The 52,431-nt window shown below is 44.7% G+C and carries 37 protein-coding genes and 11 pseudogenes; 25 read left to right on the forward strand and 23 right to left on the reverse strand.

Features of this window, described 5'->3' with window-relative positions; all coding sequences use genetic code 11:
* Nucleotides 1-99 precede the first annotated feature (99 nt).
* Complete coding sequence (locus LPKJCM_RS13970) at nucleotides 100-402, reverse strand: type III toxin-antitoxin system ToxN/AbiQ family toxin (RefSeq protein ID WP_057962827.1); 303 nt, start codon at nucleotides 400-402, stop codon at nucleotides 100-102.
* Between the two features lie 354 nt (nucleotides 403-756).
* Between LPKJCM_RS13970 and LPKJCM_RS13650 the strand changes: the two genes are divergently transcribed.
* Entirely contained in the window at nucleotides 757-918 is a 162-nt protein-coding gene (locus LPKJCM_RS13650) for a YitT family protein (protein ID WP_225364199.1), read from the forward strand.
* 12 nt (nucleotides 919-930) lie between these two features.
* Nucleotides 931-1,620 (forward strand): YitT family protein, encoded by a 690-nt coding sequence (locus LPKJCM_RS11830; protein WP_225364200.1) that lies wholly within the window; start codon nucleotides 931-933, stop codon nucleotides 1,618-1,620.
* A 161-nt stretch (nucleotides 1,621-1,781) separates the two neighbouring features.
* Here the strand turns inward: LPKJCM_RS11830 and LPKJCM_RS11835 are convergent, their stop codons facing one another.
* Nucleotides 1,782-3,947: a YhgE/Pip domain-containing protein gene (locus tag LPKJCM_RS11835; protein ID WP_057962826.1), complete on the reverse strand. Its 2,166-nt coding sequence runs from the start codon at nucleotides 3,945-3,947 to the stop codon at nucleotides 1,782-1,784.
* Between the two features lie 12 nt (nucleotides 3,948-3,959).
* Complete coding sequence (locus LPKJCM_RS11840; RefSeq protein WP_057962825.1) at nucleotides 3,960-4,652, reverse strand: hypothetical protein; 693 nt, start codon at nucleotides 4,650-4,652, stop codon at nucleotides 3,960-3,962.
* A gap of 140 nt (nucleotides 4,653-4,792) precedes the next feature.
* On the opposite strand from LPKJCM_RS11840, the gene LPKJCM_RS11845 reads away from it, so the two are divergent.
* Nucleotides 4,793-6,961, forward strand: a complete 2,169-nt coding sequence (locus tag LPKJCM_RS11845) for a YhgE/Pip domain-containing protein (RefSeq protein ID WP_057962824.1) — start codon at nucleotides 4,793-4,795, stop codon at nucleotides 6,959-6,961.
* Between the two features lie 364 nt (nucleotides 6,962-7,325).
* Here the strand turns inward: LPKJCM_RS11845 and LPKJCM_RS11850 are convergent.
* From LPKJCM_RS11850 to LPKJCM_RS11865, 4 genes and pseudogenes are all read right to left on the reverse strand, one after another.
* A pseudogene (locus LPKJCM_RS11850) lies at nucleotides 7,326-8,179 on the reverse strand (GRP family sugar transporter).
* Nucleotides 8,180-8,460: 281 nt separating this feature from the next.
* Nucleotides 8,461-8,676 carry a hypothetical protein gene (locus tag LPKJCM_RS11855; RefSeq protein ID WP_057962822.1) on the reverse strand — a complete coding sequence of 72 codons (216 nt, stop codon included), beginning with the start codon at nucleotides 8,674-8,676 and terminating at the stop codon, nucleotides 8,461-8,463.
* A 93-nt stretch (nucleotides 8,677-8,769) separates the two neighbouring features.
* The gene (locus LPKJCM_RS11860) at nucleotides 8,770-9,669 is read right to left on the reverse strand and encodes a DMT family transporter (protein WP_057962821.1); all 900 of its coding nucleotides are present in this window, start codon (nucleotides 9,667-9,669) and stop codon (nucleotides 8,770-8,772) included.
* Nucleotides 9,670-9,750: 81 nt separating this feature from the next.
* Nucleotides 9,751-10,041: pseudogene (locus tag LPKJCM_RS11865) on the reverse strand (DUF6198 family protein); the annotation flags it as partial.
* Nucleotides 10,042-10,406: 365 nt separating this feature from the next.
* Between LPKJCM_RS11865 and LPKJCM_RS11870 the strand changes: the two are divergent.
* The 6 genes from LPKJCM_RS11870 to LPKJCM_RS11895 all read left to right on the forward strand — a co-directional run bounded on the left by LPKJCM_RS11870 (nucleotide 10,407) and on the right by LPKJCM_RS11895 (nucleotide 18,779).
* Nucleotides 10,407-12,944 carry a M1 family metallopeptidase gene (locus tag LPKJCM_RS11870; protein WP_057962820.1) on the forward strand — a complete coding sequence of 846 codons (2,538 nt, stop codon included), beginning with the start codon at nucleotides 10,407-10,409 and terminating at the stop codon, nucleotides 12,942-12,944.
* A 480-nt stretch (nucleotides 12,945-13,424) separates the two neighbouring features.
* Nucleotides 13,425-14,348: a GH25 family lysozyme gene (locus LPKJCM_RS11875; RefSeq protein WP_057962819.1), complete on the forward strand. Its 924-nt coding sequence runs from the start codon at nucleotides 13,425-13,427 to the stop codon at nucleotides 14,346-14,348.
* A 28-nt stretch (nucleotides 14,349-14,376) separates the two neighbouring features.
* Complete coding sequence (locus tag LPKJCM_RS11880) at nucleotides 14,377-15,201, forward strand: hypothetical protein (protein ID WP_057962818.1); 825 nt, start codon at nucleotides 14,377-14,379, stop codon at nucleotides 15,199-15,201.
* 273 nt (nucleotides 15,202-15,474) lie between these two features.
* Entirely contained in the window at nucleotides 15,475-15,978 is a 504-nt protein-coding gene (locus tag LPKJCM_RS11885; RefSeq protein ID WP_057962817.1) for a GNAT family N-acetyltransferase, read from the forward strand.
* Nucleotides 15,979-16,126: 148 nt separating this feature from the next.
* Nucleotides 16,127-16,570 (forward strand): CopY/TcrY family copper transport repressor, encoded by a 444-nt coding sequence (locus LPKJCM_RS11890; RefSeq protein WP_057962816.1) that lies wholly within the window; start codon nucleotides 16,127-16,129, stop codon nucleotides 16,568-16,570.
* Nucleotide 16,571: 1 nt separating this feature from the next.
* On the forward strand, nucleotides 16,572-18,779 hold the full coding sequence (locus LPKJCM_RS11895) for a heavy metal translocating P-type ATPase (protein ID WP_057962815.1): 2,208 nt from the start codon (nucleotides 16,572-16,574) through the stop codon (nucleotides 18,777-18,779).
* Nucleotides 18,780-18,927: 148 nt separating this feature from the next.
* On the opposite strand, the pseudogene LPKJCM_RS11900 reads toward LPKJCM_RS11895, so the two are convergent.
* Nucleotides 18,928-19,960, reverse strand: a pseudogene (locus LPKJCM_RS11900) (alcohol dehydrogenase catalytic domain-containing protein).
* Nucleotides 19,961-20,040: 80 nt separating this feature from the next.
* On the reverse strand, nucleotides 20,041-21,291 hold the full coding sequence (locus LPKJCM_RS11905) for an MFS transporter (RefSeq protein WP_057962814.1): 1,251 nt from the start codon (nucleotides 21,289-21,291) through the stop codon (nucleotides 20,041-20,043).
* A 154-nt stretch (nucleotides 21,292-21,445) separates the two neighbouring features.
* On the opposite strand from LPKJCM_RS11905, the gene LPKJCM_RS11910 reads away from it, so the two are divergent.
* Both LPKJCM_RS11910 and hisC read left to right on the forward strand, forming a co-directional pair.
* Nucleotides 21,446-22,030 (forward strand): peptidylprolyl isomerase, encoded by a 585-nt coding sequence (locus LPKJCM_RS11910; protein ID WP_057962813.1) that lies wholly within the window; start codon nucleotides 21,446-21,448, stop codon nucleotides 22,028-22,030.
* 129 nt (nucleotides 22,031-22,159) lie between these two features.
* Nucleotides 22,160-23,275: a histidinol-phosphate transaminase gene (gene hisC, locus LPKJCM_RS11915; protein ID WP_057962831.1), complete on the forward strand. Its 1,116-nt coding sequence runs from the start codon at nucleotides 22,160-22,162 to the stop codon at nucleotides 23,273-23,275.
* A 122-nt stretch (nucleotides 23,276-23,397) separates the two neighbouring features.
* On the opposite strand, the gene LPKJCM_RS11920 is transcribed toward hisC, so the two are convergent.
* Together LPKJCM_RS11920 and LPKJCM_RS11925 are read right to left on the reverse strand one after the other, a co-directional pair.
* Nucleotides 23,398-23,730: a hypothetical protein gene (locus LPKJCM_RS11920; protein ID WP_057962812.1), complete on the reverse strand. Its 333-nt coding sequence runs from the start codon at nucleotides 23,728-23,730 to the stop codon at nucleotides 23,398-23,400.
* A gap of 85 nt (nucleotides 23,731-23,815) precedes the next feature.
* Nucleotides 23,816-24,091, reverse strand: a complete 276-nt coding sequence (locus LPKJCM_RS11925; RefSeq protein WP_057962830.1) for an ArsR/SmtB family transcription factor — start codon at nucleotides 24,089-24,091, stop codon at nucleotides 23,816-23,818.
* A 439-nt stretch (nucleotides 24,092-24,530) separates the two neighbouring features.
* Here LPKJCM_RS11925 and LPKJCM_RS11930 point away from each other — a divergent pair, with 439 nt between their 5' ends.
* Nucleotides 24,531-25,649: a YibE/F family protein gene (locus tag LPKJCM_RS11930; protein ID WP_057962811.1), complete on the forward strand. Its 1,119-nt coding sequence runs from the start codon at nucleotides 24,531-24,533 to the stop codon at nucleotides 25,647-25,649.
* Nucleotides 25,649-26,388, forward strand: a pseudogene (locus LPKJCM_RS13655) (YibE/F family protein). Before LPKJCM_RS11930 ends, LPKJCM_RS13655 begins: the two are co-directional and overlap by 1 nt.
* 114 nt (nucleotides 26,389-26,502) lie before the next feature.
* Here the strand turns inward: LPKJCM_RS13655 and LPKJCM_RS11945 are convergent.
* Nucleotides 26,503-27,219, reverse strand: a complete 717-nt coding sequence (locus LPKJCM_RS11945; protein ID WP_057962808.1) for a DUF4811 domain-containing protein — start codon at nucleotides 27,217-27,219, stop codon at nucleotides 26,503-26,505.
* Complete coding sequence (locus LPKJCM_RS11950) at nucleotides 27,219-28,691, reverse strand: MDR family MFS transporter (RefSeq protein WP_087069680.1); 1,473 nt, start codon at nucleotides 28,689-28,691, stop codon at nucleotides 27,219-27,221. Before LPKJCM_RS11950 ends, LPKJCM_RS11945 begins: the two co-directional genes overlap by 1 nt.
* Before the next feature lie 226 nt (nucleotides 28,692-28,917).
* On the opposite strand from LPKJCM_RS11950, the gene LPKJCM_RS11955 reads away from it, so the two are divergent.
* Nucleotides 28,918-29,358: a MerR family transcriptional regulator gene (locus LPKJCM_RS11955; protein ID WP_057962807.1), complete on the forward strand. Its 441-nt coding sequence runs from the start codon at nucleotides 28,918-28,920 to the stop codon at nucleotides 29,356-29,358.
* An 81-nt stretch (nucleotides 29,359-29,439) separates the two neighbouring features.
* Nucleotides 29,440-30,624 (forward strand): SAM-dependent methyltransferase, encoded by a 1,185-nt coding sequence (locus LPKJCM_RS11960; RefSeq protein ID WP_057962806.1) that lies wholly within the window; start codon nucleotides 29,440-29,442, stop codon nucleotides 30,622-30,624.
* Between the two features lie 101 nt (nucleotides 30,625-30,725).
* Here the strand turns inward: LPKJCM_RS11960 and LPKJCM_RS11965 are convergent.
* Nucleotides 30,726-31,013 (reverse strand): annotated as a pseudogene (locus tag LPKJCM_RS11965) (MerR family transcriptional regulator); the annotation flags it as partial.
* On the opposite strand from LPKJCM_RS11965, the pseudogene LPKJCM_RS11970 reads away from it, so the two are divergent.
* Nucleotides 31,006-31,173: pseudogene (locus LPKJCM_RS11970) on the forward strand (carboxymuconolactone decarboxylase family protein); the annotation flags it as partial. The pseudogenes LPKJCM_RS11965 and LPKJCM_RS11970 sit on opposite strands and share 8 nt — an antisense overlap.
* 219 nt (nucleotides 31,174-31,392) lie before the next feature.
* Nucleotides 31,393-31,956, forward strand: coding sequence for an alkyl hydroperoxide reductase subunit C (ahpC, locus tag LPKJCM_RS11975; protein ID WP_057962805.1), 564 nt, complete (start codon nucleotides 31,393-31,395; stop codon nucleotides 31,954-31,956).
* Nucleotides 31,957-32,238: 282 nt separating this feature from the next.
* On the opposite strand, the gene LPKJCM_RS11980 is transcribed toward ahpC, so the two are convergent.
* Nucleotides 32,239-32,691 carry a MarR family winged helix-turn-helix transcriptional regulator gene (locus LPKJCM_RS11980; RefSeq protein WP_057962804.1) on the reverse strand — a complete coding sequence of 151 codons (453 nt, stop codon included), beginning with the start codon at nucleotides 32,689-32,691 and terminating at the stop codon, nucleotides 32,239-32,241.
* Nucleotides 32,692-32,847: 156 nt separating this feature from the next.
* On the opposite strand from LPKJCM_RS11980, the pseudogene LPKJCM_RS11985 reads away from it, so the two are divergent.
* Nucleotides 32,848-34,238 (forward strand): annotated as a pseudogene (locus tag LPKJCM_RS11985) (DHA2 family efflux MFS transporter permease subunit).
* 149 nt (nucleotides 34,239-34,387) lie between these two features.
* Here LPKJCM_RS11985 and LPKJCM_RS11990 read toward each other — a convergent pair.
* The 4 genes from LPKJCM_RS11990 to LPKJCM_RS12005 all read right to left on the reverse strand — a co-directional run bounded on the left by LPKJCM_RS11990 (nucleotide 34,388) and on the right by LPKJCM_RS12005 (nucleotide 38,079).
* Nucleotides 34,388-35,029 (reverse strand): NAD(P)H-binding protein, encoded by a 642-nt coding sequence (locus tag LPKJCM_RS11990; protein WP_057962803.1) that lies wholly within the window; start codon nucleotides 35,027-35,029, stop codon nucleotides 34,388-34,390.
* Between the two features lie 104 nt (nucleotides 35,030-35,133).
* Complete coding sequence (locus LPKJCM_RS11995; RefSeq protein ID WP_057962828.1) at nucleotides 35,134-36,492, reverse strand: FAD-dependent oxidoreductase; 1,359 nt, start codon at nucleotides 36,490-36,492, stop codon at nucleotides 35,134-35,136.
* Between the two features lie 349 nt (nucleotides 36,493-36,841).
* Nucleotides 36,842-37,300, reverse strand: a complete 459-nt coding sequence (locus LPKJCM_RS12000; RefSeq protein ID WP_057962802.1) for a threonine/serine exporter family protein — start codon at nucleotides 37,298-37,300, stop codon at nucleotides 36,842-36,844.
* On the reverse strand, nucleotides 37,297-38,079 hold the full coding sequence (locus LPKJCM_RS12005; protein ID WP_057962801.1) for a threonine/serine exporter family protein: 783 nt from the start codon (nucleotides 38,077-38,079) through the stop codon (nucleotides 37,297-37,299). Before LPKJCM_RS12005 ends, LPKJCM_RS12000 begins: the two co-directional genes overlap by 4 nt.
* A gap of 424 nt (nucleotides 38,080-38,503) precedes the next feature.
* Here LPKJCM_RS12005 and LPKJCM_RS12010 point away from each other — a divergent pair.
* The 7 genes and pseudogenes from LPKJCM_RS12010 (at nucleotide 38,504) to LPKJCM_RS12040 (ending at nucleotide 46,390) form a co-directional block, all read left to right on the forward strand.
* Nucleotides 38,504-39,379: pseudogene (locus tag LPKJCM_RS12010) on the forward strand (homoserine O-acetyltransferase/O-succinyltransferase family protein).
* A complete protein-coding gene (locus LPKJCM_RS12015) occupies nucleotides 39,376-40,683 on the forward strand; it encodes an O-acetylhomoserine aminocarboxypropyltransferase/cysteine synthase family protein (RefSeq protein ID WP_057962800.1) in 1,308 nt (435 codons plus the stop codon). The pseudogene LPKJCM_RS12010 and the gene LPKJCM_RS12015 overlap by 4 nt, the downstream one beginning before the upstream one ends.
* Nucleotides 40,684-41,563: 880 nt before the next feature.
* Nucleotides 41,564-42,592 (forward strand): N-acetyl-gamma-glutamyl-phosphate reductase, encoded by a 1,029-nt coding sequence (gene argC, locus LPKJCM_RS12020; RefSeq protein ID WP_057962799.1) that lies wholly within the window; start codon nucleotides 41,564-41,566, stop codon nucleotides 42,590-42,592.
* Nucleotides 42,593-42,609: 17 nt separating this feature from the next.
* Complete coding sequence (gene argJ, locus LPKJCM_RS12025; RefSeq protein ID WP_057962798.1) at nucleotides 42,610-43,818, forward strand: bifunctional glutamate N-acetyltransferase/amino-acid acetyltransferase ArgJ; 1,209 nt, start codon at nucleotides 42,610-42,612, stop codon at nucleotides 43,816-43,818.
* 12 nt (nucleotides 43,819-43,830) lie between these two features.
* Nucleotides 43,831-44,581: pseudogene (gene argB, locus LPKJCM_RS12030) on the forward strand (acetylglutamate kinase).
* 13 nt (nucleotides 44,582-44,594) lie between these two features.
* Nucleotides 44,595-45,758, forward strand: a complete 1,164-nt coding sequence (argD, locus tag LPKJCM_RS12035; RefSeq protein WP_057962797.1) for an acetylornithine transaminase — start codon at nucleotides 44,595-44,597, stop codon at nucleotides 45,756-45,758.
* A gap of 98 nt (nucleotides 45,759-45,856) precedes the next feature.
* A complete protein-coding gene (locus LPKJCM_RS12040; RefSeq protein WP_057962796.1) occupies nucleotides 45,857-46,390 on the forward strand; it encodes a hypothetical protein in 534 nt (177 codons plus the stop codon).
* 176 nt (nucleotides 46,391-46,566) lie between these two features.
* Here LPKJCM_RS12040 and LPKJCM_RS12045 read toward each other — a convergent pair.
* The 4 genes and pseudogenes from LPKJCM_RS12045 to LPKJCM_RS12065 all read right to left on the reverse strand — a co-directional run.
* Nucleotides 46,567-48,051 (reverse strand): annotated as a pseudogene (locus tag LPKJCM_RS12045) (hypothetical protein).
* Between the two features lie 28 nt (nucleotides 48,052-48,079).
* Nucleotides 48,080-50,197 (reverse strand): surface layer protein SlpB, encoded by a 2,118-nt coding sequence (locus LPKJCM_RS12050; RefSeq protein WP_225364203.1) that lies wholly within the window; start codon nucleotides 50,195-50,197, stop codon nucleotides 48,080-48,082.
* 377 nt (nucleotides 50,198-50,574) lie between these two features.
* Nucleotides 50,575-50,901 (reverse strand): heavy metal-binding domain-containing protein, encoded by a 327-nt coding sequence (locus tag LPKJCM_RS12060; protein WP_057962793.1) that lies wholly within the window; start codon nucleotides 50,899-50,901, stop codon nucleotides 50,575-50,577.
* 259 nt (nucleotides 50,902-51,160) lie between these two features.
* Nucleotides 51,161-52,431, reverse strand: a pseudogene (locus LPKJCM_RS12065) (ISLre2 family transposase); the annotation flags it as partial.

Here is a 52,431-nt window from a genome sequence, read left to right on the forward strand (position 1 = left end):
TCTTCATGGCCTTTTTGACTAGTCTGAATAAAGAACTGGTCTAGTAGAGCAGGTGTTGCACTTCAATTTTAAATCGAGGGGTATTTTTGTGGCTTGGTTTTAGCAATTAAATCCATATCTAACATTTTTAAGGAATCCTGATGAACTGGGATCATGTTGTTTAGCAGTAAGAAGGATAATGGACCGGCACCATAACCCCGGGCGTTTATCCCAGATTTTGAAAGTTAGTTGACTATTAACCCTCTTGTTTGTTTTGGCAGTTTCAAATGGGGCAAAATAATCAACGCCGTGGACACGTAAAACTACTCCAACGTAAGGCCGATGGGATTTATTGAGCATCACGTGGGAATCAAATTGTCTTAAATAGTTTATATAGTCAGTTTCAATATAGTAAATTCTCATGCTGGGTTCTCCAAAATTCCAATAAAAAAGAGGCTGATAAATCAGCCCCCACGCCTATCGGTCGCACTCATGGTAGCGAATCACCAATGAATATCGCTCACACTTGTGGTAGTGAGTCACCAATTTTTATCGGTCGCACTTCCGGTAGCGAATCACCTATTTTAAACGTTAATGTTAGTTAATTAGAAGGGATTAGCCCTTCATAGACATAATACTTGACCCCGACATGGCTGTCAAATAAAATCATTTGTTGCCAAGTTACCCTATTTTTTGCTGAGAAATAAATTAAGCTATTATTAAGACAAAATGGCCAACATTTACTTGGACAAATTAACATTGGATGGTGGGCGCAAAATGAATTCAATTTGGAATTATTGGCGAAAACTAAATATTAAATCGACCGAATTAATTGGCGTCGCAGTGGGGGCGTTCATCTATTCGATGACTTATAACTATCTGCTGTTGCCTTCTCACCTTGGTGAAGGCGGGGCGATGGGAATCACGGCACTGTTATAATATGCTTTTGGTGTGCCATCGTACCTGTCAAATCTGCTGATTAACGTTCTTTTAATTGTGATTGGCTACAAGCTGTTTGAAAAGAAGACTACCTATTTAACGATTTGGGCAATTGCCTGGATGACGGTCTTCCTCAAGATTCCCGTCTTTTATACCTATCACACCCGCGAGTTGATTGTGCCGACACTGTTAGCCGGCGCTTTAACGGGCATCTCAATCGGGCTGATTTTTCGCTTCAATGGGACAATTGCCGGTGATACGATTATTGGTAAGATTCTCAACTACTTTTTTGGTATTTCACTTGGAACCGGCAGTTTGATATTTGAACTGTTCATTGTCATTCCGTTCATCATGATTATTGGGTTCACCAATACTGTTTTAACGGTGATTTATCTGTACGTTTATTCCGTGTTTACCAACCAGTTTTTGGCGAATATTGGTGCTAAAAAGGCGGTCTTGGTGGTTTCACCAAAGTATCGACAAATTGCGGTGACCATTTCCAAAGAGTTAGATCAGGAAATGACGATTTTTAATGGCACCGGTTATTATAGCGATGCCGACCAGCACATGCTCTACATGATTGCTGGTCCACGTCGAGTCACCAAGTTGGTGCCGATTATTGAAAGTGAGGATAAGAATGCGCTCATTGTGATTGAAAATATTCGGAGTGCCCGTGGATTGGACATGCGTAGGATTCTTTAAGTAAGAGTTTGACCAGCGAATCGTCTCAGTTTCAATTTAGATAGCAGTGAGACTCAGAAGAAATCAGGGCGTATCTCCGTCTTATAACACAAACTGGCCCACAAAATCAGCAAATGATTTTGTGGGCCTTTTTAGGTTAAACTTTCAAAACAGAATGTATCTTATAACTGCGACTTATGAAAGCCATTTTCCATCTTCGAAAGCGGTTTAACAAACACTCGTCTAAGAGGCGCCATCAGTAGGAAGATCCCGCCAAATGCGGCCAGAATCAGCATTGCGTGCCAGTAGACGCTTGGAATTGGGCCGGCAATGGCTTCTCGAAATGCTTGGATGACGTAGGTAAACGGTAGGAATGGCGCCAAACTTGCCAAGTGTGATGGAATTAGTTCCAGTGGGTAGACGCCGCCGGTTCCAAATAGTTGGGCAATCATCATGAGGACACTGAGCACTTTCCCGATATTGCCAAACATGTAGACAAAAGTAAACATAATAATGGTAAAAACCGTCGTTGCCAGATAGGCTGTGGCTAACATTGCCAATAGGCTCCGTGGCCTTAATCCTATGATGACCAGCTCGCCGAGCATGATAAAGGTTGTCTGGGTGAAGGATAAGATCAGGTATAAAAGTAGTTTACCGACATACTGTTGGATCCGATTTGCTTTAGGGAAACGCTTATCTTCTGGAATCAAGTACTTCCACGAAACAATCGTCGTTAGGAGCAGCACACCGACCCACATCGATAAGACGGTATAGAAAGGTGCCATTCCGTAACCAAATAATCCCATGTTATACAGTTGTTTTTGCTTCAATGTAATCGGGGAGGCCAGCAGGTTCGAAAGCTTGGGATTTTCCCACAGCAAATTCATGAGTTTGTTCAAGTTCTTTTCGTTGATGAACTTGGTTTGGTCGTTTAAATCCTTCAGTTTTCCTTCAATTCCGTTCAAGCGGCTTTTAATCCGATTGACCTGGGAGACCGAAATTTTACTAATGGCTTTTCCGCCAGTTGTGAGTGCGCGCAGCTGCGGCAGCAAGGTCCTCAAAGATTGAAGAACATCGTCGTTTCCACTAAGCTGGGTATCCAGCGTATCATTGAGGTTATCAATGCTTTGGCTAATTGTATTCGTGAAGGTGTCGCCGGCATTTGTGAGACTGTTTCCAAGTGCGTTGGCGGTTGTTGCCACCTTCTTGATAAGCTGGGCGATTGATTTTTGCGATCCCCCAGCATTATTTGTGGCCTTAAGGCTTGCCAAATTGCGTTGCTGTTGGTGGATGTGCTTCTTGGCGTTGCTGAGGTTAAGAATTAAGGCCGTCGTTTGGTTGTTTGGCAGTAAATTATTCACAACGTCCACGATTCGCAAGGCGCTGTTGATGTGGTTCAGGGTGGACGTATTGAGGCTTTCGAGCGGATTGATTTCATTAGCTAGCAGCGTTTTGCTGGAAGTGCGGCCACCAGTCTGCAGATCATTGACCAGTGAGTTCATCCGATTATTATCTGACTGCAGGTCGTTCAAACCGTTTGATAAATCATTCTGAGCCGAACTCAGGGTTCGTTTGGTAGCCTTGGTTAGATTTTGCCCGTGGTTAACAACATTTTGAAGCTCGGTTATCTGACGGGAAATTTTGGGGATATCACCTTGAACGGTCTGCAAATATTGTTGGACGTTATCTGAGTCCCTGTTCGCTTTATTCAAATAGCCATTGGTTTTCTTCACGGTCTTAATCGCGTCCAGTAGTGATGAGCGGATTTGGAGAATTTCCGGTTTATGGGTGTTGATTTTGGCACCGGCCGCGTTCATTTCTTTTAACGCGGCTTTGGTACTGATCTTAATGAAACTGTCTCGAACCTGCTCAGTTAACGTATCGACCGCCTGACCGGTAATTTTGGTTGCCGCCGGGTTTAGCTTTTCGTTAGACTTATAAATGATATTTGGCTTCTCGGGATTAGTCGACACCAGGGTGGCCAGCTTGCTGGAAAAGTCATTGGGAATTTCAATTAATGAGTAATATTTCCCTTCATCCAGGCCGTTGTTTCCCTGCCAGTCGTTGGTCATGATCCAATTAATGGCGTGGTTTTGCTTGAGCTCTCCGACAATCTGTTTACCAACATTGAGTTGTTTGCCGTTAACGGTGCTGCCTTCATCATCATTCACCACTGCGATGGGTAGGCGGCTGGTATTGGCTTTGAAATATGGGTCCCACGAAACCATGATATTTGGGACGGCATAAATCGCTGGAATCAGACAAAAAGCCAGCAGGGTTATCCACACCGGCCGGCTATGAAATATATTGTGTAGGTCTCGTTTGAGTAAGGTTAATATTGTTCGCATAAATGGGTCCTTTTAATTGATTCGATCTAATATTCCCTGAGCCAATGCAAATACTCGGTTATTCAGATTATGAATCAAGAGAATTTTGGGGTAGAGCTTGTTGATGCCCTCGCCCAATAAATAATTGAGTGTCTGGCCGTCGGACTTGATCATGTCAAAAATTTGCTTGAGTTTGGCAATGTCTGAATTGTTAGTCGTTGACTGGATCAGATCGTTCAGCTGGGTTAAGAGGTTGGGTAATGTACTTTGGCGGTTCATCAGATTCAGAATTGAAATCAGATTGTTCTTGGTGTTGGTCGATAAAGTGTCAATCAGGACAATAATTTGGTTAAGCTGTTGCCGTTGTTGATTGATATTAATCATTCTAACCAAATGGCCGCGCCAAAGCCAGCCAGAGACTTTTCCGTTGCCATTTCGAACATAATAATACACTGCTCGGTTACCGTTGGCACGCTGGATATTGGCAGACTTATAAGCGTAAAATGTGGTCAGAGGGTAATTATCTGCATTATGGACTTTTTTAGTGAGCTTGGCAGAACTGTAAAGATAACCACTAACCGCGCGGTAAGATGCTTTAGTTAAAGTTTGGGTGCTGCTAGTCTTAGCAGCGGTGGTTTTAGCTGATACTGCAGTTGGCTGCATGACGGCAATCCCCAACAGAATGGATAGGCTGAGCAGCCATTTAAAGATGATTGAACGTTTCATATTTTGATAGCTCCCTCGTAAAAGTAGGTTCATGTTGTTAACTATAGTTACCATTGTTAATCATTCGCATACGCGTTATTATCAGTATAATGCATTTTTCGACAGAAACAAAGCAGCAAGAAAATTTGAGGGATTGAACAATGTTTAAAAACATCAAACTGATTTATCAACGGGATATCAAGGCAATTTTTAAATATAAAGCGGCACTACTGACAATCACCGCGCTTTGTGTCCTGCCCTGTTTGTATACGCTGGTCAACGTCAAAGCCATTTGGAATCCTTATACCTCCCAGGAGGTGAGCAAGATTCCGGTTGCCGTAGTCAATAATGATCAGGGGACAACTGTTCAGGGCAAACAGATGAATTTAGGCAATCAGATTATTGCCCAATTAAAACATAATAATCAAATCGGCTGGCGGTTTGTTGATTCTAAAACGGCCCAGAAGAAAGATCGGGCGGGGAAGTATTATGCTGAAATTCGAATTCCTCAGAACTTCTCTGCTGACTTGGGGAGTATGGTAACTGATAACCCCAAAAAAGCCCATATTGACTACATTGCTGACACTAAAGCCAGCCCAATGAGTTATAAAATTACCGAGGCAGCATCAAAGACCCTGCTTAACACGATAAAAAAACAGTTCATTTATCAAGTCAATAGTACAATCTTTTCCTATTTAAATGTCGCCGGTAAAAAAGCAGGCGACAATCAATCAGAAATTCTTAACCTAAAAGATTTGATTATCAATCTTGGTGACAGTATGGAACTGGCCACCAATACACTGGGAGATATTAGTGAGGCCACGAGTGGTCTGGCAATGGTCTTTTCTGAACTTAAGCCGGTCGTTGCCGCCTCCTCGGACGTAAACATTAATCAGGCGGTTGGCATGTCCAATCAACGGCTAATCAAAAGCGTAAATCATTCTGTCAACCAATCATTCAGCAATGTTCAAACCAGCCTCAACTCGATTCAATCTGATGCGACTCGACTGCGGACACTCACCAGTCAGCTGAATAAGTTGACGACACCGGCTACTCGTAATCAGGCATCCGGTTTGGCTGGGCAGATTTTGTCGCAGATTAAGCTTTTGCAAGGACAGATTACGCCGCTCATTTCATACTTGCAAACCATCAACCAATCTCGGCGGCTAACCGGGGTAACCAGCTTAATTCAGCAGCTCAATGATGTGAACAATCTGTTAGCTAGCCAATTGCGGCAGATTAGCGAGCTTTCGAACAATCTTAATTCCGGCAGAGCTGCAAACAGCAGTCTGCAGAACAAAATTGCCAGCCAATCTTACTCTGTTGCGGCAAGCCTTAATCGGTCGTTATCAGATTATAATCGGGATGTTAAATCAGAGCTGAATGGCATTCAACGTAATTTGCTATCGGCCAGCAACCGTGCGTCAAGGATCCTTAATAATGTCAATGACATTCGCAGCCTGAATGAGAAGTCACTGGATACCATTATCTCCGGCAATCAATTGGTCAGCAGTTCTACTGGCAACTTGGAGAACCAGTTGCTTCAATACCGGGGCTTAATTCTGCAGGCAAGCAACCAGTTAAAATTGACATCGGATAATAATATTGCGGATATTATTAGTATTTTGCAAAACAATCCGAAGCTGATGGGGAATGCTTTGGCCCAACCGTTCAATGTTAAAAACGAGAACATTTATCGGGTTCCGTCATTCGGAGAAGCCTTCGCACCAACTTACATGGCATTATCAATTTGGGTCGGTTGTGCGATGCTGGTCGCAGTTCTACACACATCGGCACCGAAGTACCATCGCTTTAAGAATTTGCGACCGCGTGAAGAATATATTGGCAAGTTGCTGTTATTTAACACTCTGTCGATGATTCAAACAATGGTCATCGTCCTCTCGACCGTTTTTATTCTCAGAGTGCACGTGGAAAGCTTGTTCCTAATGGTGATGATCGGCGTGGTTTCGTCACTGACGTTTTCGGTCATTGTGTATACGATGGCGTCAGTGTTCGGTAATTTAGGTAAGGCGCTGGCCGTGATGATGGTCGCGTTTCAATTAGCTGGAAGTGGGGCCATTTACCCAATTCAGCTTAACCCACTGTTCATGAGAATCATTCAGCCAATTTTCCCATTTTCATACAGCGTCAGTGGCTTCCGTGAGGCCGTTGGTGGGCCAAACGTTGGAACTGTGGTCCTCGATTTCTTTGTGCTGATCTGCATGCTAATCGGCGGTTTGATCATCGGCCTATTCATGAAAGACTTTTTTAAGCGGGTGACGGCTCGTCTATTGAACGACTTTACCAAGAGTGGCATTGGTCAACCGTAATTGAATACAGAAAAGAGTGGGAATTAAAGCGGTTAGTTTCCAGAATATAAGCCAGCAATCTGAATATCCCGGGTTTGGATATTTAGATTGCTGGCTTATATGGCCGGAAACTGCTTTAATTCCCACGTTTCTGCAATGAAACATTCGAAATGATAAAGTACGGGTAAGACGATAATTATTTTTTCCCAGCCCCGTTTGCGTCCTACTGGCATCTAGATTAAACGTGGAACCATCGGCTGATCCCGGCCATTTAAGCCAACAATCCGGTTATTCCTAAAAACAGGAATAACCGGATTGTTGGCTTAAATTCTGGGATCAAAGCGCCTCGTGTTCCACTCTTTTCAGGTTTAAACGATTCGTGGATTTATGCAAATGAAGTGGCAACACTGCCGACGACAATCAGGGCAATGCCGGCAATTGTGAAGATCATTTCCCGACGGCTCTTGTGTTCATGGAGAACTGTAATCCCACCAAAAGTCGCAATGATGACACTTAACTGGGTCCAGATGAATGCAGAAGTGTTTCCGTTTGCCTGGGCAGAGTAAATGTAAGACAGAGCAGCGATTCCCCAAAGTAAGCCAGCAATAATGTTGAGGTATTGCTCACGCTGCTTAAATGACTGGCGATCGGTGAACAGACCGAAGATGATCGCACCAATCAGGATCCCCATCATTTCCGGCAGGAAGACTGAGGTACCGCTTTGCGCTTTAATGATTGGGATATTTGGAAATGAAGAATAAATCCAGTAACCAACAGTCGTGCACAGCAGGAACATGGCATCTTTAAAGGTAATTTTGCCGGCCTTTTCGTCACTAACCGAAGTCAACAATGCGCCCGCGATCACGATAATCAGGGCGATTACCCCAATGATTTTGGATTGGGTCCCCTGCCAGTCACCGAAAATCAAAACGCCAAGGATTGAATTACCAACCAGTTGGAACACGGTTGATAGCGGGTAGGTATTGGAGACACCGATTCGTTTGAAGGAAATAAACTGACCGATTTGTCCGATTGTCCACAAAGCACCGCAAACGATTGCAAAAAGGAAGGCAGTGGCGTTGACGGCTGGTCGAGTAACCATAAAGACAATCAGACCAACGATCGTCGTTCCAGCCCCAATTCCAAAGATCTGGTTAGCCGGCGAGCCGCCGACCTTACCGGTTATAAGTGGCATAATCCCCAACCAAGGGCGGGAAGTAACGCAATAAGTAAATTCATAATCAAAACGCTCCTCAACTTTAATTGATACCAGTCATACTATACCTTATGAAATAAATTTTCTACTAAAACGTTTACAAAGTTTAGAAAAATCTAAAAATTTACTCAGCGCATGATCAGAAATGCGTGCCAAAAGAGGCCCAGTAAAGCCTGCAAGACATCATTTTATATCAAAGTCGGGTTACGCCAAATGACCTAAAGAAGTCAAAAATAAAGAGCTGCTGACAAATTGTTATTTTTGTCGCAACTCAGTAAATGAAAAATATTTTCAGGTGAAATGATTAATGACGATTTTTGTACGGCTGTACTTGTGCGCGCTGGTACAGCAGGTAAATGCCGTAAACAGCGGCAACAATCAAGCCGATGATCAACAGTTTGGACAAAAGCAACAGGCCAATCAGAAGTAAAATCAGCCATGCTGACGTTTTAATGAAGAACCAACTGAGGTTTAGAATTAAAGAACCGACTAAAAATAAGATTAGCAGCATAATAATCATTGTTGAAGTTCCTTCCTCTTGGTAATTAAGTCTGACTTAGTTACGTTCAATTTACCATATTTATACAAAGATGCAACTGGCATTACCTGTCAGTTAGAGGTTCATTTTTTGGTACTGTCTCTTGAGCCGAAGTGGGAGAAGATTGGTGACAACGACCGCTAGAACAATCAGGATAACCCCGATTATTTGGGTGAAGGTGACAGTTTCTCCTAATAAGATAAAGGCAAAGACAACCGAAGCCGGTAATTCCAAAGAAGAAATAATCGGACCAATTCCCAATGGCAACTGGGGCATAAAAAAGGAGAAGCAAGTCAGTGGCAGCAACATGGCAAAAAAAGACGTGATACCGCCCCAAGCCAGCCCAGTTGCTAAGTGATGAACTGGGAGAATCGTTGGCAGCCAAATGACTAGGATGACGATCAAGGCGCCACCACTCATGAGCTGGGCTTTTGTGAGGGGATGCAGATTAGCGCCCACATTTCCTGTGAACTGAATTGTCAAGGCGTAGGCCAGGGCGGACAGAAAGCTCAAGCCCATACCCTTCCAGGATATACTTTGGCTGAGTGGAAACAAACCAGTTGCTAGAATGGTTCCCAGTAAAATTGTGATCACACTAATCACTTGGGTGACGGTTGGACCTTTGCGGTGAACCAGACACGAAATGGCAATTGACAGCCAAACCGACTGCATCATCATGACGGCTGCGATGGCCACCGGCACGTAGGCCAATGATAGAAGATAGAAGGTGTTCGTGAAGCCCATCGAACTGCCCGAGATAACGACCAGCCACTTTAATTTGTGGTCAGGAACTCGGCGATTGGACGGATTCAGTAAGCAACGTCCCAAGCTGAAGACGAGAAAGGCAATCAGAAATGTCGCACATAGCAATAAGCTGTCAGTGACCCGGTCACCATGAGCCATTTTAAATAAAGAGCCGGGGATGCCATAACTGATGGCACCAAGGGCAACAAACAGGGGTGCAATGCGTTTCAAAGGATTATCACCTTTCATAATAGGATAGCACGATAAGGCCTAGGTAACCCGGCTTGTGCGACAAGGACTCGTCTAGCCGCCTTAATCATTCCCCAAAGTCTTAAAGTTGTGTTTTAAAGTCGGCCAAACCCATCGATCCGCAGTTTGAATAATCAAGCCATTGAAAAGAATTGAAAAGATGGTCCCAACGTTGACGGCATATAAATTGCGGGTCACCGCAAAGGAAATGACCATGGCAATAATCGGCGGCACAAAATCGACCAGCTGGGCGGCTACCGCGCTCTTTTTCAAATACATAAACCGCAAGATGTTGGTCGTATCGTCATTTGGATGCATGAGGATGTTTGCCCGCTGATACAGTGAGATAACCAGTGACTGTAGTTGACAGCAGAAGCGGTCCAGACCGCACTTCCCATGTTTGCTGAAATTGTCAGCGCATTGCCAAAGGCGTTTAAAATCAGCCCCGAGATGAGGCCGACCCAACGCTGAGCTTTTGTATTTTGGATGATGACTTCCCCCCTAGTAATGATGAATTTTGCATGAGTCGGTGCTGATTGTTCGATAACCAGCAGGTCAGAATTTAAGTATACGAGTAATTTAGGATTCGAACAAGTTGCCTGAAGCTCTGCGGCATAGAGAGGGCTGGGCAGACAAAAATTAATCGTTTCGGATATTAAGCCGCATAAGCTTTGCCAGAGTCGTATAATATAATTAACAAATTTTCAAGGAGGCAACTCATGGCAGAACAATTAACCCATTTCTATGAAAAATTTCAACCAAGTCATTACGACATTTATTTAGATATCAACCGAGCAACTAAGCGGTTTTCGGGGACTTCCACGATTACTGGTGAGGCCAAAACGACCGCAATTTCGATTCACCAAAAATTTCTCAACATTGTATCGGTCCAAGCTGATGGCAAAGACGTTTCATTTAGCAAGGATGATGCTCATGAAGCGATCGATATTGATTTGCCGACAACGGGCGATGTGTCCTTGACCATTCAGTTTAGTGCTAAATTGACCGACACGATGATGGGCATCTACCCATCCTATTATGAAGTTGACGGGATTAAGAAGCAGTTGATTGGAACCCAGTTCGAGACCACTGCGGCGCGACAAGCTTTTCCATGTGTCGACGAACCCGAAGCTAAAGCGACCTTTGATTTGGCAATTAAATTTGACGAACATGACGGCGAAACAATCATCAGCAATATGCCCGAAGTTCGCACAGAAAATGGTGTCCACTATTTTGATACGACCATGAGGATGTCAACTTACCTGATCGCCTTTGGATTCGGTGAGATGCAGCGTAAGGAAACGACTACTAAGAGCGGCGTTAAAGTTGGCGTGTTTGCTACCAAGGCACACAAGGCCGATGAGCTCGATTTTGCTTTGGATATTGCTAAACGGTCGATTGAATTTTATGAAGACTTTTACCAAACGCCATATCCACTCCCACACTCCTGGCAGCTGGCATTGCCCGACTTCTCTGCAGGTGCCATGGAGAACTGGGGCCTGGTAACCTACCGTGAAGCATACTTGCTTTTGGACCCCAAGAACACGTCATTTGAAATGAAACAGTTAGTTGCAACGGTGATTGCCCACGAATTGGCTCATCAATGGTTCGGTGACCTGGTCACAATGAAGTGGTGGGATGACCTCTGGTTGAACGAAAGTTTTGCCAATATGATGGAATATGTCGCCATCGATGCCATTGAACCCGACTGGCATATTTGGGAAGTCTTCCAAACCTCCGAATCACCGGCTGCCCTGCAACGGGACGCCACTGATGGTGTTCAGTCGGTTCACGTTCAGGTTGAAGATCCAGCTGAAATTGATTCGATTTTTGACTCGGCAATCGTGTATGCCAAGGGTGCCAGAATGTTAGTGATGGCAAGAGCTTTGGTTGGGGATAAAGCCTTACGCGAGGGCTTGAAGAATTACTTTGCGGCCCACAAGTTCCATAACGCCACCGGGGCAGATTTATGGTCGGCATTGGGCAAGGCATCCGGCATGAATGTCGGTGCGATTATGAACTCCTGGTTGGAACAGCCCGGATATCCGGTTGTGGTTGCCAAAGTTGAAGACGGTCAGTTAACCCTGTCTCAACAGCAATTCTTTATTGGCAATGGCAAGGATGTTGACCGTAAGTGGCAGATCCCACTTAACAGCAATTACGACGCTGTTCCTGAAATCATGGCGGACAAAACGCTGACGGTTGGGGATTACCAACAGTTACGCGAGAAAAATGACAAACCATTCCTCCTGAACGTTGGTAACAACTCGCACTTCATTATTCAATATGATGAAACCTTGATGGCTGACATTCTTGATCATGTTGCCGACTTGGATGCCATTTCTCAACTCCAGATTCTTCAAGACTTGCGGTTGTTGGCTGATGGCCGCCAGAACTCGTACGCCAATATTGTGCCGTTACTGAAAAGATTTGCCGACAGCCATTCTAATATTGTGAATGCTGCTTTGTACCGGGTTGCTAATAATTTGAAGAAGTTTGTCGCACCCAAGTCTCAGGAAGAAAAAGAACTCAAGCAACTCTTCGATCGACTCAGTTCTGCTCAGCTCGATCGACTGGGCTTTGCTCCTAAGACGAATGAATCAAATGACGACCAACTGACTCGGCCGTACATTTTGAATGCGTCATTATATGCTGAGAATGCTGACGCCATGAGTGCTGCTCACACGCTGTTTAAAGAAAACGAGGCCAACTTGGCTGCTCTATCTGCCGATATCCGGGTGTTTGTTCTCCGAAACGAAGTCAAAAACTTTGGTAGTGACGCGTTGTTTGATCAATTACTGGTCGCATACCGGCAAACTGCCGATGCCAGCTATAAGCAGGATATTTGCGCCGCTTTGACGAGTACGGCTGATCCTGATTTAATTGCTAAGTTAGTGAGTCAATTTGAAAATGCTGATACGATTAAACCACAGGATTTGCGTGCCTGGTTCCGTGGCGTTCTTGCCAATGATGATGGTCAGCAGGCTGCTTGGGATTGGATTCGCCAGGACTGGCAATGGTTGGAAGACACAGTTGGCGGAGACATGGAATTTGCCACCTATATTACCGTGATTTCCGGAATCTTCCACACGCCACAACGGCTGGCTGAATTCAAAGAATTCTTTGAGCCGAAGATTGATACGCCGGGTCTGACCCGTGAAATCAAGATGGATATCAGCGTCATTGATAGCCGGGTTCAATTGGTTCAGGCTGAACAAGCAGATGTTAATGCTGCAATTAGTCGAGCTATTAAATAGGATTAGATGATCTTGAGAGAGTGGGAATTAAAGCGGTTAGTTTCCAGAATATAAGCAAGCAATCTGAATATCCCGGGTTTGGATATTTAGATTGCTTGCTTATATGGCCGGAAACTGCTTTAATTCCCACTTTTTTGCTGTGGAACATTCGAAATGATAAAGTACGGGTGAGACGATAATTCTTTTTGTCCGAACCCTTTTGTTATCGGCCGATGTTGATCGAGGCACACATTCCGATTTATTCATTAACGATTGTGAGAGCTATATTTTTTCAGTCATGTTACACATTTATAACATGACTGAAAAGAAGTGAGGGCGGGCGCTTCATGGCGCGTATTGACACTGTAATATTCCCCGTGGTCCTGCATCTGCTTCTTGTGCTCGAGTTCATTCTGTCATATGTTGGTAGAGAAATTAACGACAACTGTTTAGCTGATTGAATTTAGCATAAGCAAATAAATAAATGCGGAGTGGTTTTAAATGAGTTCATTGAGGAAAAAGGGACGGACGATCATCCTATCGATTCTGACCGTCATCTTATCGGTTTCAATTTTTGGCGCGGTCAAAGCATCAGCAGCAACCACCGTCATTCCTGACATTTCAGAGTGGCAGGGGAAGTTGACTGCATCAAAAGTGTCCAATTTAAAGAGTCAGGTTTCGTTTATTATCAATCGTCGCCAATATGGTGCGAATTATCAGGATAAATACGCAACCAACAATACCAATCTATATGTTCAATATGGCATTCCATTTGGTGAATATGATTATGCCACCTTCACCAGTGCTGCCAGCGCCAGAAATGAGGCCAACGTCTTCTACCAAAATTCCAATAAGAATGCTAAATTCTATGTCTTGGATTACGAGGAAAATGATGTGACATCTGGGACTAGCAACGCAGCTGTTAAAGCATGGTACGATCAGATGCGTTCACTCACCGGGAAGAAATTAATTTTTTACTCATATCAATCATTTGCAACAGCTCATGCCAACACCGCAAGAAAGAATTTTGATGCCCAATGGATTGCCAACTATTCTTCACGGCCAACCATTCAAACTGATCTCTGGCAGTATACCAACAAAAAATACGTTCCAGCATTGAAAGAATCAGTAGATGCCAGTACAATTTTGAATTCAAGTAAACCAATTACTTGGTGGATCGGCGGCGCCCAATCAGCTGATACAGCGCACCCAACTTACTTTACTGATGCGGTAACCAGTGTCATGACGACCAAGAAACTGTATTTGTATAACTCAACCAGCTTTAAGAAGGCTAACCGAGTTGTTAAGGTTCAGCCAGGAACGACAGTGAACGTCACCGCTGTTCATAAACGCGCCAGTGGTTCATACTATTTTGAAACCGCAGACGGCCGCTATTTAACTGCCAATAAGAACTATGTCCAATAATTAGGAATCAACAAACTGGAGGGAAACGATGAAACTCTATAAATTAGGTGGAGTGTTATTACTGAGTCTGGTGCTTGTTGGCTGCAGTAATGGCAATTCCGGTAAGCAAAGTTCCAATAACGAATCAAAAACTGATATGCAGAATTCAAGTAGTGCCGCCAATAGTTCCAATTCGACTAGTACCAGTCAGAGCGACACATCAACCGCTTCTTCTGATAACAATTCCCAATCGGATGGGCAATCTTATGACTTTTCATCGCTAACTAAAGATCTTTCAAGCAAACTATCAGATACGCTGTTCCCACAAAACGCTGGGTTGAGTGATTCAGCTAAGAACATTCACATTCGATATAATGGTAATTCTGCTGACAGTACGATTTACTACAGTACTGGTAGTGATGCCTTGGCACTCAATGATAGTAGCCTGAAGGGTGAAAAGCCATACGCCGTCTTAGCTAAACGCAGTTATTCCTCAACTTCAGAGGCTCAAAGCCACTTAGACTATACGGCTGCTTCAGAGATTAAAGGCTTGCCAAAAGTCGATCTTGGCCACAGTATCGTGGGTCATACCCAATCAGGAGCCGGTCAGCAGTATATTTCTTGGAATGAGGGCAACTGGTCGATTAGTGTGCACGGCAGCCCCGTGAATAACACAACTCCAAAGAAGTTGGCTGTTTCAAGTGTCAATATGTTTGAGAATTATTCACTACCAGCCCCGAATACACAAGGAGTTGTTAAATTCAACGTTGGCAGTTCTGCTCAAGTGATTACCTGGCAGGCCGGCAATGTCGTCTATCGACTCCAAGCAACGGATCCCGCCGTCGCAATTCGGATGGCTGCTAGTATGAAGTAAGACTGGGACAACCGGCGTTTAGATCCCAGAATTTAACGAAGAAGTCCAATCATTCCTGGTTTTGGAATGGTTGGACTTCTTCGTTAAATGGCGGGGATCTGCCGGTTGTCCCAGCTTTCCGCAATATAAAAGTTGTGATTAAAGTTGTCGTTACAAGCTAAAGAAGAAGGAATGTTTCAGTCTCTTTCTATGCTTCTGACACCATGACGTGATATTGCGCCTTGGCATTTCCTGACGTAAAATGTACTGATAATACAAAAACGAGGTCTTGTAATGCCAGTCAAATTTGAATGCGCCACTCACGATGAGCTTCCTAGAATTGTTGAAATCTATAATGAAATTATTCCCAGCCGTCTCGCCACGGCTGATTTAGAGCCAGTTTCCGTTGCCTCACGTGAGGAATGGTTTGCTGAATTTAACCATGAGTCGCGGCCACTGTGGGTAATGAAAGTCGACGACCAAGTTGCCGGCTGGGTTGGTTTGGAATCGTTCTACGGTCGGCCTGCCTACCACAATACTGCCGAGATTAGTATCTATATCGACGCTGATTATCGCCATCATGGGCTGGGCCAGCAGACAATTAATTTTGTCAGTGGTGAATTGGAACGCCTCAGACTGGATACTTTGGTAGCCTTTATTTTCAGCCACAACCTGCCCAGTCAAAAGCTGTTTACGCATAATGGATTTACAGTTTGGGGGCATTTGCCCGATGTTGCTGAAATGGATGGGCGACGACGAAGCTTGGATATTTTGGGGAAACATTTTAATGAACTATAAAGTGATTGGGACGTGTCCTAATCACTTTTTTTGTGGTTGATAGGGCCTTTTTAAGCAGAAATGGTTGCATCCTTTAGGCTACAGATGTAAACTGTTCTTATTGAGAGCTACAAATGTAAACTTTAAAACATAAAATGAGGTTAAAACAATGATAGATGCTAAAAATGTCACCATCACAGATTCTGAATGGGAAGTTATGAGAGCGATTTGGACAATGGGTTCGACTTCCAGTCGTGAGTTGATCGACGCAATGAATGAACTACAGGGATGGTCTGATTCAACGACCAAGACCTTATTGCGCCGTCTAATCAAAAAAGGGGCCGTTGAACAAACCGGTGAGAGTCGGCCGTTCACCTTTAAACCGGTGGTTGGGGAGAAAGAATCGATGTCCGCTGCTGCCGATGACTTGTTTGATCACATGTGTGCGATGCGAGCCGGTTCCACGATTGCCCAAGTGATTAAGACTCGGAAGCTTTCAAAAAGTGATATTGCAGAATTACAGCAGATATTGGCTGAGAAGGCCAAGGATGCTCCGGAAATGGTGAATTGCAACTGTCTGCCGGGGAAAATGACGTGTGAGGATGATCATTAACATGGCGAACAATAAAGACAATATGAATATGGATCATGATATGAATAAGATGGACCATTCCAAGATGGACCATTCCAAGATGCCTATGGATCATGATATGAGCAAGATGGATCATTCCAAGATGCCTATGGATCATGATATGAGTCACATGGACCATTCAAAAATGCAGATGGACGATGGCGATATGGACATGTCCGGCATGGATATGGGTGGCGACATGATGATGCATGGCGGCCAAATGATGCACATGGGTAACTTGAAACAAAAGTTCTGGGTTTCCGTTGTATTGGCGATTCCTGTACTGCTCCTCGCACCGATTATGGGATTAGATATCTCAGTTCTGAATTTTCACGCCCCACTCATTGAAGAAATTGCAATTTTACTATTTGATACGGTTCTTTACTTCTATGGTGGTGAGCCCTTTTTGAAGGGAGCCTGGGCTGAAGTTAAAAGCAAAGAACCCGCCATGATGACATTGATCACGTTGGGGATTTCGGTGTCGTACTTCTATAGTATTTATGCCTTTATCGCAAACAATTTTTTGCATCTCGCTACGCACGTGATGGACTTTTCGTTTGAATTGGCTACCTTGATTCTGATTATGTTGCTGGGGCACTGGCTGGAGATGAACGCCGTCATGGGTGCCGGAGATGCCGTTGAAAAAATGGCTGCTCTTTTACCTAAGACAGCGCACCTAGTCACTGAAAGCGGCGAAACAAAAGACGTGGCGGTAGCTGATCTACAAGTTGGCCAATCATTTCAAGTTCGTGCCGGTGAGAGTATTCCTGCCGATGGCACCATTTTGAAAGGTGAATCAACCGTCAACGAAGCGTTGGTAACCGGTGAATCAGCCGCGGTTACGAAGACTATTGGTGATAAGGTCATTGGCGGTGCGACTAATAATAATGGCACGATAACCGTCAAAACGACTGGAACCGGTGAATCAGGATATCTGTCTCAAGTGACGAAAATGGTTCAAGAGGCCCAACAATCTAAATCAAAGGCTGAAGGTCGGGCCGATATTGTCGCTAAGTATTTATTTTATGCCGCCCTGTTTGCCGGAATCATTGCCTTTGTCGCATGGGTGCCACAAGGCTTATCGACTGGGTTGTCTCGGATGGTAACGGTCTTTGTCATCGCTTGTCCACATGCCTTAGGCTTGGCGATTCCATTGGTGGTTGCCCGCTCAACGGCAATCGGTGCCCAGAATGGTTTGCTGGTCCGCAATCGTCAGGCGATTGAAGCCAGTCAGCACGTTAGTCATGTTCTACTGGATAAAACGGGGACCTTGACGGAGGGCAAATTTACTGTCAACGCATTAGTACCAACTGAGGACACTGATGAGCAATCACTGCTCAGCAAATTGGCAGCTCTCGAAAGTAACTCCACTCATCCATTGGCACAAGCCATTTTGACCGCTGCTGAGGATAAGCATATCAAAGTACAAGGGGCCAATAATTCGCAGAATATTCCGGGTGTTGGGATTGCCGGTAAGATTGATGGACAAGATTATACAATCGTCAACGGTAACTATTTAACAAAAAACGGCATCTCGTTTGATCACGCAATTGCCGATCAGTGGGCAGCCAAGGGTAATTCCGTCAGCTTTCTTATCCGCGATAAACAAGTATTGGGAATGGTTGCGGAAGGCGATACAATCAAGCCTGGTGCACAAGAATTAATTGCTGGTCTTAAACAGCGCGGGATTACTCCTGTGATGTTAACGGGTGATAATCAACAAGCAGCTCAACACGTTGCGGAACTTCTTGGACTAGATGAATTTCACGCAGGCTTGTTACCTGACGACAAGCAGAAGATTGTTTCCAAGTATCAAGAAGAGGGTCATCACGTCATTATGGTTGGTGACGGTGTCAACGATGCACCCAGCTTGGCGGAAGCTAACATTGGCGTGGCAATTGGTGCAGGGACCGATGTTGCAATTGATTCTGCCGACGTTGTTTTAGTCAAATCCGAACCAAGTGATATTCTTCATTTCCTCGATTTGGCGAAGTTGACTAACCGAAAAATGGTTCAGAACCTTTGGTGGGGAGCTGGTTATAACATCATCGCTATCCCACTGGCTGCAGGTGTCTTGGCATTTGCTGGCATCATATTGGATCCAGCGGTCGGGGCTGCGGTCATGGCAATGTCAACGATTATCGTGGCCGTCAACGCGATGGGGTTAACCGCTGACAAAATCAGAAATTAATCATCCGTTTTTGACACGAGACTGGCGTAAAAAGGCAGTTTTAACTCTAAGGAAAGCAAAACACGCAATCATTTCCTCATTTGGAATGGTTGCGTGTTTTGTCTGTATAAAAAGTGATTAAGGTATCAATCTTTTGATGTAAATCAGTTTAATCTTGAACAACTACCAAAGACTTAATTGCTTCACGCTTAGCCATTGCTTGGTAAGCATCATCAATGTTATCAAGATCGAATCGCTGCGTGAAGACTTTGCCTGGGTGAATGTCACCGTCTAAAACAGCCTTCAGCAAGACAGATTTATCGTAGGTAGTGACTGAAGCTGGACCACCAGCGATTCCCAGGTTGCCATAAAACGAGCTGCTGAGGTCGGTTTTCTTTGTGTGGGGTAGGCCAACTCGGCCGACAATTGCACCTGGACGGGCAACCGGCGGTTTCGGTTGAAAGCTCAGAGCCAACGCACTCAAGGACCGCGTCAGCACCATTGGTTAAAGCCATTACTTTGGCAACTGCATCCTCGCCTCGTTCGGCAACGATATCAGTGGCACCAAATTCAGTTGCCAACTTTTGACGGTCTTCATGTCTGCTCATAGCGATGATCCGACTAGCACCACGCATTTGAGAAGCAATGACACCGCAGAGGCCCACGGCACCATCACCGACAACGACAACTGTATCACCTGGCTTAACGTTAGCTACTCGAGCGGCATGGTAACCGGTTGCCATGACATCAGCTAGAGATAAGAGTGAATTCAGCATGCCGTCACTGTAATCTGCCGGTTTACCCGGAATCTTGACCAGTGACCATTCAGCGTGCTGGTAACGCACATATTCGGCTTGGTAGCCAGAGCTGAAGTTGTCGCTGTGGCTTTGACAGCTGCCTTCATAACCGGCACGGCAGGCAGCACAGTGTCCACAGCCATGGGTAAATGGCGCAATGACGAAGTCACCGGGCTTAACCGTTGTTATGTCTTTACCAACTTGGTCAACAATGGCGATGGCTTCATGACCACTATTCTCGGAGTTGGGTTCCTTGTCCTCCAACCCGCGGTATGCCCATAAATCAGAACCACAGACACAAGCGCGGACGATGTGCAAAATCACGTCGTCATCGGCTTGGATGGTTGGCTTGTCAATCTCTTTAATTTCAACTTTTCCTGGTTTTACAAACAGTGTTGATTTCATTAATATAATCTCCCCTTTGATTGATTTACAAATTCATTGTAGACCTTGAAGTCCACTTTAAGGCAACCACCATTTTAAAATTAATCCTCTTTGGCGAGTCGAGCTTGCAGCTTAATATCATATTGCCGCATGAGTGGGATCATCAACGCAAAAATACCACAGATGACCGTGCCAATCCCAGCGATGACAAACAGCATCTCAACCCCCAATGCATCGGCCAGCGGGCCGGCAAAAATTAAGCCAACCGGTCCGGTCAGACTCATCAGGGAATTCAGTACGCCCAGGATCCGTCCAAGTTGCTGAGGCGGATAACTCTGCTGAATCATCGCCATCAGCAGTGTGTTGAAAAACGGTGTGGCAATTCCCTCAACGACGTTTAAAATCGCAAACCACATAAACCCGGTCTGATTGCCGGGGAGTAGGCCACTTAAGCCGGTGGGGATGCCCACGAGGAAGAACGCAATAATTACAGGCTTCATTGTATCTGACCAGTTCCCCCAAATGCCGATAATTGCCCCGCCAACCAGCATCCCGCCGGAATACAAGGCTTCAATAAAACCAGCCTGGCCCACGGTTCCCTGAAAATACTTCATTGTCATTAACGGATACATGCTGGCAGCAGGCATATACAGCAGGGTGAAGACTGCGCCTGTAATAGTGATGTACCAGAGACCCTTATTATGCATTAACTGTTGGACACCCAGTTTGGTGTTGTGCAGCATCTGCAGAGCAGCGTCGATTTTTTCGTTGTTGGGGATGCTTACCCAAATCAGAATGCAGATTCCCAGAACGGCACAAAGCACATCTAACAAAATGAGGTATTGGAGCGGAATAATTGCAAACAAAAATGCCCCTAATGCCGGCGCGATGATCATATTGGCAGACTGAACCATTCCCAACTGGCCGTTAATCTTTGTCAGCTCTTTGTCCGGAACCATGGTGGGGATAACTGATTGAATGGTTGGCATTTGAAAGGTTTGTGCGATCGACCTCATCAGTAATGAAACAAAAATCAGCCAAATTGGAAAAACGTGAAAGACGCCGCCGGAGACTGATAAGATGATGGCAAGCATTGCAGCCACCACATCTGGGACGATCAGCAGCGCTTTTTTATTCCAACGATCGACTAATGGCCCAACAAACGGACTCAATAACGCCATCGGCAGCATGCCCAAAATTGTGGCGATACTTAGAATGGTTGCCGAACCGGTTTCTTTGGTCAGGTACCAAATGATGGCATATTGAACAATCATACTGGTAGTTCCAGTTAGAAATTGACTCGATAAAAATAGATAAATATTTCGGCGCCAATGTGCTGGGTTAACTCTCATCACGAATACCCCGTCATTCCATAAATTCAGCTTTATCCACATTTTACCGTAACTGGCATTAAAACGTTGGAAATACTGTCAAAGTTCCTGACTTTGACCGCGGCTTATGATAAGCTCATTGAAGAAAGATTTTGTAAATTAAAGGAGAAACGACATGACTTTACCTCAATTAGATTTAGATAATGCAAAAGGCCCCAAAGCAACAATCAACACCAATCACGGAGACATTGTGGTCCAACTGTTCCCTGAACAGGCACCAAAGACAGTGGAAAACTTTGTTGCCTTGGCTAAAAAGGGCTACTACAACGGCGTGATTTTTCACCGGGTGATTCCTGATTTTATGATCCAAGGCGGCGATCCAACTGGAACTGGGATGGGTGGCGAAAGCAGCTTTGGCGGCAACTTTGCTGATGAATTTTCACCGGAGCTATTCAATATTAACGGGGCGTTGTCAATGGCCAATGCTGGCCCAGACACCAACGGCAGCCAATTTTTCATCGTTTCCAACGAGCATGTTGACGATGGAATGATTTCGCAGATGAAGACGGCTGGATATCCCGAGGCGATCATTGACGCCTATAAGAATGGCGGAACACCATGGCTTGACTTTAGACACACGGTCTTTGGGCAGGTTATTTCTAGGATGGACGTGGTTAAAGAAATCAGCCAGGTTGAAAAAAACGCCCAAGATAAGCCAAACGAAGATGTTGTGATGGAATCGGTCACGATTGACGAATAATTTTTTGAAGCCCACTTTTTGCAGGTGGGCTTTTTGTTCAAATTAAAGAACAAAAATTCACAATCCAAAGTCAATTCGCAGTACGATGGATTTGTAAAGATCGTAATTTGTGATTGAGGCGGTGAAATGATGGCAAAATTTGATGCGACGTTTAGAAATGAAGTCAATGTGACCCAACCATACATTCAAGGAGAGACTGAAGACGAGGTTGCCCGGAAGTATCATTTGAATAAAGTGGTTAAGCTGGGATTTAACGAGAATCCTTATGCGCCATATTACCATTCCAAGAATGCAATGATTAGAAGTATTAGTACATTGAACCGGTATCCGGAGGATGATTTTGTCAACTTGATTCAGTTGTTGGCCGACGAAAATGGGCTGAAACCGGAGAATGTGGCACTGGGTAGCGGTGCCGGCAACATTATTGAAACGGTTGCCAAGATGTTCATTAATACCGGTGATGAGGTGTTAATTGCCAAGCAGTCGTACCGGTTGTATCGGGAAGTGTCTAAGTTGATGGGTGCCAAGGTGATTGAAATTCCGCTGACGGCCGATTACCAGTTTGATTTGGATGAATTCCAACAACAAATCACCAACAAAACCAAACTGATTTGGATCTGTAATCCCAACAATCCAACTGGGACCTTGACGGATGCCGCTAAACTCGAAGCGTTCATGGATCAAGTGCCAGACGACGTTTGGGTGATTGTTGATGAGGCGTACGCCCAATTTGCCGATCATTTGAGTTTGGCCAATTTTATTCGCTACATTGGTCATAAACGGGTCATGGTCGTGCGCACTTTTTCTAAATATTACGGCTTGGCAGGTGCTCGGATGGGGTATGTATTGGCGGATGCACATGCAATTCAGGCCTACGACACGGTTACTGAACCACTTAATACCAGTAGAACCGCAATTGCTGGCGCAGCTGCTGCACTTCAGTTTGACCAAGCGGAGGCGGATGCTGCTCGAAAGAAGATTCTGGGTGACCGGGAAGGGTTGGTTGAATCACTAGGTCTGCTTGGCTTTAGCGTTGCCCCCTCGCAGGCAAACTTTGTCTTTGCCAAACTACCAGATGGAGCTCCCAGTGCCACCCAGGTATGTAATGAGTTAATGAAACGTGGTGTTATTATTCGTGACTGCACCCCTTGGGGGTATGCGGATCATATTCGGATAACGATAGGGACCCATCAGGAGTTAGAAACGCTGTTGAGCCAAATGACGGCTGTGTTATCAGGACATTGATTCAATCAACAGCAGATTGTCAGTAACTGAACATGTATAGTCAATGAACAAGCAGTATAAAAACCAAAAAGAGCTGTGGGAAACAATTGGTTTTCCGCAGCTCAACTTTATTTTAAATTAAATTAACTAACAATATCAACTGGACCGTGGTCATCAACATGACCATCGTGGACATGTTGGAGACGACCGTTAACTAAGTAGTCCATGTGATCGCCGTGTGGAATTTGTTGATGACCGCAAAATTCGTTGTGGAGTTCGCCTTCTACTGGATGTTCGCCATCGGGGTTTTGTTCTGAAACCTCGATCTTACATTCGTCCCAGTGATCTTCGTGCTTGTGGTGTAAATGGCCGTTTGCTTTAACAAAATCAATATGATCGTGATGAAGAATCTTGGTATGTCCACAATGCAAGCTATGGGTATGGTTTGAGTTAACTTCTGCTTTTAAGTCTGCCATAAGATAATCTCCTCCTATAAATCTACTTTAACAACGTTTACATTATCATATAAACATGTCTTGATACGTTAGTCAAGAAAGGTGCTTATAGTTCTGTAATGTGCTGGTTCATCAGAGCAAGAATTTCAATCACATGAGTGTCAGCAAGCTGATACAGTTTTTCTTTGCCAGCCTGTCGATCGCTGACTAGGTTTGCATCTAGTAACAGCCGCAAGTGACGGGATACTGCGGGCTGGGTGACGTTTACCTGCTGGACCAATGTGGTGACGTTACTTTCGCCATGGTTCATTAAATAGTTTAGAATTTGAATTCTGATGGGATGATTCAGCGCCCTGGTGAGCTGGAAGAAGCGTGGATTCAGGTCTTCTGTCATAGTGATGACTCCCTAGTTTATTGAATACGGTGTAAATTTCCGGTAGCCCTACAAAAACGTTTAGCGTACACAAGGCTATTATACCATTTTGAATGTATTGATAGTTGTGTAAGCATTCTTCGGTTACAATAAAAGATGATCCAATAAATAATTTACAATAACCCCTAGACGAAACCGGCAGGGGTATGTATAATAAACAGTAACCATTACCATTTAACTTTGATAAGCCTTTTCGTAAGAATTTATTTTCAAACTAATAAATACTTCCAAATCTTGCCTCAACAGCTTGTGAATGCATAATCACCTTATCAAAGTACCCACTCTAACAAAATTGAATGGCTGGTTTAGGTCACTTCATGTTCTGGCGAATATTATTGGTCAGGACATGAAGTGGTCTTTTATTTTACTCAGAAGAAGGCGGATTTTATTGGCAATACGAACCAAATGGATAAAAATTTGCTTGATGTTATTAATTGGGATTGCGATCTACTTCGTCACGATTAACGATGCACCCCTTTATCATCAAACTATCGCCGAGGTGGTCAGCGAACAGACGGGCAAGCCCAAGCGGCAAACTGATCAATTTGATAACCACGATCAATTACAATCCCAAACAATGCCATTACGGATCCTTAATGGCAGCAAGCAAGGAACTTTGACTTCCGTCAAGAATTCTTTTTCTCAGTCTAATGCTCAGGACTTACGGTATCACGCTGGTCAGCAATTGCTTATCCACCTGCGCCAGTCACATGCAAAGTACCAGGCTGAAATTATCGATGTCAAACGTGATGCCAGTGTTGTCCTAACTTTGTGGTTAATGATGTGCTGCTTATTCATTGTACTGGGAACGTATGGTATCCGCTCACTTTTAAGCCTTACTTTAAATACACTTTTCTTTTTTGTCGCCATTCAATTTGATATTTTGATGGATGCGGATAGTGCGCTGGCATTGTTTGCTGGAGTTGCGTTGGTATTCTTGGCTTTAACCAGTGGGATGTTGTTTGGCTGGCATAAGAAAGCTGCTGTGGTCATGCTCTCTTCTGCCAGCGGCTTATTAATTGCATTTGTAATTGAAATTTTTGTGCTTCATTTGACAGATGGTGCTGGATTAAAGTTTGAAATGATGAATTTTGTGACTCAATCAAGAATGCCGCTATATTTATCTGCCAGCCTATTGGGTGCTCTTGGGGCAGTCGTTGATATTGCGGGGGACGTGTCAGTCAGTTTGGCAGCCTTAAAACGGACAAATAAGGAAATGTCAACCAAGGCCTTGTTCAAAGCTGGCTGTCGATTGAACCGATCAATCGTGGGCCCATTAACTAATGTCTTATCTCTCATATTTACCACCAGTACACTCCCAACGATGATTTTGTTTTTGCGTAACGGTAATTCAATTGGTTACTCAATAACAATGATCATGTCACTCGGTATTTTTCAGACATTGGCCAGTGGTATTGGAATTGCTGTCACCGGTCCATCAACGAGTTTATTTGCCAGTTACGCTTTGACGAAGGAAGGAGGTCCATCATGGGATCGATCACACTAATGTGGCTGATTTTAGGTGCTATTATCATCGCGGTAAATGGTGTTGACGGGATTAAATCATTTGCCAGCCTGGCAATTAACTTCGCTATCATCTTGTTGATGATTCGACTCATCTCAATGGGTTTTTCATTTATTCTGGTGGTGGGCGTGTGCACTTTGGTGATCCTTTGGTCGACAATTTACTTTGGTGTCTCTAATTTAGATGTTGCAGATATTGCTTTTATCGGATCACTGATTGTGATTGCAATTGTCGGGTGCTCATTTTTGGAATTTTTCAGATGGCCCAGGTTCAAGGATTTGGCGAAGAAAACACCTCTGAACTGGAAGACATGTCACTTTATGTTGGCATTAATTATCAAAGCATTTCTATCACCATGACGATTTTAAGTTGTTTGGGAGCAATCATTGAAGCGTCGGTTTCCGTTTCGGCAGGGATTTGGACGCTGATGGACAAGAAAATAGATAATCGGATACATATTGGTGCATATGGTCGACAAGTGGGCAGCCAGATGATTGGAACAGCATTTAACACATTGTTCTTTGGCTTTTTTGGCGGCTCACTGGCTTTGTTCATCTGGTTTGTTAAACTCAACTATTCATTGGGACAATTTATCAACAATAAGATTTTTGCCGCGGAAGTGTTGGTAACGATGCTGTCCGCAATTGGCGTTATCTTGGTTATCCCAGTGACAATTAAAGTGTTTAAATTTGTTGCTCGAAAGAAGAGCTCGGGTCAATGAATTGATCTTGCCAGATCGCACAAATAGGCAGTTGTCCTAAATTCAGAACAACTGCCTATTGTTTGATGCTTTGAGATCGAAATGCCTTCTAGCTCAATCTCTTTAGTACGCTATTTATTGTTTAATTTGTGTCAGCACATTCTTGATAGCCTGTGCCTGGAACTCAGCTTCAGCCTGTTTCACAAGTTTGGCTCGGTCAGCGGCAGACATTGTTGGATTCTTTTTCATGGCAGCTGTCACTTGTCTGGTGACAAATGCTTTGCCTTGGGCCTTAAGCTTAGCTTGATAAGACTTGTTTGCCATGATTTTTTTAAGGGCCTTGGCTTGCTGAGTGGAAAGCACTTGGACTGATTTGTTAACGTAGAGAATGTTATGACGTTTGACAAATTTGTGACTTTCACCAGCGATGCCAAACCACAACTTGGCAGTATCACTCTTGTATTCCCAACGCGTAGTTTGAGTCACCATCCGGTTTGCACCATTGGTTGTGACAACCTGATTGGTGGTATCAGTGGTTTGGGTATGGGACTTCTTTCTGGTATTCTCTGATTTCTGGTAGATGTATACTTGGTGTTTATTGGCAGTGCCAATTGGCTGGTACAAAAACATTTTCACCTGCTGATTACCAATTGGGTAAATATCTTGGGTAGTTGTCTTGGTAACTTCGTGCATTCCGTAATGGTCATGGTCGTTTCTGATGATGAAGACCATCGAGACAATTGCCATCAGCAGTGACAATATTGTTAAGGAGCAACTGGCTGGCTTATTTGAAATATAGATGAAGAAAATGAAGGAAAGCACGACACCTAGTGTAAGGGTAACAATGATCATTAGTCTTCACCTCCATTTTTGGTGTAATCACTTGATTGGCCGCGATTCTTCAAGAAAAAGGCGGTAATCAAGGCTAAGATACAGAAGAGCAGCGAAATGGCAAAGGCTGCATGATAACCGGTCAAGGTGGCGTTGATCATATGATCACGGTAACCAAGTGGGTTAGACGTCAGCATGGACTTGCCGGGCTGATTACTCTTAGTGACGTTGGTCAAGATACTGATTAATACAGCCGTTCCGACAGAAGAAGCAACCTGTCGCTGGGTGTTGTTAACAGCGGTTCCATGGCTCAATAAGTTGATTGGCAGCGAGTTCATACCAACTGTTGTAGCTGGCATCATTGTCATTGAAATTCCAAACATTCGGATCGCATAAAAGAAAACAATGTAAAGAGTTGAAGTGCTTTTTGTAATAAAAATAAATGGAATGGAGCCCAGGGTTAATAAGGACATGCCTAAAATTGATAGGCGCTTGGCACCAAAGCGGTCAACAGCTCGACCAGTGATTGGACTCATAATCCCCATCATTAAGGCTCCTGCCAGCAAGGTTAATCCAGAATGGAAGGCTGACATGCCTTTAACAATTTGGAGGTACAGTGGGATCACCATTTCAACGCCGACCATGGCCATCATTGTAACTGAACTCAAAATTGCGGATACGGTAAATGGGGCTGAGCGGTAAACACGAAATTCCAGGAACGGTGTTTTCATCGTTAATTGACGCCAGATGAATAGCACAATGAAGATAACTCCAACAATTAGTGTGGAAATAACTGTGGTGCTGCCCCAACCGTCTTCACCAACGGACGAGAAGCCGTAAAGCAAACTACCAAATCCGATAGTCGACATTACGATAGAGAGAAGATCGATTCCAGTCTTTTTGGTATCTAATACACTTCTAACAAACCAAAAACTGGCCAGAATGACTAGGAACATTAATGGAATGATCATGCCGAACAAATCACGCCAAGTCCAGTTGTCGATGACCCATCCGGAAAGGGTGGGGCCAATGGCAGGTGCCAGACCAATAACGATCCCGGCAAGCCCCATGGCAGTCCCACGTTTAGCAGGTGGGAAGATGGACAACATAATTGTCTGAAGTAATGGCATCGTCACCCCAACACCGAGGGCTTGGATCAAACGACCGATTAATAAGGTCGCAAAGTTTGGTGCGATGTAACAAACGATCGTTCCAGCGAAGAAAACGGTCATGGCGCTAATATAGAGCCACTTGGAGTTGAATCTGGTGCTTAACCAAGCACTAACAGGAATCATGATTCCGTTAACCATCATAAAACCAGTGGTCAGCCACTGAACAGTCGAGGTGTTGACGTCGAATGCTTTCATAATGGTCGGAAAGGCGGTTGAAAGAATCGTCTGATTCAAAACGGTACAAAATGTTCCAATTAGAATAACGATAATCATCAAACCACGGTTGTATGACTTCCCGTTTTTATCTACTGCGTTACCCACGATTTACGACCTTCTTTATTTAAAATTTTGATTTCTCTCAAAATCGAACATGGACTAATATAAATGATTCAGTATAATTGTCAAGTAAGTTGACAAACATATTTAAAAATATATACTTAATGTTAATTAATGTCTCACTGGTATCAGACGATTTAATAATTGAAATGCCGGTTATAAGGCAATGGAAGCAATTACAACTTTTAAAAATGAGAAACGAGGGATCACTTTGGATAAAGAGTTCCAGCAGAAGCTGGCTCAAATTATGAAGGAAAACGACTGGCATCTTGGAATTGGCGACGTTTCAAACGCAACCGGCGTTTCCCAGACCAAGCTGCGCTATTGGGAGCGAAAGGGCTACATTGAGAGTACCCAGGGAAAGGGCCAGAATCGAAAGTTCACCTATAGTATGCTGATGAAGGTTTATCAGATGAAGTTGTTATTGGACCAGGGACACACATTGGCAGTGGCAGCTCAAAAGGCAGAATCGAAAAGCCACGAACTCAAGCTATTGAAACAGGTGTTGTTTGACCGCTTCGAAGGCATGGCCGAAATCGATGGTCATCCCGCGGTTAATCTTGGTTTTCTCGATGATCGTGAGGATTCGCTGCTCTATGCGGTGGTTAAAAAAGATGGCACCAAGTTCAAGGTCGTGCCAGTAAAAAAATAAAGTTAAAAGAATTTATGCTTGATTTTTATACCCCTAGAAGCGTTAAACTGTTACTGATAGAAAATTGATGGAGGAAAATTCATGTTAGAGAAGATCACTTACAAAGAGCTGCTTAGCCATGCGTTTGATATTCCAGTATCCGTTACTTACTGGGATGGTAAGACCGACAATTACGGAGATGGCGAGCCGCAAGTTAAGATTCAGATTAAGAAAGAAATTCCATTAAAGAAAATGACTTCGCAACCCACCTTGGTGTTGGCAGAAGCTTATATGAATGGTGATATTGAGATCGACGGCAGCATTCAAGAACTGGTTGCCTCAGCATTTCGTGCTGACCACAGTTTCCTCACCAACAATCCGTTTTTGAAGCATTTACCAAAGATCTCTCACTCTGAGAAGGCCAGTGAGTCGGATATCCAAAAACACTATGATATCGGGAATGACTTCTACAAAATGTGGTTGGATAAGACTATGACCTATTCATGTGCCTACTTTGAGCACGATGATGATACTTTGGAACAAGCCCAAATGAATAAGGACAGTCATATTTTGCACAAGCTCAAGCCGGTTGCTGGCAATACTTTGCTGGACATTGGCAGTGGCTGGGGAACCTTGTTGTTCATGGCTGCCGAAGACTTTGGCTTGAAAGCAACTGGGATTACCTTGAGCCAGGAACAGTATGATTACACCAAGCAGCAAATCAAAGAACGCCACCTTGAAGGCAAGGTTGACGTTTTACTTGAAGATTATCGTGAAGTCAAAGGACAATTTAACTACGTTACTTCCGTTGGGATGTTTGAACACGTGGGTAAAGAAAACCTTGGCCTCTACTTCCAGAAAGTTCATGATTTCTTGAAACCTGAAGGACGGGCACTCATTCATGGGATCACTGGTCAACACCAGGGAGCCGGGGTTGATCCGTTCTTGAACAAGTATATTTTCCATGGCGGCTACATTCCAAATGTCGCTGAAAACATGATCCACATCATGGATGCCGGGATGCAGATGAGTGATTTGGAGCCATTGCGCCGTCACTACCAAAAGACGTTGGAAATCTGGTACGCCAACTACATGAAAGTCATTGATAAGGTAAAAGACAAGTACGGTGTGCCATTCTCCAGAATGTGGGGCATGTACTTACAAGCCAGTGCCGCTTCATTTGAGGCCGGTAATATTGATGTCATGCAGTATCTGTTGACCAATTCACCAAGCGGAACCGGTCTGCCAATGACGCGTCAGTATGTTTACCAAGCTGAGGGCGAATAGTTTAATAATTTATAAAATACTAAAGGGAAACGCAATTTTGCGTTTCCCTTTTTGTCTGCCAATACGTTAATACAATTGATGAAGCTTGGACACCGTAGTTACTATTCTTCATGGCCGATCCGCTTTAAATAATTTGCAAACGGTTCTTGCCCCGTATCGATACCTGATTCTTTGGCCTGGTACCAATTAATTTTATCATTGAGAATCTGCAGATGGTGCTGGACCTGACGATACTGATCCATAAAGTCTGTTCTGGTTTGTTTCAACAATTCAAGCCGGTTGAGAATGGTTGAATCGCCTTCAGCCCGCCAAGTAACGTATTGTTTGAGGTCGTTGATGCTCATTCCGGTGCCTTTAAGGTGCAGCAGGAATTTGACCCACTTGATGTCTTCGGGGTTGTTTCCACAACTTGAGGCCCATATGAAAATGGCCAAGTCAAATGGAGTCACAAAAGATGAAATGGTTGAGATCATCACCCATTTGGCATTTTATGCTGGCTGGCCAAAGGCTTGGTCGGCGTTTGGGATTGCTAAGAAACTTTTTGATTAATTGATGGATGAGAATTCATGAGCAGCCGGAAGCAATTCTGACTCCTTTGTTTATAAAAAGACTAAATTATCTTGAATCCATACAAATTACCGAGTTATCGATGATTGGTGATAATTAATCCACAAAGTGAATGCCAGTTTAGAATCATTATTGAAAACCGATTAAAAGTATCGTACACTTGAGTCAGTTAGTAAATAACTGACATAGGAGGAATTGAATATGAATTTCATTGGTAAAGAAATTGATGATTTTAACGTTAACGCATTTCAAGATGGGGATGTTAAACAGGTGACCAAGAAGGACTTGCTCGGGTACTGGTCGATTGTGTTCTTTTATCCTGCTGATTTTTCATTTGTTTGTCCGACTGAATTAGGAGACTTGGCAGACAATTATGCTGATTTCAAGAAAGCCGGCGCTGAAATTTATTCCGTCTCAGAAGACACTGAATTTGTTCACCAAGCTTGGCATGAACGCAGTGAGGAAGTTGGTAAAGTTCAATATCCAATGATTGCTGATCCTGCCGGCAAGCTGGCTCGGTTTTTTGACGTCCTAGATGAGGATGCCGGCCAGGCTTATCGCGGGGTCTTCATTATTGATCCTGAGGGCAAAGTTCGTTCATATACAATCAACGATATGGGGATTGGCCGAAATGCCAAGGAAGTGTTGCGGACCCTTGAAGCTGCTCAGTTCGTCGCTGAACATGGTGATCAGGTTTGCCCAGCAAACTGGAAGCCTGGCGAAAAGACATTGAAGCCTGGCACTCAATTAGTTGGTAAAATTTAATCGGTTCTTGAGTATGGAACGACAAGAGGAGGGTGGGACAAAAACATTTCGCGTCTCACCCGTACTTCAGCAGTTTGAATATTACATTGCAGAAACGTGGGAATTAAAGCAGTTTCCGGCCATAGAAGCAAGAAATCCAAATATTCAAGTTCAGGATATTCGGATTTCTTGCTTATATTCTGGAAACTAATCGCTTTAAGTCCCACTCTCCTCTGTTTGCGTTTGAATGTTGTCTAGCCGAATTGTACGCCAATAATCCCTTATACATTGAAAGCTAACCGCTTATCGTCCCACGCTCTTAGTGTCGGTCAGTTTTTCTTTCATTTCTCGGGTTAAAATTTCCAGGTTTTGAATGAATTGATCTGATTGGGCTCCCAAGATTGTACGAAGTTGTTGTTCCGTTGCGTCATAAAACGTCCGGCCACGCTTAGCGGATTGTTGGGCCTTCTTAGTTAATTGGATAACTTTGTACCGGCTGTCAGTCTTAGACGGTACTCTGTGGATTAATCCTTTTTTCTCCATCAGCTGAAGAAGGGTGGTCGCAGAAGATTTCTGAATATTAAATTCTTGTTCGACGTCAGTCTGATAAAGGGCGCGATCAGATTGATTTCGATACAAAAAATCAATGATGCTCATTTGGACTTGAGTCAAGCCCATCTTCTTTGCCTCTCGTGAAGAATATCGCTGTAGATCGTTATTTAAATTTTTCAGAAGAATTCCGATTTGCTCAGTCATAGGTCCCATATCTCACTTTCGCAGGCAATGTCTAATCAGTTATTTTAGCTGATAGCCAGTCACATGTAAATAACGAAAATAGTTGCAGTGCGTTCAAAAAGGTGATAAAGTGTCTAATTAGTTCCATATAGAACTAATTGCTTAGTGGAGGATTGTATGACACGAAAATTATCTTTAAAACTGTATTTATCAATTGTTGCGACCGGCTTAATGGCCTTTGTGGGGTGCTGATCGAAACAGCAATGAATGTAACTTTTCCTAAACTTATGACTCAATTCAACGTTGATACTGCGACCGTGCAGTGGCTGACAACTGGGTACCTGCTGATTGTTTCGATTATTGTGCCGATCTCTGGCGTTTTAAAGCGCCGATTTACGACAATGAGATTGTTTATTGTCGCTAGCGTCTTTTTTATCTTGGGGCTGCTAATTTGCACACTGGCAAACGACTTTGGCATTTTATTGGTTGGCCGGATTATTCAAGGTGTTGGAACCGGAATTGCATTGCCACTGATGTTTAACATTATTTTAGAGCAGGCACCATTGGATAAAATTGGCCTGCTGATGGGGATTGGTACTTTGGTGACTGCCATTGCACCGGCATTGGGACCAGGTTATGGTGGCCTGTTAATTGGACTGGATTGGCATCTTATCTTTGGGATTTTGTTGGTTATTATGGTGATTGCGCTCGTACTTGGATTAGTATCAATTAGGCAAGTCTCGCAAACTGAAAAGATTTTTCTAGACCTGTTGTCTTGGTTGATGGTGTCAATTTTCTTTGCCGGCGCAATCTTGGCTTTTAATAATATCGAAAGTTCACTGGATACTGCGGCAGCATATGCTATCATCGCGATCATTGGGTTAGTTGCTTTTATCGTCCGTTCAAAACGGATTGATAACCCAATTGTCAAATTAGCCGTTTTTAAAAATCGATCCTTTAACCTTCATGTGTTAAGCTTCGTCATCTTTCAAATTATGAATGTTGGGGCAGCGTTTGTTTTACCCAACTATCTCCAAATTGTTGCCCATACGTCGTCACTGACGGCCGGATTGTTATTACTTCCCGGCGCCGCAATGGGGGCGGTCCTGGCTCCGGTAAGTGGGACAATTTATGACCGTCTCGGGGCAAGAAAGCCGATTACAACCGGCCTTACCCTTCAGGTTGTTGGGATCATCTTGTTAATGGTTGAAGCGCTGTCGGCCAACCCGATTCCACCTTTAATCGGGTACATTTTGATGATGCTTGGAACAGGATTTGCAATGTCGACGGTCATCACCAATGGGCTTGCGCAAATTCCATCTTCACAAAACGTTGATGGAAACGCCGTCTTTAATACGCTCCAGCAATTTGCCGGTGCTCTTGGGACTGCAGCTATCGCATTGGTGGTTGCACTGGCTCAAGTTAAAACAGATTATGTCCACACAACTGCCCTGGGAGCCCAACATGCGTTTATATTGTTGCTTATTCTGCAGGTAATTAATATTATCTGCATTTTTGCGGGGTTGCATTATGGAAAGTCTCCCCAAAAAGCAAGCGTGGGACAATAACGGGCATCCCCTTATACGCTCGGAATCTGCTTATATGGCCGGAAACTGCTTTAATTCCCACGTTTCTGCAATGCAATGTTCAAACTGCTGAAGTACGGGTGAGACGCGAAATGTTTTTGTCCAACCCTCGCCTCGTTCCTGCTTTTGGATTAATAAAATGACGGTTTATCCCAGTTAGTGTTAGGCTCGTTAACCCCGAGACTCTTTCTGGCAAACTTTCTTGAATTGTCGCTTAGAATATCAACAATCAGCTGGGCAACAGCTTGGCGCGTAACTTGAGTACCGCCAAACGGTTCATCGCTTTGAGTTAATTCGTAATTGGTATTGCCGTCCTTATTGTACAGCCATGCTAATCGCAAGAGGGTGTACGTCAGATCAGAATCCTCGATCGCTTTGGCAGTGGCTTTGCGCTTGATGATTGAACTTTCAATCATGCTGGTATTCCAGTGACCGAAGGCGCCTTTGACCTCGTCTTCAATGCCGAGAACAGTGGCTCCAATAAATTGGCGGACATGGTTGGCATCCATTGCTTCAATGATATTCTTCACTGATGTGATGTCCCGCATTTCGTTGAGATAGACAGCGTCCACGCCGTCCATGGCCTGGTTCAAGGTGTCGTGATCGTTAAAATCACCATCAATAAGCGTTTCACGATTGGGATCGCTTATGGTTAGTCGGCTGCTTGCATTGTGAGCGTATAGTTTTACGTTAAAGTCAGTTTGTTTTAAGAGCTGGGGGATTAAGAAACTCGAAATTTGCCCGGCAGCACCAAGAATTAAGACAGTTTTCAAAAAAATTCCTCCCTAAAATGATTTTGGGTACGCCCTTACTATAACGCAGATTTGTATTTGCGTAACGTTGAGCAATCATTTTAGCGGGGAATTTTGTGATTCAACTAGTCTGTTAAATCATGTAATGCCTTTTGAGCGGCGACGTTCATGATGTTCCACGGCCGGTCAAATCCTGGTTGGAAGAAGAAGTCGGCGTAGGCCAAGTCATCCAAGGTCATTTTTGTCTGAACGGCCAGACTAATGGCGTTGATGTTGGCAGTCACATCGCGTTTCGACATGATTTGCGCACCCAAGATGCGGTGATTGCCGGGATCAAAGGTGAGTTTGAAGTAGACCTTTTGATTGCCAGCCTTACCTGGGACAAACGGTGGTTGAGTGGTGTCAGTGACAAAGATCGATTGGCTCAAGATACCGTTGGCTGCTGAGGTGCCTTCCTTGATGCCAGTTGAGGCAAAATGATAATCAAAGACTGACAGTGCCGATGAACCAGAGACGGCTGGCATTTTCATGTCGTCACCAAGAACATTTTTGGCGGCAATTCGACCCTGACGACGGGCGTTAGTGGCCAATGCGATCTGGAGCGTCTTTCCTGTTGGCGCAAACGGAACTTTCGTGCTGTCACCCACTGCGTAGATGTCAGGCTGACTGGTTTCCAAATGGTCATTGACTTTGACCAGTCCCTTGTCGGTTAGGTCAAGGGTACCTTTTAGCCAGTCGGTATTTGGCTTAATGCCCGCAGTCTCAATAACCAGGTCACTTGGATATTCGGCCTGGTCAGTCTTGACGGTGCTGACCTGACCATTTTCGCCAGTAAACGATTTTACCGTTTGGCCGGGTGCTAAGTAAATATTGTGATCTTTCAGGGTATCTGAAAGAATATCGGTAAATTCCTGATCCAAGTAAAGGGCTAATGGTCTCGGAAGGATATCGATTAAAGTGACGTGCTTGCCGGCCTTTGAAAAGACTTCGGCGGCTTCAATGCCAATATATCCGGCACCCACGACCGTCACGTTTTGAACGGTCGGGTCAACCGTCTTTTCCTTTAATTTGATTGCCCAGTCGCGCCCACGCATTGCATAGACGTTTGCGAGATCACCACCGGGAACTGGAATTTGTGCTGGAACGGCGCCTGCCGATAGGACCAATTTGTCATATTTTTCTTCCCGCGTCGAATCATCGTCCAAATTATGGACCACAACTGTATGCTCATCCGGATTAATTGAGGTCACTTCTTGGTGAACGAACACGCTGACTCCCTTGGCACGCATTTGCTCGGCCGTTGCATAACGAACGGAGTTGACATCCTTGACGACTCCTTCAAGATAAAGCTGCATGCCACAGGAGAGAAATGAGATGAAGTCACCCCTCTCATACCATTGAATTTCGGTATCGGGCTTTTCTGCCAAAATCCCCCTAACAGTTTCAAACCCACCGTGAGATGAACCAATCACAATAACTTTCATCAACGATTCCGCCTTTCTGTATTCTTCATTTACAAGTGATTCACTTGCCAAATACAGCGTAACATATTTTGACGTTGGTTTGGGTAACAAATTAGAATAATTATAAACTACGTGTAAAGTCTCCTGCCAAACGACGATCATTCAATTGGTTGGACATGAAAGAATGGGTGACGTTTACCGACCATTCACTGAAGGGCTTCCTGGTATGACAAACTATTTAGAATCGTTATAACGGAAACGCTATCACCTTGAGATAATTTTAAGCAATTGGACAATAAAAAGGACACCCAAATTTGACCTGGGCGTCTTGAACGGTTCCGTTCTTAAATAGGTCGTGACAAATGTTAGCTTAATGTTCCTGCTGGTTGGCCAAAAAACGAAGTAAAAATGGCTTAATCCGATAAAAGATGACTTCGGCGACCACAAACCCCACTGCCAAGGCGATGGCAATTGTCAGCGCGTTGAACATATACTGCCCGGTGCGAATTTCATTGCCCAGGGTAAAGCTTCTCATCCCCAGATACAAAATGCCACCGGGAACGAGTGAGACGAGGCTTGGAACATAGATAATATTGACGGGAACCCGGAACATGACGGCGGAAATGTTGCCCAGGATGCCGATGACAATTGCCGCGGTAAAGTTCGGTAAGATCAAACTGTTATCGATTTGGAGAACTAAATAATATGCCACCCACGCCAATGACCCAGTGATCCCGGCAGGCAGAAGTGAGCGCCGGGGAACGTTGGTGACCAGACCGAAACCGACCGTTGACGCAAAACTGACAACCAATTCAATCAGAACTTTCATAGGCCGCCTCCAATTATGTTGAAAATAATGCCAGACAGACCAGCCCCCAAGACCACGCCAGCACCAATTGATCCGGCAATGATTAAGGCGTCAACTGCTCGGACGACCCCCGAAATGGTGTTCCGATCGATAATTTCTCGAAATGAGTTGGTAATGGCAACCCCCGGAACTAAGGGCATCAAAGCACTGACGATAATGTTGCCGGCGTTTGTGGCAATTCCAAGAGATTGTAAAACGGCTGCTAAAAAGCCGACGGTAAAGCCACCTAAGCCAGCAGCGACATACGGCGTTTTGATCCGCGGGCTGGAGAGAGCGGCCGCTAAGTAACCGAAGATGCCGACAAAAAATGCCAACCCCAAATCAGCCCAAGTTGCCTTGAATAGCAGCATGGGGGCAACTGAAACCAAAGCGGCCCCAAAGACTTTCTCTGGCCAGGTAAAGTCAATGACTTTTTTGTCGATTTGGTTGATGGTTTGTTTAAGTTCATTGAAGTCAATTTGGCCAGTCACAAAATTTCTTGACATGGTATTAATTTCATCGACTTTTTCCAAATTAAAATCTCCCAGACGAACTTTGACCAGGTGGGTTTTGGTCTGATTTTTAACCCCCACAAACAAAGCGGTAATCGTGGCGTGGCAGCTAATATCGTAATGGGCAGCCCGGCCGATATATTCAACGGTGCCTTCAACCCGTGATGTTTCGGCGCCACTGGTGAGCAGAATCTTACCAACCTTGCCGCAAACGGCGATTAGTTCATCTTCAGATATTGATTGGTCCATGGTTTCACCCCTCAAAATTTTTTCTTATTCTCTATTATAAACTCATATGATTTTAATCATGCCAAAAAAATTTAACAAAATGTGGTTGACAATGCCCAATTGTGATGATAAAGTTATGAGCAATTATTAAAAACAAATTAGACGTTGAAGAGAAGAGTAACGTTAATGCATTCCTAAAGAGAGCTTCGATTGGTGAGAGAAGTGGTTTGCAGCGACGTGAAGATGAGCTCTGAGTCAGGTATCCGGTCGACTGGCTAGGATATCCGCGAGTCCGCGATACAGGACCGGGTATTCCAAGGAGTACTTATTAAGGCTGTCATTGTGAGGTGGCAGTAAATCAGGGTGGCATCACGAAGCTTTCGTCCCGTAGTTAGATAACTATGTGGACGGAAGCTTTTTTATTTTATCTAAGGAGATGAGTTGGATGACGGCAAACGCAATTAACGGTTTTTTGAAAGCAGCACAAAAGTGGGACAGCCACGAAGTAACGAATCCTCTATCAATTTTGGTGTTGAATCTGATGCCGACTCGGGAAAATACTGAACGGCAATTTTTAACCCGCTTCAGTGAAATCAGTTCAGATGCAGAATTGACGTTTATGTACCCGTCATCCCATCATTTTCGGGGGATATCGAAAACAGCCATCGAACGGGACTATGTTTGTTTAGATCAAATCCGAAATGCCCATTATGACGGGCTGATTGTGACGGGCGCTCCTGTAGAAACCCTGCCGTTTAATTAGGTTGATTATTGGGATGAGCTTGGAGACATCATTGACTGGTCAAAAGATCACGTCACCGAATGTCTATATGAATGTTGGGCCGCGCAAGCCTGTTTGTTCCACGACTTTGGTGTTCGGAAACACTTGCTGCTGAGTAAATTGTTTGGCATCTATCCGGCTGAAACCATCAACTCGGAATCACCAATTGCCCGTGGCTTCGGTGCTGGCGGTTTGCTGAAAATGCCACAATCCAGGCACACTGGCATTGTTCTGGACGAGGATCATTTGCCAAATGGATTGACGATTGATGTTTCATCCCCAAAGACCGGGCCAATTATTCTATCGGCGACGGATCGACACAGCACCTATATTACCGGCCACCCAGAGTATTCGGAAGAAACGCTGGCATTAGAATACTACCGGGATTTATATGAACAGATGCCAATCAGACTTCCACAAAACTACTTCATCGATCAGGATTCAGGAACGGTGGATTATTCCTGGAAAGCCAGCAGTATTCAAATTTATGATAATTGGACGAAAATCATCGCAAATCAGAAAGTGGGTTTATCAATATGACAGAAGAAAATCACAATTTACATTTCGAAACGCTTCAAGTACACGCAGGCCAGACAGTTGATGAAACGGGTTCGAGAGCGGTGCCAATTTATCAAACGACTTCCTATGTGTTCGATAATCCGGAGCAGGCAGCCGGCCGATTTGGATTGACCGATCCCGGCAACATTTACACACGCCTCACGAATCCCACCACGGATGTTGTCGACAAACGGGTTGCGGCTTTGGAAAACGGAACGGGTGGTGTGACCTTAGCAACTGGTTCGGCAGCTATCACGGCGGCAATCCTGAACGTTGCCGGCAAGGGAGATGAAATTGTCTCGGCCAGCACTTTGTATGGTGGAACCTTTAACCTTTTCAATGTGACACTACCAAAATTAGGGATTAAAACCCATTTTGTGGACCCAGATGATCCGGCTAACTTTGAAGCACCCATTAATGAGCATACCAAAGCGCTCTACATTGAAAGTATTGGCAATCCAGGGATCAATTTGATTGACTTTGAAGCCGTTGCCAAAATCGCACATAAGCATGGCATTATCTTAATTGTCGACAACACGTTCGGCACTCCGTATCTTGTTCGGCCACTGGATCACGGTGCTGATGTTGTCGTTCATTCGGCCACCAAGTTCATTGGCGGGCATGGCACTACAATGGGCGGCGTGAAGTTCGATTGGAAAAAAAGTGGCCGCTATCCTGGCTTCACCGAACCCAATGCGCAATATAACGGTTTGGTGTTTGCCGATCTCGGGGGCGGCGCCTTTACAACTAAAGTCCGCGCAGAATCCTTGCGAGATTTGGGAGCCACGATCAGTCCGTTTAACTCATTCCTGCTGCTTCAAGGCCTTGAGTCACTTTCATTGCGAGTTGAACGACATGTGGAAAACACCAAAAAGATTGTTAACTTTTTGCATAATCATCAAAAAGTCGCTTGGATCAATTATCCAGGACTCGAGGATAGCCCATACCACGCGTTGGCAGAGAAGTATTTTCCAAAGGGGGTCGGTTCAATCTTTACACTTGGTCTAAAGGGCGGTGAAAAGGCTGGCAAACAACTGATCCAAAACCTCAAGTTATTCTCCTTGCTGGCTAACGTTGCGGATGCCAAATCATTGATCATCCATCCGGCATCTACGACCCATGCCCAATTGAACGAAGAAGAGCTGCGTGAAGCAGGGATTACGCCCGATTTGATCCGAGTTTCAGTTGGCGTTGAAAATGCGGATGATTTGATTGCTGACCTCAGTCAGGCTCTGGATAAAATTCCAGAAGGTGTCGAGGAAACGGCTGGGGCACCGAAACCATAAATCTAATTAGTCTGATGAAGGATTAACTGCAATATGCGGTTAGTCCTTTTGTTTTATAGGTTAATGTTGTCTGCCATTATTGCATTAGCAAGATTGGTCGGTTTTAAATGTTCTGAAACGTTTGTGATTTTGCCAGCTGGGCTCCGCCTGCCATAGTGGCTTTGATTTCAAGCCTGTAGTCTTGAAATACAAAGGTGCTGTAATCGCCGCTTTCAGCGACTCAACAGCACTTTCACTATGGCTGGCAATGCCCAGCCGGCAAAATCAGGCAACTGAGAGGGTCAAATTGCCGATGATTGGTTCATGAGCTTTTCAAGCCAGGTTGAAGTATAGTCCCTCGGAGCTTTTGATGTTCTACAACCGTTTAGCGTAATTGCTCTTGTATGTGTCAATATGCGGCTCCAAGCGTTTGAGTAATGGAAATTATAAACCATGGGTGGATTGACTTGTCATGTAACGTTGCATCAGCGTTTCAAAGAAGTGGCGCTCAGTTCGTTGGCATTGACTACCATAGTGAAAGGTGTTGTTGAGTCGCGAAAGCGGCGATTACAACACCCTGGCATTTCGAGACTACAGGCTCGAAATCCAGGCCACTATGGTAGGCAGAGCCAACGTGCTGAGCGCCACGGCAGTCCAACCTAAAACTAAATGGAATATGAGCAAAACGATAATATTATTCATGAATACAGATGTGAATAAATTTCCTTCACAGGACAAATATACATCTTTATACTCAGTTATATGAATAAATATCAATAAGCGAATAAAATCATGAATAATACTTAAAAAACGTTGCATTATCCTGCATGCTGTTGTAAGATGTTTTCAATTCATTAATATTCAATTAGAAGAATATTTAGAAAGATGAGAGGCGATTTATTTGCAAGTGGCTTTAGTCGGGATTACGGGATATGCAGGAATGGTGTTGTATCAACTCCTCCGTCGGCACCCGGAAGTGGACGGGATTAGCCTGTACGATCATAAATTAACTGAAAATGAGAAGTTGTCGCAAATGGTATCGGCTTTTTATACAGATGACACAGAGGTGCAGCCATATGATCCCGGAACAATTATGGCGGACAATCAAATGGTGTTCTTCGCAACGTCGGCTGGCGTTACTGCTCAGCTCAGCGAGCCATATATCCAGGCAGGTTTTCCGGTCATTGATCTCTCTGGGGACTTAAGACTGGAAGATGCCAGCGAGTACCAACGCTGGTACCATAAACCAGCTGCTTCACAACTGGCAATGCAACAAGCCCATTATGGCTTAGCCGATTTCAAATCGGCTGCTGACCACACTTACGTTGCCAATCCCGGCTGTTATGCTACGGCGACACTATTAGGTTTGGCCCCGCTGGTTCAAAACGATTTGATTGACCCGGAGTCAATTATCGTTGATGCCAAATCAGGAACCTCGGGGGCCGGCAAAAATCCCGCCAAAGCCACTCATTTCACCCAGGCGAATGACAACCTGCAGATTTACAAACCCAACCAACACCAGCACATTCCAGAAATCGTGTTGGAATTGCAGCGTTGGAACAAAGACGTGGCTGCTATCCAATTTATGACGACATTACTGCCAATCACCCGCGGCATCATGAGTACGATCTACGCTAAGACTAAGCCTGGTGTTGACAGTGCTCAAATTGATCAAGCCTATAACACCACATATGCCAACAAGTCATTTGTTCATTACATGGGTGAGCAGTTACCTGACATTAAGCAAGTCGTCGGCACCAACAACTGCGATCTTGGCGTTATCTACAATCCCGTCACCCGGACAGTGACTGTCGACAGCGTGATTGATAATTTACTCAAAGGAGCGGCTGGCCAAGCCGTTCAAAATTTTAACCAGATGTTTCATTATGAACAAACCAGCGGCTTGAACCTACAAACGTTTTTGCCGTAAAACAAGGAGAGATTTGAATGCAGATAACAGGTAACGCATTGATTGAAACAAGTCAATTCACATGGCCGAAGGGCTTTTCCGCTGATTCGACCCACGCCGGGTTCAAGCCCGATCAAGATGATATGGGTTGGCTGTATTCCAGTACGCCGGCAAGCTCCGCTGGGGTATACACAACCAACCAGTTCCAAGCGGCACCAACTAAACTGACCAAGCAAACGATTAATTTGGCACATCAATTACAGGCGGTGGTCATGAACAGTGGCAACGCCAATTCTTGCAATGGCACCCAAGGAGAAACTGATGCCTTGATGATGCAGAAAATGGCCGCCGAACGCCTTCAAATCGATCCAAAATTAGTGGGAATTGCCTCCACTGGGGTGATTGGTGAGCCGTTGCCAATGGATAAGATTAAGGCAGGTATTTCACAACTGAAGCTGACCGAAAACGTTGGCGTCACCAAGGCGATCCTGACGACCGATACCCATCCCAAAACGATAACGGTGAAGTGCTTGATTGACGGCCAGAAGGTAACCATTACCGGCTTTTGTAAGGGATCAGGGATGATCCATCCCAATATGGCCACAATGCTGGGATTCGTCACGACTGATGCGGCGATTGCCGGAGTTGAACTTCAGCAGCTTCTCAGTACAACGGTCGATGAAACCTTCAATCAAATTACTGTCGATGGCGACACATCAACCAACGACATGGTTGTCGTGATGGCGAACGGTGCAGCCGGAAATCAGCCGTTAACAAAAGATGCCATGGATTACCCAACCTTTGTGTCAGCCTTCAAGAAAGTACTAACCCATTTAGCCCAGGAAATTGCCGGTGACGGCGAAGGGGCCTCCAAGTTGGTCGAAGTGAACGTTTCTGGCGCATACGATCATCAGGAAAGCCAACAGGTTGCCAAAGCAATTGTCGGATCAAATTTGGTCAAAGCGATGGTCTTCGGCGAAGACGGCAATTGGGGCAGAATCATGCAGGCAATCGGCCAAACAAGTGCCCACGTTGATTTAAACGGCGTCAGTGTCGCTATCAATCACTTACAGCTGGTTCACAACAGTTTGGGGACTGGCATTGAGGATGATAAAGTCGCAGAGACCCTCAAACAACACAAGGTTGTGATTGACGTCGACCTGCACGCCGGCAAAGCAACTGGGACTGCTTGGGGTTGCGATCTTACTTATCAATATGTCCAAATTAATGCATCATATCGAAGCTAGGAGGTGAAGAAAATGAGTCAGATAATTGTCGTCAAGGTTGGCGGTCACGCCACGCATCAGCTGACCGAAGAATTTTTTGAACAGCTCCGCATCTGGCGTAACATGGGCAAACAAATTTTGATTGTCCACGGTGGCGGGCCACAAATTTCGGAGTGGAGCAGCCAACTCAATTTACCGGTGAAAAAAATCGATGGGGTCCGAGTTACTAGCGCACAAACCCTCAAAGTCACTCAAGCCGTCTTGCTAGGACTGGTTCAGCCGGCATTATGTCGGCAGTTATCTGCTCATGGCCTTCCTGTCGTCGGATTAAATGCTGGCGGACAAAAAAGTGTTGGTTGGTGATTATTTAAATCAGACACTCTATGGCGAAGTGGGGCAGGTTACTGAGGTCAATCAGGATTACATAAACCACGCCCTGGCCAGTGGCATTGGCGTGTGTGCGCCGCTGGCAGTGACTGAATCAGGGCGGTATTTGAACGTGAATGGTGATGTGGCCGCCGCGGCAATTGCACGATTAATGGGAGCAGAAAAACTATATTTGGTAACGGATGTTCCGGGTGTAATGATTAACAGCCACGTCATTGATCAATTGAGCCTGCAGAAGGCCAATCAGCTGTTTGAGGCTGAAATTATTCAATCGGGGATGCAGCCAAAAATCAAAGCCGCATTCGATGCTTTAAAGCATGGCGTTAAAGAAGTTAAAATTACTAATCAGCTGCAGCATTCAGGGACTCGTTTATCGGTCAAGCAGCTGGCAATTTAAGGAGTGTCAGAATATGGAACATATTTTTCCAACCTATGCCCAATACCCAATGGAAATTGTCTCGGGGCATGATTGGCATTTAGTGGACAGCAATCACAAATCGTATTTGGACTTCACCAGCGGAATCGGCGTTTGCAGCTTCGGTTATAGCAATGACTGGATTGAGCAGAGTGTGCTGAATCAACTCGGAAAAGTTTGGCATACCTCGAATCTGTATCCCAGCAGCTTACAGGATGAAGTCGCGGCTTCTCTGTGTTCGGACGGAATGCTCGCCTTTTTCTGCAATTCAGGAACCGAGGCCAATGAAGCGGCGTTTAAATTGGCCCGCAAGAAAACTGGAAAGGGAAAAGTCCTGGCATTTAACAATGGCTTTCACGGCCGAACTTATGGGTCGATGTCGTTGACCGGGAATCCCGACATCCAGGCCGGCTTTAAGCCACTGGTTCCAGAGGTAAGTTTCGCTGATTACAATGATCCCCACGCACTTGAGGCGATTAATGATGAGCTGGCTGCCGTGATTTTAGAAGTGATTCAAGGTGAAGGCGGCGTGGTTGATGGCAGCGGTGAGTGGCTGAAAAAAGTCGCCGCTAAATGTCATGATCAAGGGGTGTTGTTAATCATCGACGAAGTCCAGACCGGAATTGGCCGAACCGGGATGAAGTTTGCCTACCAACACTTCAGTCTGGATCCTGACATTATTACGTGTGCTAAAGCGTTGGGCAATGGCCTGCCAATTGGTGCCATGCTGGGTAAAAAGGAATTGGCATCGGCGTTTGGACCCGGGTCACACGGGACCACCTTTGGCGGCAATAAGATTGCCTTGGCCTCTGCCAAAGCTGTTTTGGAGCAGTTAACCCCGGATTTCTTGGCTCACGTTCAAGAAAAGTCCAAGGTTGTCTTTGCAGCCATCCACAAACAGATTTCACCACTGGATGTTGTGGACAGTGTGAGTGGGTTAGGCCTGATGATTGGGATTCATCTGAATCATGCCGTTAACGTCGAGGATATCATTGGTCAACTTCAAGACAAGGGGTTGCTGACGCTATCAGCCAAGCACAACACACTGCGTTTACTGCCACCATTGGTAATGAGCGAAGCCGATCTGTTAGCGGGTGTTGACCAGATTGCTGGTGTATTGGCAACTGTTGATGCCAAGGTTGGCACCCAATCGGTATAAAATGTGAAACAAATGTGACTATCTCTAATATTTTCTTTACTTCCCTCATGGCATCGGGTATCTTTAAGATAATCTATTGCCATTGAGAGGCGATCAGCTTGAAGACAAGTAAACAACTATTGAGGTATTGTTGGGCCTTGTTGGGTGGCTTTGTCGCGCTGCTGTTGATCTACCTTTATGACGGTGCGGTAAAGTTGCTTGACTGGTACGCGAGGGGCAGCTTTCGGATGGTATTCAACTTATCTCCTTGGGACTGGTACTTCTTGCTAGAGACCATTTTGGTGGTACCGATCGTTAGGATGTTGATGACGTCAATCTACAGCCAAAAATCAGTTGAATTTGAAACATACAAGGATAAGGCCTTGCGCCTGCATCATGCAGATGTCCAGGCAAATCATAAGCACCATGATTGGTCAGCTAATGGGGTTCGAGTGAATCCTTGGGAATTTCGTTATTCACAAACCCAATCATACAAGGGCGCTTCTGATTTTGGTTTCAGTATTTTCAAAAATTTGGTCTTAAATTTAATCGTCATTGTTTCCGGCCCAATTTGGCTGATCTATGCACTTGTTAGGCGGACAAAACATACTAAAAGAGATTGGGACGAAAGGCGCTTTGATCCCAGAATTTAACAAATAAACGCAGTTATTCCGGATTTTGGAATGACTGCGTTTATTTGTTAAATGGCCGGGATCAGCCGTTTGTCGCAAGTTTTATCAATATAAAAGTGGTAATCAGAGTTGCAACAAAAACTACCGTAACAACTAATGTCCCAGCCCCTTTTATCGTATGTTTAGGATGATCGGGTTTAATTCAGTGGTTCGGTACTTTTCATCAATTCTGCCGGCCACAATGCGAGGAGGTGTCCATATCCCTGCGAGTCAAATGCCAGACACTCCCATTCCCGTTTGGATTGGAAAACGGCGTAGTTGACGTCATCCGGCGTAGCGGTCCCGGCAGTCAACTTATCAACGGGGATTGAGGTCAAGACGTCGTCTGAAACCACGTAAATTCGATTATTGACGTTGTTGAAAGCAACCCCTTGATTAGGCGAGCCGCCACGAGTCTTTAATTTTTCGGGTGCGGCGGCAAATTTGACACTATTTTCGTCGAGTCGACCATAGAAGAACATGTAGCCCATGCCGTTCTTTCGGCCCCAGTAGGCGTTACCGTTCTTATCAAAGACTAGCGTATGCAGCTGGAGGTTGCCCTTTGTTCCCTAGAACATTTTGAAATTGTATTGTCTGATTGGTGCCATCGTGTTAGGATCCATTTCCAGAACGGTATTATTTTCATCTCGGTTGCGCAGGTCGGTCAACGTATTATCTTCAACCAGGTACAGGTGCTTATTTTGTGGATTGAAGGTTAGCGTTTGGCCGTGGCCAATATCAACTTGGGGACTGAGCTGAACCGTTTCAGCAATTTCGATATTCTTGAATAGCTCGGGATTTTTGGCCTTGATTTTAGCAATCCGGGACTGGCCGTTCGCAATTTGTTTTTGTAAGCCAGCAAGTTTGGTTCGATCTGCGGCAGCCTTTTGAGAACTTGTTTTCAAGCTGGTTGCCAAACGTTTCTTGACTGTGCCGTGGGCCTTTCGATAGTTGGCTTGGGCTGTTCGTTTGGCGTTGTTCAGATTATTAATCGTTGATTTTAGAGTTTGTTCCCGGCTAGTCAGTGACTTGACGTTTTTAAAGGTGTCCTTCATCGATTCGTACAAGTCGTCATATTGGTTGTTATGAGCGATTCCTTCTTCGGTGTACGGATTAAAGTAGTTAAAGGCGTTCCACAAAGCCATCGGATCATTTTCCAATCCCAGTTGTTTGAGTTTGTTGGTATCAAATTTGATGATGACACCAAGATTGGTATCACTACCGTTGGATTCGACAAAGTACACGTTACCGGAATCGTCTAATGCAACACTCTGGAAATTGCCGTGCTGATAGTCAGTGACGTTGAAACCGTCGGGGAGGAACCACTGGGTTTTAAACGAATTGGCGGTCGTCGTAGTCGCATTGGTGGTCGCAAAGGTGTCCCCAGCGTTGTCTTGCGTGGAATCGATGGTTCCTTGATTATATTGACGATCCATATTGCCAATCGGCGAAGTATTATCGATATTCTTGAGGTCACTTGAATCATAGTTGGTGAGGACATTTCCGGCGTTGACCTGGGGAATTGATTTGACCGCACCGGGAACGTCGATGATATCTGCTTGAACGTTTGTTGAAGCGACGAGGACACCAGCAGCGGTGAAGGCTAAGGCAAACGTCAGCAGGGTTCTTAAAGGTTTATTCATCTTATCTCGTCCTTTTCTAAATGATTGATTATTGTGCGTCGACGGTGTAGGTCACGCTGAGTGATTGATCGTTGGCATTTTGTTTGACTGATTGAGCGTGGTAGGTCATGGTTTGCCAAGTAATCCTAATTGACCCGTTCACGTCTTTAGTGAAGCCCGGATATTTTGGTGATTGAAGGGTTGACCAACTACTGGTCTTCAAATTGTTTTTGACTGAATCCAAATCTGTCTGATTTAAGCTGGCTGTTTGACCATTATCGACATACTGCATCTCGGCTGCAGATTTGAAACTGGTGTTAATGGTGGTTAGCGAATCGGCACTGTACTTTGCCAGGGCCTGTTTGAAATTAGCCAGGTTAGTTGCCGACAGTCCAGCGATGTCTACTGCACTTAATTGGCTGTAGGTTGGCTGACTGCTGCCACCAACGTCTGGGAATTCCCAGCTGCTGTTCACGTACGTTAGGCCGGTTGGTGTCAACTCTTGGGTGTTGGCACTGTCCGCTGAAGCGTCGGTGGCGTATAAATTGACGTGTGTCGAATTGTTTGGCTTGCCGACATTGATCGAAACGGAACTGCCGAACTTAGCCTGGGCTAAAGTGCGCTGTTGGTCGTCGGAGAGATGTTCTTGATCCAAGAGATAACCCGTTCCGGACAATGATGATGCGGCCAGTGCGTTGATTTCAACCACGTCACGATCACCAAGAAGCCACTTTCCGGATTTTTGGGATCCCAGGGTGGTTCCTTTCTTGGCCGGGTTATCCGAATCGGTGTTGACATAGTCAATTGACTTGATGATTTTTCCACTGCTTGGGTCGACAAAATTAATTCTGACGGCGTTATCGGCGATTGGCGTATCTGTGCTGGCAGCCTTGAGGTAGACAGCACTACCAAATTTGGTTTTCGCCAGGTCGGAGATTTGATCTGTAGATAAGTCGGTGAGTTGGTAGCCGGAATCCTTTAAGGCGGTTGAAATAGCGGACTGAACTGCTTTTTGATCCGTATCATTTAATGAGGCTGATCCATTTGAATTTGTACCCAGCAACTGGCCCGGCTGCCCGTTCGTTGGGGCGTAGTCAACTGTATCGATTACCGCGTTGACGTCATTGACCAGATTAATGCGGACTGCGTTACCGGGAATTGGACCAGCGCTTTTAACGGTCAGTGAAGCACGATGACCAAATTTAGCCTGAGCAAGAAAGCCAGCTTGATTGGCAGAAATCGTGTCCAGAGTGTAACCGGTGCCTTGAAGCGCTTGTCGAACGGCAACTTGAATGTTGGCTAAATCATCATTGCCAAGTGTCCAGGAAGTCTCATATGGGACCCCCAGCGGTTGATCATATTGGGCGTTGGTACTGGTGTAGTTGATGTAGCGAATCAAATTTCCCTTGGCATCAACCAGGTCGATTCTCAAGGCGTTATTAGGAATTGGCGCTTCTGCTTGGCGAAGGCCCTTATACAAAATCCAACCATTTGCTTTGGCATCGGCAGAATTGATGGCACTGATGTGAACCCAAACGTCACCTTCACGGGCTCGGGTGCCCATACCATCAATTTTAAAGGTGGCGTCGGCATATCTGACGGAGTCACCAATTTGTTTGCCGGCTTGATAGGTTGTGTTGAGTGGGGCTTTGTATGTAACGGTTTTACCATCGTTTTGGAAGCCGGGAGCCGCAATTTTGAAGGTGTATTTGCTTAAATTAGTTGGTGGGGTCGTTTGGTTGAACGTCTTGAAGGCTTCGAGGCCACCGCCAAAATGGCCGGCTTTTTTGCCGCCGTAAATCCAGCCGTGGTATTGGCCGCTAAAAGCCGTCACTTTGTAATAAAGGGAGCCATTTTTGGCGGTTAACTGACGTTCAGCAACAAAATTGTCGGCTGAAGAGGTCGATTTGGCAAGCTGACTTAAAGTTGCCTTGCCGGCAACAATGTGGGCACCCCTACTAACGGGTGGTTTGGAGTAGAGGGCGAAATTTCCGGTAAAGGTAACGTTTTGAGGGGCAGAATTTCCAGTCAAGGGGCGATCAGCCGGGAGCAATTTGGCGGCACTTCCGTGGGCGGGTGGAACACTCACGCAACTAACTCCAAGGAGCCCCAAGGCAACGGCTGAGATAAAGATCGAACTTTTGAACTTAACAATCATTAATTTCATCTCCATGAATTTCCAAGATTTAGTTCCTGCCATTTCATAGTATCGTGAAAATATCTATTTGAATTAAAGTTGGTTAAACTTTTACGGGGTGTTTACGGAACCTTTACAAAGAGTGCGAAGGGGGGCGTTTAGCAATTGGTTTCTAAGCCTCTCCGGACGGAAGCCGAGTCTGGCTTTCGGCAGGAGAGGCTTAGAAACCAATTGCTGCCCCCCGAAGCACGTTTCAACAAAATAGCAGGAAAGAACGGCCAAAAGCCGAGTCAGGCTTTTGGCTGGCGAGGCTTATCATTCAATTGCCTCCTGAATATCTTTCCAAAACCATAGAAAAAAGGCCCGAAGACAACCTGCCTTCAGACCTCTAAATCAAAAAAATCTATTTATTTATACTTAATCGCAGTCCCATAAGCCGCCACCGACTGCATGTCAGCGCCAATTGAACCGGAGTCAAACCGCATCATGACAACCGCATCGGCACCCATTTCAATTGCGTTTTGCTTCAGTCGGTCAACGGAAATGTTTCGGGCTTCATCCAACATCTTGGTGTAATCCTTAATTTCGCCACCAACAATGTTTTTCAAGCCAGCACCGATGTTTCGGACAACGTTTTTAGATTGGGTGGTTAACCCAAAGACTTCTCCGATCACTTCGTATTCTTTTCCTGGGATGTGTTCGGTCGTTGAAATGATAAAATGGTCTTCTGCCATGATTGCTACCTCCAATTTTTGTCTGAATCTGTCATAAGTGTAGCATAAATTGCTGACAGAACAAGCCTGATATAAGAAAACCCGCCGGACCAAGGTCAGACGGGATGCATTTGTGAGACGCTAAATGTGGTTTAGAAAGATCGTCATCACCATGCAGTAAATATTATAACGTGCTTCAGGTTGATTTGAAAGCTAAAATGTAACGTAAGTGTCAATATTTTTGCGGTAGGCTATTAACCATTAGTCTGACCTTAATTTCTTAAATATTTATTTGACTTAATTTTCTGCCGAAATCATCCAAATAGCTATGACCTGCTGTTAAGCTTTCGATTGCTCCATGATGAATGCCTAGATGAGCTTCATGCGTCTTTCTTAGGCTGGCACGAACTGCACCTTTCAATTCTTCCTGATCACCAATATCGAGTTGTCCACCTGCAAACTCACTGCTAAGCCAGTATTCCAGCTCATTGTTTTTGATACAAGTTAGTACACGCAGAATTCCTTCGGCACCATCTTCTGACCAGTATTTTCCTTGCCCTTTGACGCGATAAGTATACTTGCGGTGATTGCTTTCACAGCAGCCAATTGCCTTAATTACTGACAAATGACGCATTTTGAACGGCTTAATATCCACCCAGCGACGATGAAGATAGCTGCGCAGCCGCTTTAGGTTTTCATGATTTTCTGGCGTATTCAGCTCATCAACCAGATTGCTTTCAATCGTGTCTAAAATCACATCAGTTAAGTGACGGTCATATTTAAACTCAACTGCACTGATCAATTTGCTTTGCATAGCCGGCATAAAGCCTAAACGGTCCTTGATCTTTTTATTCAAGTGAAAGACATCCAAGAAGTGTTCGTGCTGCCGGCAATAGCCAACTATTTCATCAAAATCTTTCTTGGCATAGCCAGCACCGCCATCGGCATTACTGATGATTAAAGTATCGCTTAAGTCATAGGTATTGGCTAAATAAGCTTTAATTTCTTGTAAAGCATCCAAGCGGCTTAAAGAAACAAACTCTTTTCCTGCGCGTTTTGCTTAAATTAATAATATCCTCGCAGACCTGATAGCGATGAAACTTGGTGCCCTTGATCACAACGCCATCGCCTTCAAGATAAAGCACTGGCGCCTTTTTCTTTTGGGTAATGCCATCGTATCTTTCCTCAGACTGCTGCTGTGCTTTAATCTGTTTGCCTGCTTGCACAATCAGCTTGCCAACTTGGCTGTGACTAATCTTAAAACAAGAAAGGGTATTAACTGCTAGAGCGGTATTGCGGTAAGTAGCCACAGCACTAACTTGCAAAACATCTTTTACTGCCAAAACACTGTAACGCTTGTATTTGTCATAACCCATTAGCTTATCCAGTGGGTATTGGGCCTTCTTGCCTGGACAGACATATCTTCTGCGCCAATAGCTAATCTCACCAAAGGCAGTCACAACTGAGCGCTTATTTTTCTTTTCAATCTGATAGCCTTGCTTTTTAGTTTCTTCAACTAAGCCGTCATCAACTTCTTCTAGTGCTAATTTA

Source organism: Lentilactobacillus parakefiri (assembly GCF_002157585.1).
Lineage (GTDB): Bacteria > Bacillota > Bacilli > Lactobacillales > Lactobacillaceae > Lentilactobacillus > Lentilactobacillus parakefiri.

Coding starts and splice junctions, on each gene's coding strand:
- LPKJCM_RS13970 (WP_057962827.1), bottom strand. CDS start 402: ATGAGAATTTACTATATTGAAACTGACTATATAAACTATTTAAGACAA.
- LPKJCM_RS13650 (WP_225364199.1), top strand. CDS start 757: ATGAATTCAATTTGGAATTATTGGCGAAAACTAAATATTAAATCGACC.
- LPKJCM_RS11835 (WP_057962826.1), bottom strand. CDS start 3,947: ATGCGAACAATATTAACCTTACTCAAACGAGACCTACACAATATATTT.
- LPKJCM_RS11840 (WP_057962825.1), bottom strand. CDS start 4,652: ATGAAACGTTCAATCATCTTTAAATGGCTGCTCAGCCTATCCATTCTG.
- LPKJCM_RS11845 (WP_057962824.1), top strand. CDS start 4,793: ATGTTTAAAAACATCAAACTGATTTATCAACGGGATATCAAGGCAATT.
- LPKJCM_RS11855 (WP_057962822.1), bottom strand. CDS start 8,676: ATGATTATTATGCTGCTAATCTTATTTTTAGTCGGTTCTTTAATTCTA.
- LPKJCM_RS11870 (WP_057962820.1), top strand. CDS start 10,407: ATGGCAGAACAATTAACCCATTTCTATGAAAAATTTCAACCAAGTCAT.
- LPKJCM_RS11875 (WP_057962819.1), top strand. CDS start 13,425: ATGAGTTCATTGAGGAAAAAGGGACGGACGATCATCCTATCGATTCTG.
- LPKJCM_RS11880 (WP_057962818.1), top strand. CDS start 14,377: ATGAAACTCTATAAATTAGGTGGAGTGTTATTACTGAGTCTGGTGCTT.
- LPKJCM_RS11885 (WP_057962817.1), top strand. CDS start 15,475: ATGCCAGTCAAATTTGAATGCGCCACTCACGATGAGCTTCCTAGAATT.
- LPKJCM_RS11890 (WP_057962816.1), top strand. CDS start 16,127: ATGATAGATGCTAAAAATGTCACCATCACAGATTCTGAATGGGAAGTT.
- LPKJCM_RS11895 (WP_057962815.1), top strand. CDS start 16,572: ATGGCGAACAATAAAGACAATATGAATATGGATCATGATATGAATAAG.
- LPKJCM_RS11905 (WP_057962814.1), bottom strand. CDS start 21,291: ATGAGAGTTAACCCAGCACATTGGCGCCGAAATATTTATCTATTTTTA.
- LPKJCM_RS11910 (WP_057962813.1), top strand. CDS start 21,446: ATGACTTTACCTCAATTAGATTTAGATAATGCAAAAGGCCCCAAAGCA.
- hisC (WP_057962831.1), top strand. CDS start 22,160: ATGGCAAAATTTGATGCGACGTTTAGAAATGAAGTCAATGTGACCCAA.
- LPKJCM_RS11920 (WP_057962812.1), bottom strand. CDS start 23,730: ATGGCAGACTTAAAAGCAGAAGTTAACTCAAACCATACCCATAGCTTG.
- LPKJCM_RS11945 (WP_057962808.1), bottom strand. CDS start 27,219: ATGATCATTGTTACCCTTACACTAGGTGTCGTGCTTTCCTTCATTTTC.
- LPKJCM_RS11960 (WP_057962806.1), top strand. CDS start 29,440: ATGTTAGAGAAGATCACTTACAAAGAGCTGCTTAGCCATGCGTTTGAT.
- ahpC (WP_057962805.1), top strand. CDS start 31,393: ATGAATTTCATTGGTAAAGAAATTGATGATTTTAACGTTAACGCATTT.
- LPKJCM_RS11980 (WP_057962804.1), bottom strand. CDS start 32,691: ATGACTGAGCAAATCGGAATTCTTCTGAAAAATTTAAATAACGATCTA.
- LPKJCM_RS11995 (WP_057962828.1), bottom strand. CDS start 36,492: ATGAAAGTTATTGTGATTGGTTCATCTCACGGTGGGTTTGAAACTGTT.
- LPKJCM_RS12000 (WP_057962802.1), bottom strand. CDS start 37,300: ATGAAAGTTCTGATTGAATTGGTTGTCAGTTTTGCGTCAACGGTCGGT.
- LPKJCM_RS12005 (WP_057962801.1), bottom strand. CDS start 38,079: ATGGACCAATCAATATCTGAAGATGAACTAATCGCCGTTTGCGGCAAG.
- LPKJCM_RS12015 (WP_057962800.1), top strand. CDS start 39,376: ATGACAGAAGAAAATCACAATTTACATTTCGAAACGCTTCAAGTACAC.
- argJ (WP_057962798.1), top strand. CDS start 42,610: ATGCAGATAACAGGTAACGCATTGATTGAAACAAGTCAATTCACATGG.
- argD (WP_057962797.1), top strand. CDS start 44,595: ATGGAACATATTTTTCCAACCTATGCCCAATACCCAATGGAAATTGTC.
- LPKJCM_RS12050 (WP_225364203.1), bottom strand. CDS start 50,197: ATGAAATTAATGATTGTTAAGTTCAAAAGTTCGATCTTTATCTCAGCC.
- LPKJCM_RS12060 (WP_057962793.1), bottom strand. CDS start 50,901: ATGGCAGAAGACCATTTTATCATTTCAACGACCGAACACATCCCAGGA.